The following is a 57,671-nucleotide window of genomic DNA, read 5'->3' on the forward strand; positions in this document are numbered from 1 at the left end:
GCGGGGGCCCCCCCCCCCCGCCGCCGGGCGGCCCCGGGGGGGGGGGGGGCGCGGGGGCGGGGGGAGGCGTTCGCCCCCGCGCGCGGGTGGTCGCCTTCGGCTACAGGCCGTTGACGCGGGCCATGCGGCCCACGCCCAGGGGGCGGAAGTCGGTCGCGGCGGCGCGGGCTTTGCGGCCGACCCGGGAGTACTGGCGCCGGACCTGTGCCATGAGGCGGCGGCTGCGCAGCGCCATTTCGAGTTCGAAGCGCGTGCGGGGGTCGCGCAGGCCGGGGCCGAAGAGCTTCTCGAGCTGCCGCATGCGGTAGCGCACGGTCTGCGGGTGCACGCTGAGCGCCTTGGCGGCCTCGGGGGCGCCACCGCCCTCCAGCCAGGCCAGCAGGGTCACTTCGAGCCGCTCGCTCTGGCGCGGCGTCAGGTTGGCCAGGGGCCGCAGCCAGCGGGCGGCCAGTGCGTGGGCGAGGGGCTCGTCCTGGAGCAGGAGGAGGGTGGAGAGGTGGTCGTCGACGAAGAGGGGGCGCCCGTCGAGGCCCGGGCGGTTCGGGGTCAGCGCCAGCAGCCGCAGGGCCCAGCGCAGGGAGTGGGCGGTGTCGCCGGGGGCGACGGGGTGGCCCACGGCGGCGAACCGGCCGCGCAGCAGGGCCTCCAGGGAGGTCCGGGTGTCCGGGCTGTCCGGGCTCGGGACCAGCAGGCAGGGCTGGCCGCCGACCATGCCGGCGAGTCCGTCGTCCAGGACGGCCGCGAGCTGCTGGGTCTCGCCGGGGGTGGCCAGGGCGATGGCGCGTACCTCGGCGGGCAGGGCCCAGCCGGCCGCCCGGGCCAGCTCCGAGAGGGCTATTTCAGCCATGGGCATGTCACATGTGAGGGCGGAGAAGAGCTCCCGCCGGGCCCGCTCGGACGGGCTGCCCGGCCCGTCGGACGGGACCACCGTCAGGGGCGGCGCGGCCCGCCTGCGGTGCGAGGCCTGGCGGGGTATGGGTATGGGGATCCGGCCGGAGCGCGCCACCAGGGCGCTCAACTCCTCGGCCGCCAGGGCGTCGTCGTCCGCACCGGGGTCTGCTTCCTCTCCTTCCCCGTGTTCGTAGCCGCGCTCGTCCTCGTCGGCGTCCGCGTCGAGGTGGATCCCGAGACCGAGGTCGCCGCCCTGCTCGGGGCCGTCCTCCTCGGCATCGTTGTCACGGCTGCCGGCCTGCCGGTCCTGAAGGCGCGGCGCCGGCTCGCGGTATCCGAGTGCCGTCAGCAGGGCTGCCTCGATCCGCTGTCTGACGACCTCGTCGTCGAGCTCATCGGCCAGGCTGGCGAAGCCGGGGATCCCGTCCCTCAGCTCCTCCAGCATCCCTGCGGCCAGCGCGGGCAGTTCCCTGCGCACGACCCGGGTCCATTCGCCGCGGGGGCGGGCCCAGATACGGTTCAGCAGTTCGCACATTGTTACCTCGTTCATGCCGGGGTACGGCCTGCCCCGTGAACGGAACAGGCCTGTCGAGCCGCCCCCCTTCCCGTTGGCGCCAGTGCCGACGGGGGAGTTGGGCACCTCTACACCCTCCAGGAGAGTGTCGACCACTTGCGGTCCCGCGGCTTTGCCTCGATTTTGCCGACGGGGAGGTGTGGCGGCGAACAAGGCGTCGCCCCGGTCGCCACCGCACCGTTGGAAGGGAATCCTCCGCGGACGTTCGGTGTGACGATGCCATGCGCACGAGAACTTGTCACGATTCGATAAATCCTGTGGAGGCGTTGCGAAGCTCCACGATGCTTCTGCACTCCGGCCCCCGCTCCCGGTCGGCGAGGCACCCATCTCCCGCCCGCCGCGGAGCAGTTCCGTCGACACCTCGGGCGCCGAGAGCGCGCTGGAGTGCCTCGGGCCCGGGCGTATGGGAGAACCCGATGCCCCTGTCCCAGACCCGTGCTTCCCGCTCTCACCGGGCCCGCCGCACCAGACGCCACGCCGGCGTGGCCGCGGCCGCGGCTGCCGGCCGGCGGGCCGTGCGCAGGCCGCCGCTGCTGTCCCCCGCCGGGGGCCTGCACCCGGCGACCCTGGTTGTCGCCGCCCTCGCCGCCCTGCTCGCCCTCGGCGTCGCGGCCCGGGTGGGCGCGCTGACCCACCTGTGGGACTTCCTCGACTTCGGCGCGGGCGTCCTCTCGCTCGTCTCCCTCACCTCCGCGGTCCTGTGGGGCCTCGCGGCCACCGACCGGGTCCTGCTCACCTCAGGCCACCGGCTCGTCGCCCAGGGCGTGCACCGGGGGCTCGCGGTCGCCGGGCTCGGCTTCCTCGCCCTGCACATCTGGATCAAGATCGCCGAATCGCACACCGACGTGCTCTCCGTCCTCATCCCCTTCACCGACCGCAACCAGCCCGTGCTGATCGGACTCGGCAGCCTGGCCGGCTACTTCTTCGTCTCCGTCGCGGTATCGGGCGCGGTCCGCAGCGCGTTCGCCACCAAGGGCCGCTCGCTGTGGTGGCGCGCCCTGCACGTGGGTGCGTACCCGGCCTGGGGCGCGTCCCTGGTCCACGGCCTCAAGTCCGGCCGTTCGGCGAGCGGTTGGGTGACCGTCGCGTACGCCCTGTGCCTGGCCGGGGTCGCGGCCGTCCTCGTCGTACGCCTGCGGGCCAGGCTGCGCGCCGAGGCCGCCCTCCCCGCCGCCCAGCAGCCGTCCGCGCCGCGGGCGGCCGGGCAGACCGCGCGGCCCCGGTCGGGAAGCCGTCCGGGGGGCCGGTTCGTCCGGCGGCCCGCGGAGTGGGCCGCCGAGCGGCTGACCGCCCGGCTGGCCCGGCAGACCGGAGCGGCCACCGCATCCGCCCGCACCGGAGGGCGGCAGGCAGGCCCGCTCGCCGACCCGGTCGGCGCGTCCGCCGCCGCCGGCCGCCCGACCGCGGCGAGCGCGCGGGCGGCGGCTCCGCCACGGCCGGTGCTGACGCCCGTGCCCGAGCGCCCGCCGTACGGCGCCGGGTCCGCCTTCGTCACCAGCCGGCTCGACATGTCCGCCGAACGGCCCGGCAGCCGCCCGCTGGGCGGGGCACGGGGGCGGCAGTGACCGGTGTGACCAGTCCGGCCCTCGGCTGCGTGGGCCAGCCCCGGGTGCTGGCCGGGCTCGACGTCCTCCCGCGCCTGGACCGGGTCGACCATCTGACCGTGCACGGGGAGGTGCCCCCGTACCGGCCGGACGACCTGGTCGCCCTCGCCGAGGGCATCGACCTGCGCGGCCGCGGCGGAGCCGGCTTCCCCTTCGCCCGCAAGCTCAAGGCCGTCATGCGGTCCGCCCGCGCGCGCGACGGGCGGACCGCCGTCGTGGTCAACGGCAGTGAGGGCGAGCCCAGTTGCCTGAAGGACACCGCGGTGCTGCTGCACGCCCCGCACCTCGTCCTCGACGGGGCCCTGCTGGCCGCCTCCGCGGTCGGCGCCGAGGAGGTCGTCCTCGGCGTGACCCGGGACGACGTGGAGCAGTCCGTACGCGCCGCCATCGCCGAACGGGGCGCGGACGCCGACCGGGTCCGCGTCGCCCTGCTCCCCGAGCGGTTCGTCACGGGCGAGGGCACCTCCCTCATCAACGGCATCGAGGGCGGGCCCGCGCTCCCCTCCGGCCAGAAGGTGCGCACCAGCGACCGGGGGCTCGGCGGCGTGCCGACCCTGCTGTCCAACACCGAGACCTACGCCCAGCTCGCCATCGCGGCCCGCATGGGGACGGCCGGCTACTGCACGGCCGGCCTCCCGACCGAGCCGGGCACCGTCCTGCTCACGGTCGGCGGCTCGACGGTCGTGGAGGTGCCGACCGGGACCTCGCTGGAGTACGTCCTGGAGCTGTGCGGATCCGGCCCCGGCCAGGGTGTCCTCGTCGGCGGCTACCACGGCCGGTGGCTCACCGCGGCCGCGGCGCGCACGGTGACCCTCTCGCGGCAGTCCCTGGCCACCGTCAACGCGGTCCTCGGCGCCGGGGCCGTGCTGCCCCTGCCGGAGGACACCTGCCCGGCCGGCGAAGTGGCCCGGGTGGCCCGCTGGATGGCGGACGAATCCGCCGGCCAGTGCGGCCCCTGCGTCAGAGGGCTGCCCTCGCTGGCCTCCGCCGTGGAGGACCTGGTCGGCGGGGGAGGACGGGTCGCCTGGGAAGCCGTCGACGCCCGCATGCGGGCGGTGCGCGGCCGCGGCGCGTGCAGCCACCCCGACGGCACGTCCTCGTTCGTCGCCTCCGCGCTCGCCGTCTTCCCCGACGAGTTGCGCGACCACGCCCTCGGCAGCGGCTGCGGACGCCGCGTGCTCGGCGCGCTGCCGCTGCCCGAGGACGAGAACCCCGAACGGCTCGTCGTGGACTGGACGCTGTGCAAGGGCCACGGACTGTGCGTGGACCTGCTCCCCGACGTCGTCCGGCTCGACGCCGACGGCTACCCCGCCCAGGCCGTCATGCCCGTACCCGGACGACTGCGCCCCAAGGCGCTGCGCGCGGTCCGCCGCTGTCCGGCGCTCGCGCTGCGCATCCAGGAATGAGCCCGCGGTAATCGCCGGCCGCCCACCGGAGTTCAAGGGTTAGCGTCATTTGATAAATCCGCGCCCGTGCCAATTCCGTGACCCTCCGCAGGGTTTATGAATAAACCTGCAAGCGAAAACCCCCGGGATCAGCCCGAAGGAGTGACCGTGAACAAGATGCGCCGCGTGACAACTGCCGGATCGGTGGCCGCCGTTCTGCTGCTGGCGGCCGGCTGCAGCGGCGGCGACGACGCCGCCTCCCGCAACGGAAACGCCGTACAGCCCGCGGGCGCCGGAAAGGCCCTCTCGGACGCATACGGGTCGGGTTCGGGTTCGGGTTACGGGGCCGGCGGCTACGGGGGCAATCCCGGCGACCTCAGCGGCACCGGCGCCGGCTCCGGATCGGGCTCCGACCCCTCGGCGGGCGCCGGCAAGACCGGGGCTGCGGGCCGGCTGGCCGTACGGGAGATAGCGGGCGTGGGCAGCGTCGTCACCGACAGCGGCGGGGCCGCCCTCTACCGCTTCGACAAGGACACCCCCCAGCCCCCCAAGTCCAGCTGCGAGGGCGACTGCGCCGCCGCCTGGCCGCCGGTGCCCGCCGAGGACGCGTCGGCCTCCGCCGGCATCGAGGCGGGCCTCCTCGGCGCGGTCACCCGCTCCGACGGCAGCAAGCAGCTGACGCTGGGCGGCTGGCCCGTGTACCGGTACGCCAAGGACACTGCGCCCGGCGAGGCGAAGGGCGAAGGCGTGGGCGGCACGTGGCACGCCCTCGCCGCGGACGGCAAGAAGGCCGTCGACCAGAAACAGAAGGGGGCCGGCCACGCCGGAATGGGAATGGGAATGGGCGGCCAGGACATGAAGACCGGGGCCGAACTGTCCGTGGCGTCCAACGAGAAACTCGGAAAGATCCTCGTCGACGGCCAGTGGCGCACCCTTTACCGGTTCGACAAGGACAGCGCCTGGCCGATGAAATTCGGCTGCCTCGGCGCCTGCCTGGACACCTGGAAGCCCGCGGCCGCGATCGACAAGACGAAGGCGACGGGAATCAAGCCGGAACTGATCGGCTCGGTGAAGCGGCCCGACGGCAGCGAGCAGCTGACCATCGACTGCTGGCCCGTCTACACCTTCACCGGCGACACCGAGCCCGGCCAGACCAACGGCCACAACAAGCAGGGCCTGTGGTTCGCCGTCACCGACACCGGCAAGAAGGTCCCCCCGACCGCGGGCTGACCGGGCACCCCCGCCCTTGGCCTCCACCCCCTCCATTCCCTCCACCCCCTCCGCTCCCCTCCACCCCTGTGAGGCAGCCGTGCCCGTGCTCCCCACCTCCCGCCACCTCGCCGTCGGCGCAGTACTGCCCGTGCTGCTCCTGGCCGGCGGCTGCGCCGGCCACGGCACGGCCGCCCCGCACGGCCCCGCCCCGGCCGCGTCCCCGGCCGGGGCGGCCCGCCCCGCCCCGCTCGAGGGGATCGCAGCCGCCCTCGGCTGCACCCCCGAGGTCACCGTCGACGCGGACGAGGTGCGGGAAGGGGCGTGCGGGACGGGCCCGGAGTCGTACCGCATGGCCACCTTCACCACCGAGGCGGGCCGCACGGCCTGGCTGACGGAGGCCCGGATGTACGGCGGCACCTACCTCGTCGGCCCCACCTGGGTGATCACGGCCGCCACCGCCGAAGCCCTGGCCCCCGCCCACACCCGCCTGGGCGGCACCCTCGAATCCGGCACCGACCACACCTCCCCGAACCACACCGGCCACACCGGCCAGACCCCCGCACCGCAGGACCCGTCTGCGCACCCCGCCCACTGACGTCCGATCCCCCGCCCGGCCCGGTTGCGACATGCCCTGCACGGAGCAATGGACACGTGGGGCGGACGGCTGTGTGACCCTGTGTCCTGTCGATGGCCGTTCATGTCAGGGGGCCGGGTGCACCGCTCGCGGAAGTGGCCCCATGAGCGGGTCCGCCGTGGCCGCCGTACGGATCCGCCTGCGTCGCCGCGGACACCGGTTGGCGGGCGGCGGTGATGGAGGAGCAGTCCAAGCACCCCCGGCAACGGCGCAGCCGCGGGCTGAGCCACCGCCTGGAAGCCGAGCTGGAGCGGATCGACGAGCAGCTGCGGCAGTCGGGCAGAGCCAAGGACCAGCTCCAGGGCCTGCTGGATGCGGTGCTGGCCATCACTCAGGAGCTGGAACTCTCCGAGGTGCTGCACCGCATCGTCACCACCGCCATGGGTCTGGTGGGCGCTCGATACGGAGCGCTGGGGGTGCTGCACGAATCAGGGGAGTACCTGGAGCAGTTCATCACCGCCGGGTTGTCCGAGTCCGAGCGGGCGGACCTTGCCGGGATCGACTTTCCGCACGGCCGCGGCGTGCTGGGACACCTCATCCACCACCCCGAGCCCATGCGGGTGGAAGACATCCCCTCCCACCCCTCCTCCGTGGGCTTCCCTCCCGGACACCCGCACATGCGCACCCTGCTCGGGGCCGCTGTCAGGGTCCGCGGCACCATCTACGGCGACCTCTACCTGTCCGAGCGGCGCGACGGCCGGCCCTTCGACCGTGCCGACGAAGAGATCGTCGTCGCACTGGCCGGCATGGTCGGGATCGCGATCGAGAACGCCCGGCTGTTCGGACAGGTTCGCGCCGGCGCCGAACACTTCCAACGCCTCCTCCTGCCGACCCTGCCCGACCTGCACCCCTTCACCTCCGCCGCCATCTACAGGCCGGCCTCCGAGCCCGACCACATCGGCGGGGACTGGTACGACGCCCTCATGCTGCCCGACGGGGTCTGCGCCGCCGTCATCGGCGACGTCGTCGGCCACGACCTGCGGGCGGCAGCCTCCATGGCCCAGACACGCAGCATGCTGCGCGCCCTCCTCTACGACCGCCGTAACCCGCCGAGCGGGATCCTCGTGCAGCTCGACCGCACCCTGGAGGCCACCACCGACAACCCCGTCACCACGGCCTGCCTGGCCCGCATCCAGTACGAGGGACCGGGCTGGACGATGCACTGGAGCACTGCAGGCCATCTCCCCCCACTGCTCCTCACCCCCGACGGGCGCGCGGAGTACCTGCGGGCGGAGCCCGGTGTGCCGCTCGGGGTGAGCATCGAACAGCACCGCCCGGACCACTTCTGCTCCGTGCCTGCGGCGGCCACCTTGGTGTTCTTCACCGACGGACTCGTCGAGCACCGCTCCCGGCCGGTCGACGAATGCCTGGAGGAGCTCGCCGAACTCGCCACCGCACACGCGGCGTTGCCGCTGCACGACCTCGTCCGGACACTGGCCGATCGCCACCCCAGCGACGGCCATGACGACATGGCGATCCTTGCCCTCCGTACCCCGGACAACGGCTGACCGACGACGTTGCGCCGGCGGTGCGGCCCTCAGCCCGAGACGGCCCGGGCCCAGTTCCGGTTGACGGTCTCCCTCGCCTTCTCCATCTGCGCCTCCGTCGGGAACGTCGGTGTGCCCTCGACCGTGGGCAGGTTCTCCGCGGCCGCCTGGTCAAGGGTGCCGTCCTTCTCCATGGCGTCGATGAGCACGGGGCGTGCGTAGGCACCGAGCCGGATGTTCTGGCCCTCCGGGCTGAAGACGTACTCCTGCCACAGGCGTGCCGCCGCCGGGTGGGGGGCGCTCTTGTTCACCGCGCTCGCGTAGTACTGGGCGAAGCTGCCGTCGAAGGGGATGGCCGTGCGCCAGTCGACGTCCGCGCCCTTGCGGCGGAACTCATCGGCGTATCCGAGGTTCAGGAAGTCCCAGTCGATGCTGATCGGGGTCCGGCCCTCCTCGATCGTGGACGGGGTGGATTCGACCGGGATGAAGTTGCCGTTCTTGCTGAGCTCGGCGAAGAAGTCGATACCGGGCTGGATGTCGTCGAAGGAGCCCCCGTTCGCCAGGGCCGCCGCATACACGCCGGCGAAGGCGGAGCCCGACTTGGTCGGGTCGCCGTTGAGCGCGACCTTGCCCTTGTACTCGGGCTTGCGCAGATCGGCGAAGGTCGCGGGGCAGGTCTTGACGCGTGTGGCGTCACAACCGATCGAGACGTAGCCGCCGTAGTTGTGGGACCAGCGGGCCCGCGGGTCCTTCTGCTCCTCGGGAATCCGGTCGTACGCCGCGACCTCGTACGGAGCGAGCAGGCCCTGCCGGGCGGCGGACCGGGCGAACGAGTCCCCCACGTCGATCACGTCGGGGGCGCGGCCTGCGCCCCTGTGCTCCTTCAGGGCGTCGATCTCGTCCTGGCTGGTGCCCTCCGGGTTCTCCACCGCCACCTTGATCCCGTACTTCTTCTCGAAGCCGTCGATCAGTGCGCCGTAGTTGGCCCAGTCGCGCGGGAGCGCGATCGTGTTGAGCGATCCCTCCTTCTTCGCCGCCGCGGTCAGGGCTGCCATGCCGCCGGCGTCCGCGGCGGAGGTGGCCACGGCCGGTGCTCTGGGCGCGGCGGTCGGCCTGCCTCCGCAGGCGCCGAGGGGCGCTGCCGCGAGGGCCAGGCAGAGGGCGACGGCAGCTGTCCGGAGACGAGGTGCAGGCACGAAGGCTCCATGGCGGGCGGTCGCGTACCGGTCGAGACCAGCGTACGTTCAGCGGCCTCGGCAGGCAGTACCGGCAGTCCCGGCCGTGGGTACGCAGCCTTCCCCGCAGCTGCCGCACTGCTGCAGCAGTCGCAGCGCCGCCGGCGCGTTCTCAGAGCGGCTCGTCGTCCCACCCGGCCAGGAGTGCCTCGCCCGGAACCGCCGCGGGCGGTGCGGCCCCGTCGTGGAGCGCCTGCTCGCTCCAGATGATCTTCCCGCGAGGCGGGTACCGCGTGCCCCAGCGCTGGGCGAACTGCGCGACGAGGAAGAGGCCGCGGCCGCCCTCGTCGGTGACCGCCGCCCGCCGCATGTGCGGGGAGGTGCTGGACCCGTCGGACACCTCGCAGATCAGGCTGCGGTCGTACAGCAGCCTCACCCGGATGGGCTCGGTTCCGTAGCGGATGGCGTTGGTGATCAGCTCGCTGAGGATGAGCTCCGAGGTGAACGCGATGTCCTCCAGGCCCCAGTCCGCCAGCTTGCGGGCGCAGGCGCTGCGCACCCGGGACACCGCCGCAGGGTCCGGGGGCACGTCCCACTCGGCGATCCGCGCGGGGTCCAGCCGGCGGGTGCGGGCCACCAGCAGCGCGACGTCGTCGCTGGGCCTGGCGGGCAGCACGGCGTCGATCACCGCGGTGCAGGTCTCCTCCGGGCTGCGGGCGGGCCCGGCCAAGGCGGCACGCAGGGCCGCCAGACCCGCGTCCGGATCGCGGTCGCGGCCCTCGATCAACCCGTCGGTGAAGAGCGCCAACAGGGAGCCCTCGGGCAGGGTCAGCTCCACGGTCTCCATGGGCAGGCCGGCGCCCAGACCCAGTGGCGGGGAGACCGGCACCGGGGGGAAGGACACGGTGCCGTCGGGGTCGACCAGAGCAGGGCCCGGATGCCCGGCCGTGGCGGCCGTCACCTGCCCGGAGACGGGGTCGTAGATCGCGCACAGGCAGGTGGCTCCGGTGACCCCCTGCCACTCCTGCTCGTCGGCGTCGATGTGGGCGACCAGCTCGTCCAGGTGGCTCAGCAGCTCGTCCGGAGGCAGGTCGAGGGTGGAGAAGTTGTACACGGCGGTACGCAGGCGGCCCATCGTGGCGGCAGCGTGCAGACCGTGGCCCACGACGTCGCCGACCACCAGCGCCACCCGGGCACCGGGCAGCGGGATGACGTCGAACCAGTCACCACCCACACCGGCCTGGGCGGGCAGATAGCGGTGCGCGACCTCGACGGCGGACTGCTCCGGCACGCCCTGGGGCAGCAGGCTGCGCTGCAGGGCGTCGGCCACGGTGTGCTCGCGGGTGTAGCGGCGGGCATTGTCGACGGACACCGCCGCCCGAGCGGTCAGCTCCTCGGCGAAGGACGCGTCCTCCTCGTCGAACGGCGGGGAGTCCTGCCCGCGCCAGTAGCCGGCCATCCCCAGCACGACCCCCCGGGCCCGCAGCGGGACGGCGATCACGGAGTGGATGCCCCGCTCCAGGATGCGCAGGGCGTTGGCCGGGTCCTGGCTCCGCCAGCCGTGGGTGGCGTGCAGGTCCGCCTCCAGGACCGCATGGCCGCCGACCAGGCCGGCGGCCATGGGGCTGGTGGGAACGAACCGGATCAGTTTGCCGACGGGGTAGAGCGGGTGGTCGCCCTGGAGGCCGACGGCGGCGGCGCGGCGCATCTCCGTGTTCATTTCGGGCGGCTCCTCGCCGCGCAGCACCGGGTCCAGCAGGTCGACCGTGACGACGTCGGCGAACCGCGGCACCGCCACCTCCGCCAGTTCCTCCGCAGTCCGCACCACGTCCAGCGTCGTGCCCACCCGCACCCCCGCGTCGTAGAGCAACTGCAGGCGCTCGCGGGCCACCTCGGCCCTGCCGGACAGCGCCCGCAGCTCGGTGGTATCCCGCAGGGTGACGACGGTCCCGTCCGTCCCGTAAGGGGCGGTGGGCCGGATGTTCACCGCCAGTAGCCGATCGGCCGCCATGTGCACCTCGTCGGTCGCGGAACGGCCCGATGCGATCCGCGTGGCGATCCCCTCCTCCAGACCGAGGTCCGTGACGGGGAGCCCTTCCGCGTCCGCCGGCAGGTCCAGCAGCCGACGCGCCTCGTCATTGGCCAGCAGCAGCCGTCCGCCGTCGCCGACGATCAGCACACCCTCCCGCACCGCGTGCAGGACCGCGTCGTGATGCTCGTACATCCGCGTCATCTCGGCCGGTCCCAGACCGTGGGTCCGCCGCAGGAGCCGACGGCTCACCAGAGCGGTACCGCCCGCGGACAGGGTGAGCACCGCGGCCGCAGTGCCGAGGACGACCGGCAGCTGCCTGTTCACCATGCCCTGGACGTTCTGGACCGTGACCGGGGAGGTGACGACGGCGATGACGCGGCCGTCGGCGTCCTTGACGGGCACCACCGAGACCACGGACTCCCCCAGGGACCCCTTGAACTCCTCGGTGAAGGACTTGCCGGCCGCCGCCTTCGAGAAGGGCCCGACGACGTGCTTCCCGATCTGCCGCTTGTCGCTGTGGGTGACGGTGACCCCGTCGAGCGTGTACACGTTGATGCCGTCGACCCCGGCGACCTTCCGGGCCGCCTCGGCGCTCGGCTGGAGCACTGCGCTGGGGTGGGGGCTGCGCAGGGCGGCGACGATGCCGGGAGACTCCGCGAACGTTCCGGCAGCGGCGAGCGTACGGTGCCGGGCGTCCTGCATGGCGGCGCTGCGGCCCTGCACCACGAGCACCACGACCGCTGCGGCGACGAGGAGGACCACGACGGCCAGCTGGAGGAGGAACACCTCGCCGGCCACGCTGCGCATGCTCAGGAGGGACGACAGACGCTGAGGCCGCCGCGCCCTGCCCGCGGGGGGCCGAGCGTGCTCCCGGCGCTCCCCGCGGTGTCCCGAGCCGCGGGGCCCATGGGGAGCGGACGAGCCCGTGGCCGAATCGAGCAGCCGGCGCCGGAGCACTCCGAGATAATTGCCCACCAGTCCATTTTCTGACTTCCCCGGCCCGTCGGCAGCGGGCAGCGACCCGTCGGCCCACCTCATGACCACAGCGGTCAGTGCGTGGCAGGCCGTAGGGGCCTGGGGGGCGCGGGCCGCCCGCCCCTGCTGCCCGCGCAGCACCTGCCCGGGCGCGCCGGCGTTCGCACATCCCGGGGCCGCGCGGGCTGAGGCGGTGACATCGTCACCTGCTACGCCGAGTGGCGCCCCCGATACGGACCGATGCGGTCGACGGGATCAGGGTGGGGGCGCCTCTACCTGGTCGAGCTGCAACTGGACGGTGGCTCAAAGCTGCTTCCCTTCGCGCTGCCTTGTGACAAGCTGACCGCGTTCTGCAAGGGCTTCGCCGAGGCATCCCGGGAAGGCCGGCCAGAAGGATGCCGCGGCTGCCGAGCTGCCGGCCGCGCAGGGGGCGCAGCGCTCGTAAGGGAGGTCCCATCCTCGTTGTGGCCGTCCTGCTCGCCATCCCTGCCGCCGCACTGCTCGCCGTCAAAGCGGTTCATCTGCCGGCGACGCGAAGACTGACCATGGCCCGTCATGCCACCGGCAAGTGGGCGCCAGGGAGCCGGGATCTGTCTCAGCGTGGCGGTCCTCACCTTTGCGCTCGGCACTTTCAGCGGATTCGACACCCGCCCCACACGACCCTGCGTGAAAGAACGCACTGGGCGGACCGATCCTCAGGCCTACCGAGCTCCTGAGCACGCCGACATCGTGATCACGACGCGAAGGTTCCCGATGTCGGTCACCTGTACCTGGCCCGATGGTGCCCGGGTCGAGCTCGTCCCGGGCTGGGTCAATCCCTTGCTGGTGGGCTCGCTGATCGGTGCCGCCGTGTGCGCAGTAGGTCGGGTACGTGCCGGTTCCTCAACAAGATCACCACGCAACCGGCAGAAGCAGACATGATCGAACGCCCCGCCACACATCCCGACCGCCGGGCGGTCCCCGGCGCCGATCGATGCGGTCGGCCTCGCGCAAGTACCGCGAGGGCGCGGAAGGCGGCTCCACCGCGTTGATCGGTGGAGCCGCCTTCTTGCCGCCGGACGGGTTGCGTCCGTATCGCCAGCGTTTCCCGGTCCGCCGGGCCTCGCGAATCTCGAAGTCCGTCGCACCCCTTGAACTGGGGTGTTGCAACAACCGCCAGAACCCAAGGAGCGGCCGGGGCCTTCGGTGTCGTTCTGCCGCTCAGACGGAGAGGGGGCTGCCGAGCATCGCGGACGCCTGCTGGAGCGGGCTCAGGGCCGCCGAGGGAGCCTCGGGCAGGCCGCTAACGGTGAAGCCGAGCTGGCTCATGGCCCGGATGACCTCGCGGGCGCTGAAGTCGCGGCGGTCCTGGCGGGTGATGACCTGTCCCACCTGCATGACAGGGTAGAGGCGGCGGCCGATGATCACCGATTCACCCACGACGGTTTCGGGCTTGACGCCCTTCAGCGATTCCAGCACGCCGGCCTTGGTGAGGTCGAACGGGAACCGGGCGATGATACAGCGCATGATGCCTCACTCACGGGAGGAAGGGGGAAGCACGGAAGGGGGTCTGACCTGCGCGCGCCGGGGCTTTAGGCCGCAGCGTCGAATGTGCCCTGGCGCCGGCCGCCGCGGCGCGAGGCCTGCGAGGGGCGGCCGCGCCGGCCGCGCGAGGCGGCGCTGCGCTTGGGGCGCTCGCTCACCGGCGCCGTGATGACGACGGGGATGCCGGACGGGGTGCGGGCGCCGGTGATGCGCTGCAAATCGGCCTCACCGGAGCGGACCTGAGTGGTCTGCGGGGTGATGCCGGCGGTGGCCATGAGGCGGGTCATGTCGCGTCGCTGGTTGGGGGTGACGAGGGTGACGACGCTGCCGGACTCGCCCGCGCGGGCGGTGCGTCCGCCGCGGTGGAGGTAGTCCTTGTGGTCGGTGGGCGGGTCCACGTTGACCACGAGGTCCAGGTTGTCGACGTGGATGCCGCGGGCGGCGACGTTGGTGGCCACCAGCACGGTCACGTGCCCGGTCTTGAACTGGGTCAGGGTGCGGGTGCGCTGGGGCTGGGACTTGCCGCCGTGCAGGGCTGCGGCCCGTACGCCGCTGTTGAGGAGGTCCTGAGTCAGCCGGTCGACGGCGTGCTTGGTGTCCAGGAACATGATCACGCGGCCGTCGCGGGCGGCGATCTCCGTGGTCGTGGCGTGCTTGTCGGCCCCCTGCACGTGCAGCACATGGTGTTCCATCGTGGTCACTGCGCCGGCCGAGGGGTCGACGGAGTGGACGACGGGGTCGTTCAGGTAGCGGTGCACGAGCCGGTCGACGTTGCGGTCGAGGGTCGCGGAGAACAGCATCCGCTGGCCGCCCGGGCGCACGTGGTCGAGTAGAGCGGTGACCTGCGGCATGAAGCCCATGTCGGCCATCTGGTCGGCCTCGTCGAGCACGGTGATGTCCACATGGTCGAGTCGGCAGTCGCCGCGCTCGATGAGGTCCGCGAGGCGTCCGGGGGTCGCGACGACCACCTCGGCGCCACCGCGGAGCGCGCTGGCCTGCTTGCCGATCGACATGCCGCCGACGACCGTGGCCAGCCGCAGCTTCACGGAGCGGGCGTAGGGGGCGAGGGCGTCCGTGACCTGCTGGGCGAGCTCGCGGGTGGGGACGAGTACCAGGGCCAGCGGCTGGCGGGGCTCCGCCCGCCGTCCGGAGGTACGGGCGAGCAGCGCGAGGCCGAAGGCGAGGGTCTTGCCGGAGCCGGTGCGCCCGCGGCCGAGCGCGTCGCGGCCCGCGAGGGTGTTCGGCAGGGTCGCGGCCTGGATCGGGAACGGGACGCTCACGCCCTCCGCGCCGAGCGCGGCGAGCAGCGGGGCGGGCATGTCGAGCTCGGCGAACGCCTCCACGGCGGGCAGCGCGGGGGTGATCGTCCGGGGGAGGGCGAACTCGCCGCCTACAGCGGCGGGCCGACGGCCGTAGCCGGCGGAGCGGCTCTGGCCGCCCGAACGGCTGGGGGCCGCCGAGCCGAACCGGCTCCCGCCCGTGCGGGAGGAGGAGGCGGAGGAGCGATTGTTCGTACGTGTGCGGTTCATGCGGAACCTTCCTCGAATGCGGCGCATATCAAGGAATTCCCGCAGCGGCGAGCGCACGGAGAATTGCGAGAATGGGCCGGATGGAACGTGGAAGCGAATCTGGCCGACGGAAATCAGTGCGGACTCAGGCGCTGGAAACGGGGACGCAGTGCGAAGGCGGCGGGTTCCCCCGGGTGAGGATCCTCGTGCGGAGGGCCGCGGAAACCTCAGATCGTCCCGCAGGTGGATCTCGCTGCAGGGAAAACGCGCAGCTGGGGCCCGCACCCCGAAAGATGCGGGCCCCAGCTGCGAAGCAAGCGTCAGCGTCAGGCGGGAACGATGTTCTCAGCCGTCGGGCCCTTCTGGCCCTGCGCGATGTCGAAGCTGACCTTCTGGCCTTCCTGCAGCTCGCGGAAGCCCTGGGCGGCGATGTTCGAGTAGTGGGCGAACACGTCAGCGCCGCCACCGTCCTGCTCGATGAAGCCGAAACCCTTTTCCGCGTTGAACCACTTCACGGTACCAGTAGCCATGTCAAATCTCCTTTGGGGCAGTACAGCGCGATCCGCACCGTGCGGACCTCGTGTCGCCGCGATGATTGCCCCGCCGGATCAAGAAGACCGGAAATACACAAGCACTCACAGTGGGCACGAAGTCCGACTGGGTGCTTGAAATTCTGGGAACCACAACTGCAACTGAGATCGACAGTAGCACGGCGCGGGAACTCGCGCCGTAAATATCGGTGCCCTGATCGAAGCCGGGAAAAACCCTCAGTGCGCGCTCCGTCAAATTCTCATCTCGCGAAAACAGGTATTCTCGCCCGGGGTGCAGCGATCCTCGCGCCGCCGGGCAGGTCCCCGTGCCCCTCAGCGGCCCAGCGGGCCGACGAAGGCGCGCAGGCTCGCCGCGGGCTACCGCGAGATTTCTGCCCAGCGTCCGTCCCGTTGTTGCACGGGGTGCGCTGCGGATCGGCTGGTCGGCGGAGGTCAGCAGCAACTCCGCCAAGGGCGTACGCGCGCGGTGCACCGAACGGCCCGTGCGTGTCGTGGTCGAGGAGACCGGCGGCACGTACCGCCGAGGTGGTGGGCGGACGCTGTGGCGTTGCTGACGCCGATTCGGCGCTGGTCCCGCCGGGTTCATGATGATCCTGAGCCTCGCGGCCGTGGGGCGCCGTTATGGGGGACCGGGGCTACGGGAGAGTCACGGCCGGCGCGCCCGCCGGCTTGGTCCGGCGACGAACCCGACGCGACCAAGCCGGCGGCTGCTGTCGCCGCTCTGCTGCGCTGAGCTGTTCTTGAAGAGGTGCTGTACGGACCGCCGCTCAGAGTCCGTGTTGGTCGAGCCTCGCCATCAGCTTCCGTTTGCGCTTCTGGTCGGCACGCAGGGCGGTCAGGTAGGTGGCGAACTCGGCCTCGGTGCCCAGTGCCCGGTGGCAGGCCCGGGCGTTGAGCAGCAGCTCCGCCATGCGTTCGTACGTGCTGTCACCGGTCTGCTTGCGCAGTGGTTCGATCCAGCGGAGGTAGACGGTCAGTGCGTCGGCCGGTCGCCGGTCGCGGATCCGGTCGGCCAGGGCGAGCCACTGCCGCTGGTCCGCGTATCCGTCGGCTGCGGCCTGCCAGGCGGCGTCGATGTCGGCGTCGTCCATGAGCGCGTCGATCAGCGCCGAGCCGCCGTACCAGCGGCCGTTGGCGGGCTGGGCAGCGGCCTTCAGTACCTCCAGGGCGCCGTCGCGCTCGATGCCCTCCCAGGTGCCGGCCGCGCAGGCCGCTGTGCGCAGATGCTGGTAGGTGGCCAGTGAGGGGCGGGCCCGCAGCAGGCTCCGTCGGACGGTGACCACGTCGGCGAGGCGGCCGGCCCGCGCGTACCGTTCGCAGAGGAAGGTGACCAGTTCGTCGTCCGGCCCCCAGTCGGACTCGGCCTCGCGCAGGCCGCGTTCGGCCCACTCCAGGGCCTCGACGGCGCGGTCCGCTGCCTCCAGCTCCTTGGCGATCACCAGGTGGGTGTGGCCGTTCGGGGCGAGATCTGCTGCGTGGACGGCGACCAGCGCGTCCACGCTCCCGCCGTCGGCCTTGAGGAGGCGCTCCATGAGGAACTTCTCCGTCCACCCCTTGGGCTTGGCCCGCCAGGCGGCCACCACGATGTCCCGGGCGCGGGCCAAGCCCGGCTCGCCCAGCACGTCCAGGTAGTCGAAAAGGTCGATGTCGGTGGCGTCGTTCAGGTCGTCCAAGAGGTGGTGCACCAACCACTCGGCGGTCTGAGACGGGTCCGGCCGGGCCGCGCGGCAGGCCGCCAGGTGGGCCTCGGCCAGCCGGGTCGCCACGTCCCCGATCAGACCGTCCGAGTCGTCGATCTCCCCGTACGCCCGGCCGAGCGCCCTCAGCGCCTCGCGCGCCACCTCCACCGCGTCCGCCGCCCGGCCGCTCGCCGTCAGCGCCCGCAGGGCGGTGACCGCCTCCGCCGCCTGCTGCCCGTAGGCGCGGGCGTCGGCGTACTCGACGTAGCCGTAACGGGCGAAGGAGCGGCTGTCGAGCAGGCTCAGGACGCGCTCACGGACGATACCGGTGTCCTCCCCGGCGATGGCCGCGCGCAACTCCAGGCGGCGGCGCAGGTCACGGTCGTCGGCGAGCTGTTCGCGTACCAGGGCGAGCAGTTCCTCGCCGGTGCGGGACTCCAGCCAGGCGTCCAGCAGCCGGGTGCGCGCGGCGGCGGCCGACCGTTGCCGCGGTACGGACTCGGACTGTCCCAGGACGGTCAGGCCCACCGCCACGCAGTGCTTGCAGAAGTTGCCTTCCTGCCCGTACGGGCAGTCGCACCAGCCGGTGAGCCCGCCGTCCTCGTCTTCGGCCAGCTCCACTTCGTACGTGTCGCTGCCGTCCACGGTTGCGGTGATCGCCTCGTCCCCGATCTCCAGCCGGGAGACGGCGGAGAGATAGCCGAGACCCCGCTCGAAGGAGCGCGCACCTGCCAGCCGGCGCAAGTCGGTCTCAGCGAAACCCAGAGCACGTGTCATGGCATTCATTCAACCGGAATGGAACCGCTCACCACCGGATGTTCAGGATGGTCCGACCTGACGTGACGGCACGTCGGGCAGTCGGCAACTGGTCAGCATGAGTCCTGGAAGACTTGTGGCAGCTGACCGACCATGCGAATCGTTGTAGGCTCCGGAGACCGCCCTTGACCTGCGGGAAGCAGGCAGGGAGCAGACAAACCGGGAGTTAATCCATGCTTCGCACCATGTTCAAGTCGAACATCTGACATTTTGTCATCTGTGCAGGTCAGAGCCATGACGGCCGGGCCCAGGTCAGCAAACGCTCAGCATGAGACCGGACCCCGTCCCGCCGATGCTGACCTCCGGGCGTGACAGCGGGGGACCGGGCCAGCGGTCGCCGGGCCGCCTCCGGAAGCTCCCACCTATGGTTTGACAGCTCGTTCGCGGCATGAGCTTGTTTTTCAAGCCCTGCGACTGCGCGAGGCACCAAGCGCCTTGCTTCTCCTCGCTCAGCATTTCCTCTGGGGTGTCGGAACGGTGTGGCCAGGCCGTTCGTCTGACAGAGGAGGTTTACCGGCGGGGCCAGACGGTGTCTCGGGTGCAGTTCCGGCTTCGTTTACCCTGCGCGGCCGGGGCGTGCCGACCGCAGTCACGGGCGCGCTATTGGTGAAGGCGGTGCCAACCATGCTGACACCATCTTCTAGGGTTGGGATTCGCAGTCGCATCGGGGGAGGGGCCACACATGGGTGACGGCAATGACAGCGGCAAGGTCCTGGACATAAAGACGGCCGACATCAAGTCGACGGCGCCGGTCTTCCACACGCAGGGCAAGAACCTGAGCACGGCGCTCACCACGCTCGTGACCACCCTGGACGGTCTGGGCGCGCCCTGGGGTGATGACGAGCAGGGTAAGTCGTTCGGCGATGCCTATCGCCCCCAGCAGAGGGCCATCGAGAAGGCCGCCGGCACCCTCGTTCTCGGTCTGATCAGCATTCACGAAGCGATGACCGACATGGCGGACGGGCATGTCGACAACGACGAGTTGATCGCCGGAATGTTCACCAAGGTGCAGTCTAAGGACGGCGATGACCACGACAGGGGCGCCAAGTGAGCATCGAGGACGAGGCCAAGGATCTTCTGCTCAAGTTGGGACTGTGGTGGCCGGACGCCAACTCCGGCACCCTCCGCCATGTCGCAGACGCGTGGCGGACCTTCGCGGATGCTGTCGACGATGTTCGTACTCCGGTCAACAACGCAGCCTCCTCGCTGATCACCAACAACACAGGCGAGGCGATTGAGGCGTTCGGGATCTTCTGGGGACGTTACGCCAAGGGCAACGACGCGGGCTGGCTCAGCGACCTCGCGAAGGCATCCCGAAAGATGGCGGAGGCGCTGGACAAGTTCGCCGATGCTGTCGATGACGCGATCAACAAGCTCTGGACGCAGATCGGCATCGATGCCGCGATCATCGTGGGTGGCATCGCGCTGGCCTTCGTCACCGCTGGTGCTGCCGCAGGCGCTGCCGCCCTGGCTACGGAGGCTCTCATCGAATTCGGCGCCACGATGGGCGTCGCCGTCACCACCACCGTCGCCGAAATCGCCGCCGGCACGTTGGTCGCGGCGGCCTTCGGCAGTATGGAGTCGGTGACCATCGACCTCGCGGTCGCCCAGCCCCTGAAGATCGCCACGGGCATGCAGCAGGGCTTCAGCCTGGACGAGATCAATGCCGCGGCCAAAGACGGCATGATCTACGGCGGAGCATTCGGTGCCGCCGGCGGCGTGGCGAAGGCCGGCATCGAGGGCAGTCTCTTCCCCAAGGCCGAAGTTCCGCTGATGCTGCGGCCGCCGTCGCTCCGCCCCGATCTGGTGGAGCTCGGGCCTGCGGCCCGGCAGTGCAAGAACACTCCGTGCGTCGGAGAGCCGATCGACGTGGCAACCGGCGCCATGCTGATGACGCAGACCGACCTGACCCTTCCGGCCGGGCTCCCCCTCGTCTTCGAACGCACCCATCTGTCCTCGTACCGCGGCGGAGTGTGCTTCGGCCCGACCTGGATCTCCCCCCTGGACGAGTGCCTTCAGATCGACGGAGAGGGTGTGGTGTTCGCCGCCTCCGACGGGATGCGCCTCGCCTACCCCGTGCCCCAGCCGGGCGAGCCCGTGCTGCCCGCCAAGGGCGCCCCCTGGCCGCTCGAGTGGGATGGCAAGCCCGACGGGGTCATGACCGTCACCGACCCCAGCTCCGGGGTAGTGCGCACCTTTAGCACCCCCGTTCCTTCCAGTACCTTCGGGGTCTTCCATCTCCCCCTGGATAGCTGGCACGACCGCAGCGGCGCCCGCATCGACATTGAGCGCGCGGCCGATGGGGTCCCCACCGCGCTGCGCCACTCGGGCGGCTACTACCTGGCCGTCGACACCGCAGGGCCCCGCATCACCGCCCTGCGCCTACTCGACCAGGCGCCGTCGCTTTACGAGCCTACCCGGCCCGAGCATGCCGATGCCGGCACCGTCGTGATGCGATACGGCTACGATGACGCCGGCAACCTCACCGAGGTCGTCAACTCCAGCGGCGAGCCCTTGCGCTTCACGCACGACGCCGAGGGTCGGCTCACCTCCTGGACGGACCGCAACGGCACCTCGTTCGCGTACTTCTACGACGCTCGTGGCCGCGTCACGCGCACCGAGGGCAGCGATGGGGTCCTCTCGGGGGCCCTCGCCTACGACGACCAGGCGCGCATCACCACGTACACCGACTCCCTTGGCCGCCGCTCCACGCACCAGTACAACTCCGAGGGCATGGTTGTCGTGGAGACCAACCCCCTCGGCCACACGACCCGCACACAGTGGGCGGCGAGGGGTGACAAACCCCTTTCGGTCACCGACCCGCTGGGCCGTACAACCCACTACACCTACGACCACGCTGGCAACCTGACCGACCTCACCCTGCCCGACCAGTCCGTCGCCCGGGCCACATACAACGCGTTCGGCAAGCCGACCGAGGTCGTCGAGCCCGGCGGCTCGACCTGGCGGCACACCTACGACGAACTCGGCAACCTGCTCACCACGACCGATCCTCTCGGCACCGAAACGCGCTACACCTACGACGAGTCGGGCCACCTGGTTACGGTCACTGACGCCCTGGGTCACACGCGACGCTTCACTTCCAATCCGGCCGGGCTGCCGGTGGCGGTCACCGACGAACTTGGACACACGACCGTTGCGCGCCGCGATGCATTCGGCCGCGTCGTCGAAGTGGTCGACCCCCTGGGTCAGACCACCCGCATGGGCTGGACGACCGAAGGTAAGCCCACGTGGCGCGAGTACGCGGACGGCAGCCGGGAGTCCTGGACCTGGGACGGTGAGGGCAACCCGCTTACCCATACCGACCCCGTCGGCAACATCACCCGCCACACCGCCACCCACTTCGACCTCCCCGCCACCCGCACGGACCCGGACGGCACGGCTTACGCCTTCGCCTACGACACCGAACTACGGCTGACCCAAGTCACCAACCCGCAAGGACTGATCTGGTCGTATACATACGACGAGGCAGGTCGACTGGTCGCGGAGACAGACTTCAACGACCGGACAGTGGCGTACACACACGACGCATCGGGCAGCCTGGCATCCCGCACGAACGGCGCGGGCGAAACCCTGCACTTCACCAGGGACGCACTGGGTCGCGTCATCGAGCAGCGCACCGACGAGGGCAACGTCACCACGTACGCCTACGGCACCTCGGGCGATCTGATCCATACGGCCAACGCGGACGCCGAGGTCTCCATGGAGCGGGACGGGCTCGGTCGTATCCTCACGGAAACCGTAAATGGCCGCGCGACCACCTACGCGTACGATGTCCTCGGCCGCATCGCCCAGCGAACCACCCCGTCAGGGTTGAGCTCGCAATGGACCTACGACCCGACAGGCCGCCCGGCCGGAATCAGCACCGAGGCGGGCTCGCTGACCTTCGCGTACGACGCCGCTGGCCGCGAAATCGAGCGCCGCCTCGGCGACAGCGTCAGGCTCATTCAGAGCTGGGACTCCGTCAGTCGCCTCACCGAGCAGACCCTTTCCAGCCGTTCGAGCGACGCCGGGCGTCTCCTCCAGCACCGCACCTACGCCTACCGCGAGGACGGGTACCTTACCGAGATCCGCGAACTGACCTCGGGCACCCGTCGGTTCGACCTCGACCGCATGGGTCGCCACACGGGCGTCCGAGCCCATGGTTGGACCGAAACGTACGCCTACGACGCAGCGGGCAATCTCACCCGAGCCACGGCCCCCGCCCACGAAACAGCAGGGGATCGTGAATTCACCGGCACCCTCATCCGCGGCGCTGGCCGCACAACGTATGAACACGACGCCCAGGGCCGCCTGATACGCAAGGCCCGTAAACTCCTCAACGGGCAACAGCGCATCTGGACGTACGTCTGGAACCCGGAAGACCGCCTGACCGAGGCAGTGACACCGGACGGCAAGCGTTGGCAATACGCGTACGACCCGCTGGGCCGGCGAATATCCAAGCAGCACCTGGCGGACGACGGTTCGACCGCCGACCGCACGGACTTCACCTGGGACGACACACGCCTGGCAGAGCAGAGAACATCCGACGGCCAGGTCACGACCTGGGACTACGCTCCCGGCACCCACCGCCCCCTCACCCAAACCGACCACAAACCCCTGGTGCGAGAACCGGGCACGTCACTTCTGGCCAAACTGGCCCAGGAAACGCCCACCGACCACGGCACCCGCTTCCACGCCGTCATCACGGACACCGTCGGCACTCCCACCGAACTGGTCACACCCGACGGAGAACTCGCCTGGCAACGCCGCACCACCCTGTGGGGCACGAACTTCCCCGCCGCCACGGACACCACGTCCGTGGACTGCCCGCTGCGCTTCCCGGGCCAATACGCAGACCCTGAAACCGGCCTGAACTACAACTACTTCCGCTACTACGACCCTGAAACCGCCCGGTATATCAGTGCGGACCCGCTGGGACTTGCGCCGGCGCCCAGTCACTATGCCTACGTCGCGAGCCCGTTTGCCGAGGTCGACCCTCTGGGGCTGGCATCATGCCTGGATGCCCTATCGAAGAGTGGACAGCGTCCAGACAAGGGGAAACTGACCCGCGCGGGGCGCGAGTACCAGAAGCACATGAATCGCGGGGACCTCAATGTCGTCCCCGGTAAGGAGCTGGACTCGACTGGACAGTATCTCCTCGATGATATTCTGACGAACCCAAACACTACGCAGGTTCCGGTGAATTCGGGAAACTTTGCAGGGGGGACGCGCTACATCATGCCCGACCCTGCCGGTGGGCGCGGCTTCGGTGCAACATTCGACTCCAATGGCGATTTCCAATATTTCGGACGGTACTAAGGATGATGGTGACTCAGCCGTGGCTTGACCGGTCGGAGCGCGAAGTTAGGCTTTCTGCCCTACTGGCCGCAGTTTCTTCGGAGAGTCTTGCGGCGGTTCGCTACGCCGTCCCCCAAGGAGGGACTTGGCCCGAAGGGCACCGGGCGGACGTAGCCCATGAAGTCGACCTGTCCGTGGAGCTCGTCATGGCCAGTGGAATTACGCTGGCACTCTCCTGGGCGATGGATGGACTGAACGAGGGATTGGCGATTGAGCTATGGGAGGCTGGTGAGTCGAATGCTGGGTCGATCGCTGAAACGGTGGACGTGAGCGATCACCTCGAGTGGGCGACTTTCCTGGGTGGTTCGATTGTGAACGTCACTCCGGCGTTGCATGTCCCCAATGAGGGCTGCCCCGAAATGCCTTGGGCATTTCGCCTAGATTTCTCCAATTCGCTGAGCCTGGTAATTGCCCTTGGTGAATCGAAGGGATCCGGATTCACATACATGCCGGATTCCTTGGTGGTGATTTTCGATGAGTCCACCGCTGCGGCATACAGAATCCCAGCGAGCTCCACGTCGTCGCTCGCACGGGGTGAGTGACTGAAGTGAGTCGTGTGGATATCGCCGGGGGGCTTGACCTGGAACCTGGGACACGGGCTATGCGGCTGGGCCGAGATGGTTGACGTCGAGTCAAGTGCCCTTTCGTAGGTGACGGGACTGCATTGCCCGAGAGGCGAGGTCGATCACTGTGGCCAGCTGCAGGAACTTCCTGCCGCGGCCGCGGTGCCGTGGACAGTAGTGGAGGCTGGAGTGGGCGATGCCCGGGATGGTGCACAGCCGCTTCACGCCGGCGCTGGTGATCGGCGACGAACTGGAAGCGGTTGCCCAGCGCGTTCTCCCCTGCGAAATACTTCGCGGCCCTCCATGGGATCTCGCACTCTTCCTCCAGCTCTCGGACTGTCTTGCGCAATGCTGCGTTCTCCGTCTCCAGCGGCGTAGGCGGCTCGGACGGCGCTTCCGGGCGGCGGCCCTGGGGGCAGCTCGACCCAGCCGCGCGTACCCAGTTCCGCGGCCGGGCCGCCCCCAGGTCAGCTGCGACCAACCTGGTCGTCGCTCTGGGTCGCGACTTGTACGCGGCCGCGTTCCGGATCGCTGAGGGTTCCGTCGAGGCGTGGAGGGGTTTCGCAGTTACCTGATGATCCGTCGGAACAGCCGGCAATGGGTCAGCGTGAGTCCTGAAAGACCTGGAGAAAGCTGACCGAAGATGCGAATCGTTGTAAGGTGCCGAGACCGCACTTGACCTGCAGTGAGCAGGCAGGGAGCAGACATTTCGGGAGTTATTTCATGCTTCGCACCATGTTCAAGTCGAAGATCCACCGGGCCACCGTCACGCAGGCCGACCTGCACTACGTCGGGTCCGTGACCATCGATGCCGATCTGCTCGACGCCGCGGATCTGCTGCCCGGGGAGCTCGTCCACATCGTGGACATCACCAATGGGGCGCGGCTGGAAACGTACGTCATCGAGGGCGAGCGCGGTTCCGGGGTCATCGGGATCAACGGGGCCGCCGCGCACCTCGTGCACCCGGGCGACCTGGTCATCCTCATCAGCTACGCGCAGGTCGAGGACGCCGAGGCCAGGGCGCTCGTGCCGCGCGTCGTGCACGTGGACGCGCAGAACCGCATCATCGAGCTGGGCGCGGACCCGTCCGCCCCGGTGCCGGGCACGGACCAGGAGCGCAGCCCCCACGCGGTGGCTGCCGGCTGAGGGGAGAGTCGGGGACCATGACGCAGAGCGGCACGATCGAGTTCAAGGACGAGCGGGAGGCCGGGAGGCTGCTCGCCGTCGAGGGCGGCCAGGTGGTCGGCCTCATCGCGTACTTCGTGCTCGCCGAGGCGCCCGGGGCGCTGGTGGCCGTGCACACCATCGTCGAGCCCGGGCACGAGGGGCGGGGGATCGCCGGGAACCTCGTGCAGGCCTTCTACGGGATCGCCGCGGCCGAAGGGGTGCCCGTCGTTCCGCTCTGCCCGTACGCGGCGAGCTGGGCGGCCCGGCATCCGGACCGGGCGCCCGAAGCTCCGGCCGAGGTCGTGGCAGCGGCGCGGGCGCAGCTCGACGCCAGCCCCGACCTCTGGTGACGGGCCTGACGCTGCTGCACACCTCGCCCGTGCACGTGCCGGTCTTCGACGCGCTGCGGGACCGGGACCACCCCGGGGCCGTACTGCGGCACCTCGTGGCGCCGGAGCTGCTGGACCGGGCCCGCGCGGCGGGCCCGGAGGCGGTGGCTCCGGCCCTGCGGGCCCTGCTGGCCGGCTCGGGCGGGCCGGTCCTGGTGACCTGCTCGACCCTCGGGGCGGTCGCGGAGTCCCTGGCGGGCGAGCTGGGCGTGCCCGTGATGCGGGTCGACCGGCCGATGGCGGCCGCCGCGGTGGGGATGGGCTCGCGGATCGTGGTCCTGGCGGCGCTGGAGTCGACGCTGGCCCCGACCGTGGCGCTGCTGGCCGAGGAGGCCGGTGGCCGGGCGGTGGGGGTCACCGCGCGGGTGGTCGCCGGAGCCTGGGACCGCTTCGAGGCCGGTGACGGCCCCGGCTACCTGGCGCTGGTTGCCGCGGCCGCCGATGCCGTTTCGGCGGCGGACGCGGACGTCATCGTGCTGGCCCAGGCCTCCATGGCCGGGGCCGCCGCCCTGACCACCACCCGCGTCCCGATCCTGTCCAGCCCGCCCCTGGGCCTGACCGCCGCCCTCGGATAGCCCCGGCCGTCCCGATGCCTCAACCACCGGCGGGCCTGCCCGCGCCGGCCCGGGTCCCAGGAGTCGCCGGAGGCCGGCTGGCTTCTGGGGCGCTGACCCAGGCCCCGCGCCTCGATCTCCGGCGGGGCTGGAGTTGCCGGGCCTGCGGCTCCAGGCGGTGGTGGAGCCAGCCGGGCTTTGGGGCGCTGGCCCAGATCCCGCGCCTCGATCGCCGGCGGGGCTGGAATGGCAGGGCCCCCGGCCCCAGGCGGCGGTGCCAGCCGGGCTTGTGGGGCGCTGCCCCGGGCGCCGTGCTCAATCGCAGCCGGGGCTGGATGTGCCGGCCCTTGGTGCCAGGTGTTTGCGGGAGCTGGTTGAGTTCGGGGACGCCGCCCCCAGGCTTCGTGCCAGTCGCCGGCGGGGCTGATTTTGCCGGGTCCTGCTTCGAATGCGGAACGTGGCTGGTTTTCCGGCCCCGCTTCGAGAACGGGAAGGGGCTGGGGGTTGCCGGATCCTTGTCCGACGCGGTGGGGAGGTGTTGCTGCTGCATGTGCGGCTTCGCCGGGGCTTTCGGGGCGGGGGGTGGCCTTTCCAGCCTCGTTGGTGGTGAAGGCGGGGTCTGGGGCGGCGCCCCAGTGCACCCGGGCCGTCGGCCGGCGCAGCCAGGGGCCGCCCATCCCAGCCTCGCCGGCGTTTGAGGAGCGGGGTCGGGGCCGGAGCTCCAGGAAACCTGGCTGAGCCGGGGAACCGGGCTCTGCCCGGACCCGTGCCTCGTACGGCGGCGAGGCTGAAGGGGGCGACCCTCGGCTTCGTAAGGGGGAGGGGGCTTGGGGTTGCCGGGGCATTGCCCAGCGGGGTCGGGGCGACGGTGGCGGCTGGCGTGCGCGTCCGCTGCGTCCCTTCGGCGCGGGGCTGGGGCGGCGTCCCGGGTCGCCCGGCAGCGGCTCCGGCCAGACCGTCGGTTCGACAGGCGTGGGGCTGCGGATCCGGGGAAGGTGAGACACATGGTGTCAAACGTGTACGCGGAGGAGACGCAGCCCCCGGTGCCGGAGCCGCCGCCCGTGCCCGGGCCCAGCCCCTTCCCGGATCCGCAGCCCATTCCGAAGCCTCCGCCGCCCGTGCCCGAGCCGTTCCCGGAGCCCGATCCGATTCCGCCTCCGCCCGGGCCGGCGCCGGTACCCCAGCCTCCGCCGCCCAGCTGAGCCTCGGGCCGTCCCCCGTCCGGCGCGGGTCCCGCAGCCCCGCCACCGGGCGCGTACCAGGCCGTTCCGTTCCCCGGGCCGCAGTCGGTTCGGCAGGCCGCGCCGCCCCCGGGTCGGCGCCGGTCCCGTAGCCGCGGCAGGGCCGGCTGAGCAGCCTGCCATCCGGCGAGCTGCAGGCCGTTGCGCTCGCGGCGGCGGTTCGCCGGCCCGCTGCCGGAGTGGCCCGGGCCAGCACCGCCCCCCCGCACCCCGCCGTCGGATGGGGTTCGGGCCGTGCCTGGTCCGGCGCCGGTTCCGGAGCACCGCCCGCCCGGGCCGAGTCTCAGGCGGTTCCCTGGGCGGCGCCGGCGTCGGGTTGCGCGGCCCCGGGCCGGCCGCGGTTCCGCGGGCCCGAAGCCCCCCGGGGTTCAGGACGTGCGGATTTCGGAGCGGTTGCCGCTCCAGAGGGTGTGGAACGAGCCCTCGCGGTCCGTGCGGCGGTAGGTGTGGGCCCCGAAGAAGTCCCGCTGGCCCTGGGTCAGGGCCGCCGGCAGCCGTTCCGCGCGCAGCGCGTCGTAGTACGCCAGCGACGCCGCGAACGCCGGCACCGGGATGCCGTGGCCCACCGCCGCGGTCACCACGGACCGCCAGTCGTCCTGGGCCGCGCCGATCTCCGCGGCGAAGCCGCCGTCGGCCAGCAGGCTCGGCAGCCCCGGCTGCGCGTCGTACGCCGCCCGGATCCGGTCCAGGAACGCGGCCCGGATGATGCAGCCGCCCCGCCACAGCGAGGCCACCGCGCCGAGGTCCACCTCCCAGCCGTACTCCTGGCTGCCCGCCTGGATCTGGTGGAAGCCCTGCGTGTACGAGACGATCTTCGAGGCGTACAGTGCCTGCTCCACCTGCGCCGCGAACGCATCCGCGGCCTCCGCCGGCAGCGGCGCGGCGGACGGCCCCGCGAGCCCCCGCGCGGCCGTGCGCAGCCCGGCGTGGCCCGAGACCGCGCGGGCGAAGACCGCCTCCGCGATCCCCGACACCGGAACGCCCAGGTCCAGCGCGATCTGCACGGTCCAGCGGCCGGTCCCCTTCTGCTCCGCCGCGTCGGCCACGACGTCGACGTACGGGCGCCCGGTCTCGGCATCGGTGTGCGCGAGCACCTCCGCCGTGATCTCGATCAGGTACGAGTCGAGCCGGCCCCGGTTCCACGCCCGGAAGGTCTCCGCGATCCTCGCGGGGGAGTAGCCGGCGACCTCGCGCAGCAGGTGGTACGCCTCGGCGATGAGCTGCATGTCGGCGTACTCGATGCCGTTGTGCACCATCTTCACGAAGTGCCCCGCGCCGTCGGGGCCCACGTGCGAGGTGCACGGCGTGCCGTCGGCGGCCTTCGCCGCGATCCTCTCCAGCAGCGGGCCCAGGGAGGCGTACGACTCCACCGAGCCGCCCGGCATGATGCTCGGGCCGAGCAGCGCACCCTCCTCGCCGCCCGAGATGCCGACGCCCACGAAGTGGATGCCCTGCTCCCGCAGTTCGCGCTCGCGCCGCCGGGTGTCCTCGAAGTGCGCGTTGCCGCCGTCGATGATGACGTCGCCCGGCTCCAGCAGCGGCGCGAACTCCCGGATCACCGCATCGGTCGGCTCCCCGGCCTTCACCATCACGATCAGGCGGCGCGGCCGCTCCAGCGCGTCCACGAACTCCTTCGCGGACTCGGCGGCGACGAACTCCCCCTCGTGCCCGAACTCCTCCACCAAGGCGCGGGTCTTGGCGGCGGTGCGGTTGTGGACGGCGACCGTGAAGCCGTTGCGGGCGAAGTTCCGGGCCAGGTTGCTGCCCATCACCGCGAGCCCGGTGACGCCGATCTGGGCCGTGCTGCTCATGCGTGCGCTCCTGAGTGCTTCGATGTGCGGGTGCCCCCGACGCTACATCGGCACCGGCGGAGGAAGATCCCCCGACCGCCGAAACAATGTCAACTGACCCCTGGGTGCGCCGGGTTGCGCCCCTTGTCACGTCCTGGTCGCGGCGTTAGGTTGTGCGGTTCCTGATGTGTTCCTGATGTCTTCGACGGGGGAGTCCCATGGGTGTACGGGGCCGGCACCGCCGGTACCAGCCGAGCAGCATCAACCGCGCCTCGCTCGCCGTCACCGCAGGCGGCGCCGGCATCGCGCTCCCCCTCGTGGGAGCCGGGGCCGGAGCCGCGCACGCCGCATCGGCGGACACCTGGAACGAGGTCGCCGACTGCGAGTCCGGCAACAACTGGAGCATCAACACCGGCAACGGCTATTACGGCGGGCTCCAGTTCAGCCAGAGCACCTGGCGCGCCTTCGGCGGCACCGTCTACGCCCCGCGCGCCGACCTGGCCACCAGGGAACAGCAGATAGCGGTCGCGGAGAAGGTGCTCAAGGGGCAGGGCCCGCAGGCCTGGCCGTCGTGCGGGAAGCAGGCCGGGCTCAGCCGCGGCGGCGCCGCGCCCGTCCTCACGTCCGGAACCCAGGTCGTCACGGCGCAGGCCCCGGCGGCCAAGGACACCACGCCCCCGCCGGCCGCGCCCCGCGCGACGGACACCACGGTCCTGCCGAACCCGTACGTCGTCGCGCCCGGCGACTCCCTCTCCTCGATCGCCGTGAGCCGGCACGTCGAGGGCGGCTGGCAGGCCCTGTACGAGACCAACCGGGCCACGGTCGGCAGCAACCCGAACCTGATCTTCCCCGGGCAGCGGCTCACCCTGCGCATCACCGCCGCGCCGCCCGCACCCGGGCAGAACCCGGAGAAGCCGCCGCGCACGGCGGAGCCGGTCAAGCCCGTGGAGCCCGCGGCCGAGAAGCCCGCGGCCGAGAAGCCCGCGGAGAAGCAGGCGGACAAGCCCGCCGAGAAGCCCGCCCCCAAGGCCGAGGACAAGCCCGCGCCGAAGCCGGAAAAGCCCAAGCCGGCCCCCGAGCCCGCCGGGAAGCAGGCCTCAGCCCCGCAGCAGCAGACCGCCCCGAGCAGCGGTTTCGTCGCGCCCGTCGACGCCGGGATCGGCACCGCGTACCACGTCTCCGGCTCCTCGTGGTCCAGCGGCCACCACACGGGCGTCGACTTCCCGGTCGCCACCGGTACCTCCGTCAAGGCCGTCGGCCCGGGCACCGTCGTCTCCGCCGGCTGGGCCGGGGCGTACGGCTACCAGGTCGTCATCCGGCACGCCGACGGCCGCTACTCCCAGTACGCCCACCTCTCGGCGCTCACCGTCAAGGACGGGCAGCAGGTCTCGGGCGGGCAGCGGATCGGCCGCTCCGGGTCCACCGGCAACACCACCGGGCCGCACCTGCACTTCGAGATGCGCACCGCTCCCGGATACGGCTCCGACATCGACCCGCTGAAGTACCTGCGCGGCCACGGCGTCAGCATCTGACCCGCGCACGTGCGGCGGCACCACGGTGAGCGCGATCAGGCCCGTCGCGGCCAGGGCAGCGCTCGCCAGGGCCGCCGCCGTGCCCGCCGCCCCGAACCGGAAGCCCTCGCCGAAGAACGCGATGCCGACCGCCGCCGCGACCACGGGGTTCACCACGGTCACCGTGGCCAGCGGCGCGGTCAGCCCCGCGCCCCGGTACCCCGCCTGGGAGAGCAGCAGCCCGCCGGACGCCAGGACGGCGATCGCCGCCAGGTCGAGCCACAGGCCGCCCGAGCCCCCGAGCCCGCCCGGACCGCCGAGACCGCCCGGACCGCCCAGACCGCCGAGCGGGCCCGAGGGCGCCCCTGCGACGTCCTCGGCCACCGACTTGGTGAACACCGAGGCCATCCCGAACGACACCCCCGCCGCCGCGGCCAGCAGCACACTGCGCAGCACCGCCCGCCGCATCCGGTGCGCGGCCAGGAACAGCGCGGCCACCGCGCCGCCCGTCAGCGCCAGCAGCAGGCTCCGCTCCCCGCCTGCGAGCGCCTGGTCGCCGTTCCCGCCGGTCAGGGCCAGCAGCCCGGCCAGCCCCACCGTCGCCAGGACCGCCCCGCGCCACGCCGCCGCGCCCGCCCGGCGGTGTACGAACACGGCCGCCATCGGCAGCGCGAAGACGATGGTGAGGGCGCCCAGCGGCTGCACCAGGCTCAGCGGCCCGTACGCCAGGGCCACCACGTGCAGGACCGCACCGAGCCCGTTCAGCGCGACCGCGGCCCACCAGCCGGGCCGGCGCAGCGGTGCGTACGGCCGGTCCGGAGTGGTCCGCGCGACCCGCTCCTGGGAGATGGCGCCGCCCGCGTACGCGACGGCGGACACCAGGCACAGCAGCACCGACAGCACCAGGGCACTCATGAATTCCACAATGCCCGACCCGGGCGGGCTTTTCCTCCCCCTGAAGGAGGTCATCCGTCCTGCTCAGGACGTACTGCACAGGCAGTACGCGGGCGCCCCGGAGCAGTCCTTGCGCAGTACCCCCCACCCACCGCCGCCCTCCTCCCCGTGACCGCCCGTTCGCACTGCGTGAGATCCGCGGCAACGGGTTTGGTTTCGGGCGCGTCGGATCCGTACAGTTGCCGCTTTGGGACCTCCGCAGCAGGCGGACGCGGACGAGTGATCGAGGAACGGCAGCGGCCATGACGGTGACCGAGACCGAAGAGAACCAGGTATACGGGCCGGGCATCGACCCCGAGCGCATGGCCGTCTGCCTCAGCGTGCTGGAAGAGCTCGACCAGCTGGAGGTCGACCACCCTGACGCCGTCACCGTACGCCGCGCCACCGCCGGCATCTACCGCACGGTCAAGCAGCGCCGCCGCCAGGAGCGCCGCGCCGCCAAGACCGCCAACGACAAGGCCGTCACCGAGGCGACCGCGACCGGCTCCGCCGAGCGCATCGACGACGAGACCGAGGGCATCCTGCCCTCCTCGGTCACGGAGGCCGGCCGGATCGCGGGGATACTCCAGCGCCCGCGCTCCTGCTACGTCTGCAAGACGCGGTACGTCGAGGTCGACTACTTCTACCACCAGCTCTGCCCGGACTGCGCCGTCGTGAACCGCGCCAAGCGCGAGGCGAGCGCCGACCTCTCCGGCAAGCGCGCGCTGCTCACCGGCGGCCGGGCCAAGATCGGCATGTACATCGCGCTGCGGCTGCTGCGCGACGGCGCCCACACCACGATCACCACCCGCTTCCCCAAGGACGCCATCCGCCGCTTCAAGGCGATGGAGGACTCGGCGGAGTGGATGCACCGCCTGGAGGTCGTCGGCATCGACCTGCGCGACCCGGCCCAGGCCGTGGCGCTCGCCGAGCAGGTCGCCGAGGCCGGTCCGCTGGACATCCTGATCAACAACGCGACGCAGACCGTGCGCCGCCTGCCCACCGCGTACGCCGCGCTGGTCGAGGGCGAGAGCGCCCCGCTGCCGGCCGGCGAGCTCCCCGCCCACCACGTCATCGGCGCCTTCAACTCCGGTGCCGTGGACGGCCTGGCGGCGCTGCCCGTCGGCGTGAGCGGGCTGGAGGCGCAGAAGGTCGCCGACCTCGCCCTGGTCGCGGGCAACGCCAGCCTCGAACGGCACCTCGCCGGCACCGCCATCGACGCGGGCGGCCTGCTGCCGGACGTCGTCGAGACCAATACCTGGGTGCAGACCATCGACCAGATCTCCCCGGTGGAGCTGCTCGAGACCCAGCTGTGCAACTACACCTCGCCGTTCATCCTGATCAGCGCGCTCCGGCCGGCCATGGCCGAGGCCGCCCGCAAGGCGGCCAGCGGGCGTGCGTACGTCGTCAACGTCTCGGCGATGGAAGGCGTGTTCAGCCGCGGCTACAAGGGCGCGGGGCACCCGAACACCAATGCCGCCAAGGCCGCGATGAACATGGTGACGCGCACCAGCGGCCAGGAGATGTTCGAGACCGACCGCATCCTGATGACCTCGGTCGACACCGGCTGGATCACCGACGAGCGCCCCCACTTCGACAAGCTGCGCCTGGCCGAGGAGGGCTTCCACGCGCCGCTCGACCTGGTCGACGGCGCGGCCCGGGTCTACGACCCGGTCGTCCGGGGCGAGGCCGGCGAGGACCTGTACGGCGTCTTCCTGAAGGACTACGCCCCCGCCAACTGGTAGGCCCCGCGCCCCGAGCCGCCCCGCGTGCCCCGGTCCCTCCTCGGAGGGGCCGGGGCACGCGTGTTTCCAGGGGGCCTTCGGGAGGCGTTCACCCGTTTGCCCCGTCCGGGCCGAGCGCGCCGACGGTCGGGTCAACACTGGCCTACGAGCCCCTGAACCTTCGGGGAACTCACGCCGATGGGGTGGATTTTGCCAATCTATCGAGCGGAGGCGCGCTCAAATGTGTAATCTAAGGGGCACAGCAAGGCCCCACCCGGGCCACGCTCCACCATGGCGCCACCGCGTCTTGAAACCCTTCATCCCCAAGTGCCCGGCGCGGTCCGCCCGCCGGAGCAAGCGACACAAAGGAGTGAGTGCGCGGTGACAGACACGACGACGAAGTCCGACGAGCTGCTGCTGGAGCGCACGGGCTGGCGGGGCCGCCCGCACGCCGAGGAGCTCGGCAACCTGGAGGTCTGGGCACGGTCCGCCCCGATCCGGCTCGCCGGATACGAGGAAGACCTGGCGGAGTCCCACATCCTGCCCGGCATCGACTAGCCGCCCCTGCAGTACGCGCACACCGCCCCCGAGCCGCACGGCGACGGGGCGCAGCGCTGTCCGGGTCCGCCCGCCCTGCGCGCCCGGGGCCGCGCGGCCGACGCCCCGGAGTTCCCGCTCCGCGTACGCCCTCAGCGTCATCGCTGTCGGCGATCACGGCTTCCCGCGCCCCAACCGCCCCAGCAGGCTGGTCCGCATGAAGAAACTGCTGATGCTGGGCGGTACCGAGTTCGTCGGACGCGCCCTCACCGACGACGCCCTGGCGCGGGGCTGGGACGTCACCGTCTTCCACCGCGGCCACCACGCCCCGCCGCCCGGCGTCCGTGCCGTGCACGGCGACCGCACCGCGCCCGGCGGCCTGGACGCCCTCGCCGACGGCGCCTGGGACCTCGTCGTCGACACCTGGGCCCACGCCCCCACCGCCGTGCGGGACGCCGCCCGGCTGCTGAGCGACCGCGCCGGGCACTACACCTACATCTCCAGCCGCTCCGTGTACGCCTACCCGGCCCCGTCCGGCACGGCCGAGGACGCCGCGCTCGTCGAGGGCTCGCCCGACGCCGGCTCCACCGCGTACGCCGAGGACAAGCGGGGCGGCGAGATCGCCGCCGTGGACGCCTTCGGCGACCGGGCCCTGCTGGTGCGCGCCGGCCTGATCGTGGGCCCGTACGAGAACGTCGGCCGGCTGCCCTGGTGGCTGAACCGGGCCGCCCGCGGCGGCCCCATGCTCGCGCCCGGCCCGCGGGACCTGCCGCTGCAGTACATCGACGTGCGCGACCTCGCGCACTGGACCCTGGACGCGGCCGAGGCCGGGCTCGGCGGCCCCTACAACGCCGTCTCCCCGGTCGGCCACGCCACCACGGGCAGCCTCCTCGAAGCCTGCGCGGCCGTCACCGGCGGCGGCGCCGAGCTGCGCTGGACCGACCCGGCGGCCATCGAGGCCGCGGGGCTGGAGCCCTGGGTCGAGCTGCCGATGTGGCTCCCCCCGGGCGAGCTGTACGACTTCATGATGACCGCAGACGTCTCCAAGGCGGTGGCGGCCGGACTGACGTGCCGCCCCGTCGAGGAGACCGCGGCCGACACCTGGGCCTGGCTGCGCTCCCTCGGCGGCGTGGCCCCGCACCGCCCGGACCGGCCGATGAAGGGCGTCGACGCCGAGCGGGAGGCCGCGCTACTCGGCCTCTGACCGGGCCCCGGCCCGCCCGGAGTCCCCTGCTCGCCCGGAGTCCGCGGCCCGGGCGAGACGGGTCGGCGGGAGGTACTCGCGCAGCAGCCGCCGGTGCCACCACGCCCCGGTTTCGCGCAGCTCCCGCCAGGTGGTGAACCGGTAGCGGTACAGCCTCGCCCGGACGTAGACGGGCGGGGCGTCGGGGAACGGGTTGCTGCGGATCAGCCGCAGCGTGTCCCGGTCGCCGGCCAGCAGCCGCTCCACGAACGGCCCGAACCAGTCGCGCGCATAGCCGGGGGAGAGCGCCGCGAACCACATCAGCCAGTCCAGGCGCAGGTGGTACGGGGCGAACTGGCGCGGGAGGCGGCGCGGATCGCCCGGTTTGCCCTTGAACCCGTACTCCCGCCACGCGCCGTCCTCGCGGGGCACCGGGTCCGCGGTGCCCTCGACGACCACCTCGTCGCGGATCCGGCCGACCGTGCCGAAGGCCCCGTACGTGTTGACCAGGTGCAGCGCGTCGAAGGAGCGGTTCATCACCTGGCGGCGCGAGACCATGTTGCGCACCGGGTGCCGGCTCAGCCACAGCACCAGCGCCGTCACCGCGCACACCAGCACCACGAACCACACGGGCGCGCCGCGGTGGGCGGCGGCCGGCGGCGGCCCCGCGAGCCCGGTGAAGTCGACGGCCGCCAGCGCCGGCGTGATCGTCAGCCAGTTCAGCCAGGCGAAGTTTCCCGAGAGCACCAGCCACAGCTGGGTGGCGATGATGATCCCGGCCGCGTACGAGGCCACCGGCTGCGGGGTGAACAGCAGGACCGGGACGGCCAGTTGCGTCACGTGGTTGGCCGCGCACTCCACCCGGTGCAGGGGCCTGGGCAGATGGTGGAAGAACCAGCTCAGCGGTCCCGGCATCGGCTGCGTCTCGTGGTGGTAGTACAAGCAGGTGAGCTTGCGCCAGCAGGAGTCCCCGCGCATCTTGATCAGCCCCGCGCCGAACTCCACCCGGAAGACCACCCACCGCAGCAGCCACAGCACCAGCACCGGCGGGCCGGCCCGCGCATTGCCGAGGAAGACCGCGAGGAAGCCGATCTCCAGCAGCAGGGACTCCCAGCCGAAGGAGTACCAGGTCTGCCCCACGTTCACGATCGACAGGTACAGCAGCCACAGCACCGCCCACATCGCCATGGCCGCGGCCAGCGGCACGAGGTCCCCCGCGCCCGCTGCGAGCGCGGCGGCCAGGGCCGTGCCCGCCCAGGCGCAGGAGGCGAAGAGGCGGTCCGAGTAGCGCACTTGGAACAGGCTCGGGGCGTGCTTGAACGGCACGTACCGCACGTACCGCGGCACGGGCAGCATCCCGTGCGCCCCGATCAGGGCCCGGAACTGCAGCGCGGCCCCGAGGAAGGCGAAGAGGTAGACGCCGGCGAGGGCCCGCTGGAAGACCAGCCGGGCCAGCCAGTAGCCGGGCGCCGTGAACCAGTCCATCGCCTCCAGTATCCGGCGGCCGGGGCGGCCGCGGCCATCGGGGCGGCGCGGGCCGCGGGCGGCGCGGTCGCACGGACGGCGGCGCCCGGCTCAGGCGGCCGCGACCAGCCTGCGCAGGGTCCGGCCCAGGTGGGCCGCGTAGCACCGCTGGAGGAAGGGCACGACCGGCCCCGCCAGCCGCGTGTACCACCGGGCGGGGCGGCTGAAGGCGGTCACCTCGAACCACACCGCGCCGTCCGGGTCCCGGTGCACCAGGAAGGACTCCTCCCCGCGCTCCGGATGGCCGGACACCGTCCCGTAGGCGAATCCGGTCCGGGTGGGCTCGTACGCCGTCCAGACCACCCGGCACGGCGCGTCGATCCGCAGCGGCCCGAAGCCGATGCCCACCACCACCCGGCTCCCGGGCCGCACGGCGCCGTGGCTGCAGCGGACCCGCATCCCCGACGCCCGGTGCGCCCCGAGGGTGGTCACGGCGGCCCCGGCGGCCTCGAACGCGGCCCGGCCGGAGCCGATCCGGGTGCGGTGGTGCAGGTGGTTGTAGCCGGCTGGCAGCGGCAGCCGGGCGGTCGCACCCTGCTCCGGGTAGTTGAACGTCGCCCGGTCGGCGTTGAGCAGTCGGGTCATGGGGCGGCTCCCTCCGGGGATGCGCCGGCGGAGAGCCGGCGCCAGGCCAGTACCGCGCACAGGGCGAAGCCGAGCGCGTTGCCGAGACCGTGGGTCGCGGCCATCCAGGTCAAGGTGGGGTGCACGATCCCGGCGGCCTCGCCCAGCGCCCACCACAGGGCCAGGGCCATGGTGACCGCCAGCACGGCCGCCGACACCCCGAACAGCGCCCGGACGCCGGGGGCGCGGCCGGCGGGCCGGATCTCCCGCCAGGTCACCAGCGCCACCGTCCACATCCCGGCGGTCAGCACCACCGCGCCCGCCAGCTCGGCCCAGTCGTCCACGAAGTAGCCGAGGAGGACCAGCAGCGTCCCGCAGGGCACGCTGTACGCCGCCTGCCGGGACCGGGGGCCCGGCGCGGCCCGGCACACCAGGCCGGCGACCAGGGCGGCGGTGAACCCGGCGAAGTGGAAGTGCGGGACGGTCAGCGCCAGGATGTCGAGGTCGAAGCCGAACAGCCGGTACCCCGCGCGCTCGGCGACCAGCGCGGCCGCGGCGACCGCGGGCGAGGCCAGCGCGGTGAGCACGGCGATCTCGGCGGGAGCGGGCCCGCGGCTCCGCGCGGCCGGGGTGCGCTTCGGGCTCCGCAGCAGCCGGGCCGGGACCTGCGTCGCGGCGAGGGCCAGTGCGGCCGCCGCGTAGAGGGCGGCGAGGGCCGTGGCGGCAGGGCCGCGCGGCAGCCAGAGGCAGACGGCCCCGGGGACGGCCGCGAGCGGCCAGAACCGGGCCCAGGTGCGGAGCCCCACCGGGTCGATGAGGCGCAGTCCGGCAGGGACGATGCCGAGCATGCCGACGGTGACGATCAGGTTCACCAGTACCGTCACGGCGGACTCCCCTCCCAGCGCCCGGACGCCGGGCGCGGCCGAAATTCCTTGAACGCGTTCAACTCGCGATCGTGACCTTACGGGGTTCCTTGAACATGTTCAAGGGCGATCGTCCGCCCCCGGCGGATCGCGGTCCGCCCCGTCCGGCGCTCCGGTTGCGGCCCCCGCGCCGATACGGCAGACAGGAGGGGAACAACCGGGGCGAACAGGGAGAATCACGTGCCCGTACCGACAGCTCGTCAGGCGCCGCGCCGTCACACCCCGGCCCGCACCGCCCTCTTCACGCTGCTCGGCCTGCTCGCCGCGGCCTGCGGCGGTGCCGAGGAGACCAGTGGCGCGGCCGGCCCCGAGAGCCAGGACGTCCAACTCCAGCCGGTGGCCACCGCGGGCCCCGACCCCTTCACCGCCTCCAGCGCCACCGCCGAGTCCGCCCCCGTCCAGCCCCCGCTGCCCAATGCCACCGGCCGCGGCATCCGCACCGTGGGCGCGGCCACCCCCGGCCTCTACGGCGGCGCCCGCGGGCTCGGCAGCTGCGACGTCGAACAGCAGCTGCGCGCCCTGACCGCCGAGGACGGCAAGGCCGCCGCCTTCGCCCGGGCCGCCGGCGTGGAGCAGGCGAAGCTCCCCGAGTTCCTGCGCGGCCTCACCCCGGTCGTGCTCCGCGCCGACACCCGGGTGACCAGCCACGGCTTCCGGGACGGGAGCGCCCATGCCTTCCAGGCCGTCCTCCAGGCCGGCTCCGCCGTCCTCGTCGACGGCTACGGCATGCCCCGGGTCCGGTGCGCCTGCGGCAATCCGCTGCTCGCGCCGCGCGCCCCCAAGGGCTCCCCGGTGCTCAAGGGCGAACAGTGGAGCGGCTACCAGGCCAACCAGGTCATCGTCATCGAACCGACCCCCCACCCGGTCGGCAGCCTGGTCATCGCCAACACCGCCGACAACACCTGGATCGAGCGCACCATCGGCGACGCCGGCGCCCGGGACCGCACCCCCCAGGCGCTGCCCGCGCACGACCCGGCCGACGGCATCCCCACCGGTTCCCCCTCGTCCGTGGCCCCGGCCCCCGCCCGGCCGCCCGGCCCCCCGGGCTCCGTGCCCGGCTCGGCCGCGCCCGCGACCCCCGCCCCGCCGCCGGGCCGCCCGGTGCCGGACCGGCCGCTGGTGCCGGAGAAGCCCGCCCCGCGCCGTACGCCGCAGCCCGTGCCCCCGCGCGCGGAAGCCCTGCCCAACCCGCCGACGATCGCCCCCGACGTACCCCCCGCCGACCCGCCGCAGCAGTTCCGGGGGGCCGACCCGGCCGTCCCCCCGGACCCGCCCAGCCCCGACGGCCCGCTTGCCTGGCCGGACGCCCCGGCGGACCCCGCGGAGCCGTACGAGCCGAGCGAGCCGTACAAGCCTTTCGCGCCGCAGGAGCCGTACGACGCGTCGGAGCCGCGCGAGCCGTACGATGCGTTCGAGCCGGGCGAGCCGCGTGAGCTGTTCGACCAGGGCGGCGAGCCGTCCGACCCCTGGGAGTCCCCCTTCGACCGGGGGAGCGCCTGACCCTCCCGTGTGTCATGGTGGATCGGTGCCGACCACCGTATCGCTGCCGGACGACTGGCCCGCACACCCGGACCGGTCGCTCTCGCTGAACCGCATGGGAAGTTTCGACTGGGACCTGGACACCGGTCTCATGCACATGGACGCAGCGGCCCTCGACGTGTTCGACACGCCGCCCGAGGAGTACGACGGGCGCCCCGAATCCCTCTCCCGGCGGGTTCCCGCCGCCGAGTCGACCCGGCTCGACGCCCTCGTCTCCAGCGCCCTGAAGAGCCGCGAGGACAACTACGGCGCGTACTTCCGCATCCGCTGCCGCGACGGGCAGCTGCGCTGGACCCACACCCAGGGCCGCGTCCTGCGTGACGGCACCGGCCGCCCCTACCGCATCATCGGCATCGTCCGCGACGCCACCGAGGAGCTCAGCCACTCGGCGGAGCGCCTCGGCCTGGACGAGGAGCGCCGCCGCCAGACCTCGGTCGTCGAGAGCACCACCGCCGCCCTCGCCCACGCCCGCACCGTACGGGACGTCATCGACGTCATCGGCGACGCCCACGGCCTGGAGCGGCTCGGCTCGATGGGCATGGTGATGGGACTGGTCGAGGCCGGCCGGATCCACCTCGTCGCCGAGGGTCCCGAGGGCAGCTTCGTCCCCGGCACCCGCTACACCCGGATCGACGAGGGCTACCCGATGAGCGAGGTCGTCCGCTCGCTCCAGCCCCGCTTCCTCGACAGCGCGGACGAGTTCGCCGAGGACTACCCGGACCTCTGGGCGAAGATCTCGTACATGGACATCTCGGCGGCCGCCTACCTGCCGCTGATCGCCCAGGCCCGCCCCATCGGCGCGATCGGCCTGCTCTACAAGGACAAGGACGGCTTCACCCAGGAGGAGCGCAACCTCCTCGTCGCCCTCGGCAGCAGCATCGCGCAGAGCCTGCAGCGCGCCATGCTGCTGGAACAGGAGCACGACCTGGCCGAGGGCCTCCAGCAGGCGATGCTGCCGCGCCGCCTGCCCTCCGTCGAGGGCGGCGAGATCGCGGTCCGCTACCGCTCCGCGCGCATGGGCCAGGACATCGGCGGCGACTGGTACGACGTCATCCCCCTGCCGGGCGGCCGGGTCGGCGCCGTCATAGGCGACGTCCAGGGCCACGACACGCACGCGGCCGCGGTCATGGGCCAGCTGCGCATCGTCCTGCGCGCGTACGCGGCCGAGGGGCACGCGCCGGGCACGGTGATGGCCCGCGCCTCGGTGTTCCTGCACGAGCTGGACACCGACCGCTTCGCGACCTGCACCTACGTGGAGGCTGACCTGTCGACGGGCGTCCTCCAGGCCGTCCGGGCCGGGCACATCGACCCGCTGCTGCGCACCCGGGACGGGGACTGCCGCCGGCTCCGCGTCGAGGGGGGCATGCCGCTCGGGCTCTCGGCGGAGTTCGGCCGGCTGGAGTACCCGGTGACCACCGTGGAGCTGGACCCCGGTGAAACGCTCCTGCTGTGCACCGACGGACTGGTCGAACACCCTGGAGCCGACCTCGACGACGGGGTGCGGCTGCTGACCGGGCTGGTCCGCGCCGGCCCCGCCGACCTCCAGCGGCTGGCCGACCGGCTGTGCGAGGCGATCGACGAGCGCGGCGGCGACGACGACATGGCGCTGCTCCTGCTGCGCCGCCACGTCGAGGAGAGCCCCCAGGGCGGCGGCCGCCTCCAGCAGCACGTGGCCCCGGGCGACCCCGAGGCCCTCGTCGCGGCCCGCCACATGATCGGCGCGGCGGTACGGGCCTGGGGCGCGGGGGAGCGGGCCGACGAGATCGAGCTCGTCGCGGACGAGCTGATCGTCAACGCCCTGATGCACACCGACGGGCCCGCGATCGTGACCCTGCGCGTCCTGACGGCCCCGGACCGCCGGCTCCGCGTCGAGGTGGAGGACCGCTCCAGCGCGCTTCCGCGCCGCCGGGAGGCCGGCGACTCGGGGGTCTCGGGCCGCGGCCTGATGCTGGTGGACCGGCTGGCCGACGTGTGGGGGGTGGAATCGCGGGGCAGCGGCAAGTGCGTGTGGTGCGAGTTCGTGGTGACCTGACCGCGCGGCACCCGACCGTACGGCCGAGGCGCCCTGACCCGACCCGACCGCCCCACCCCCGGCCCGACCGGGCGCCGCGGGCCGCCCCGCTCGCGGATCGCCGCCCGGGCGGTCAGGCTGGGGGCATGCCCGAGCTCCCGGAGGTCGAGGCCCTGAGGGAGTTCCTCGACGAGCACCTCACCGAGCGGGTGGTCGCGCGCGTCCTCCCGCTCGCCGTCAGCGTGCTCAAGACCTACGACCCGCCGCTCACCGCCCTCGAAGGACAGACCGCGGGCCCCACCGCCCGGTACGGCAAGTTCCTCGCCCTGCGGATCGGCGCGCTCCACCTCGTCACCCACTTGGCCCGGGCCGGCTGGCTGCGCTGGCACGACACCCTCCCGGACCGCCCTCCGCGGCCCGGCAAGGGCCCGCTCGCCCTGCGCGTGGTGCTGGAGGACGGCGCCGGCTTCGACCTCACCGAGGCGGGCACGCAGAAGCGCCTCGCCGTGTACGTGGTCCACGACCCCCAGGAGGTGCCGGGCATCGCCCGGCTCGGCCCCGACCCGCTGGCCGAGGGCTTCGACCGGGACGCGTTCGCCGGGCTGCTGGCGGGGGAGCGGCGGCAGATCAAGGGGGTCCTGCGCGACCAGGGCGTGATCGCCGGGATCGGCAACGCGTACAGCGACGAGATCCTGCACGCGGCGAAGGTCTCGCCGTATCGGCTGGCCTCCGCCTTCGACGAGGAGCAGGTCACCCGGCTGTACGAGGCGGTACGGAGCACCCTGCGCGAGGCGGTCGAGCGCGCCCACGGCACGGCCGCCGCCCAGCTGAAGGCCGAGAAGAAGAGCGGGCTGCGGGTGCACGGGCGGGACGGGGAGCCGTGCCCGGTGTGCGGGGACACCATCCGCTCGGTGTCGTTCGCGGACTCCTCGCTCCAGTACTGCCCGACCTGCCAGACCGGCGGCAAGCCGCTCGCCGACCGCAGGCTGTCCCGTCTCCTCAAGTGAGCCGTACACTCCGGCTCCATGTCCCCTGAGCAGCTGCCCCCGCCCCCGCCGCCGCCCCGGCGGGAGACCGTCACGGGCGTGCCGCGCGGTGGCCGCCGCCGTCCGCCCGCCCACACCCCGGCCCGCTCCGAGATCTCCGAGCAGACCACCCTGGGCGCCACCTACGTACGGGCCCTGATGCGCAGCCAGCTGCGGGCCGGGCTGTGGGTCCTGGCCGCGCTCGGGCTGCCGGCCGCGGTCCTGCCGGTCCTGCTGGTGCTGCCGGGCGCGGCCTCGGGGCCGCTGGTGTGGGTGGTGCTCGGGCCGGCGGTGTACCCGCTGCTGTGGCTGACCGCCCGCCGGTACGTGAAGCGGGCCGAGCGCAACGAGGCGGACTTCACCGGCCTGGTGATGGACCCCGCCGAGGCCCCGGCCCCGCAGCGCCGCCTGTAGGCACGACCAACCCCGCCGGCAACTCCGGCCCCGCCGACGGCTCAGAACAGGTGCATGGCCAAGTGGCCGAGCGGCAGCCCGAGCTGCCAGGCGGGCGTCCACACGCGGGCGTTCTCGTCGAGGCCGTGCGGCAGGTCGGTGTGGCCGTGACGGCCCGGGTCGAGGTTGGTGGCGAACAGCTCGGTGCGGTCCAGCCAGCCCCAGGCGGCGCGGGCCAGTTCCAGGTCCGGGTCCTCGCCGCGGCCGCTCTCGCGGGCCTCCTCACCCAGGGCGAGGAACCGGGTGTGCACCCAGTCGCGCCAGGGGTGCCCGTACGCGGTCAGCGACAGCCACTCGTCGAGCTGCGAGACGACCCGGATGCCGGAGAGTTCGCCGGCGGCGTCCGAGAGGTAGATGGTCAGGGCGAGCGTGTCGCGCCCGGCACGGAACTCCAGGGTACTGGCCGGGATCAGCCGGCCCGTGCGCAGCAGTTCGTCGGCGATGTACTCCGCGTAGAGCCATGCCATGGGCACCGCGAGCCCGCCGTCACTGGTGCCGTTCGTACCCTCGGGCTGCACCGTTCCACCTTCTCCCGCGTGTCGAGCTTGCCGTCGTCAGCGTCGAGCCTTCACCGAGCGCCTCGCACAACGGGGGATGTTTACTCAACTTGAACGGTCTAAGGCCGATTTCCGTGCGGTTTCTGTCCGATCCGCGTGCATTGGGATCGTTCCGTGAGTGGATTTCCGGGATGATCAGGCGCCGAGGCCGTATCCGTATCCCTGGAGTCCCTTGCGCAGGGCGCGCAGGGCATAGTGCGTACGGGACTTGACGGTGCCGGCGGGGATGCCGAGCTCCGCCGCCGCCTCGGCCACCGAGCGGTCCCGGAAGTAGACCTGCATCAGCACCTCCCGGTGCTCCGGGCCCAGGGAGCCCACGGCCCGGCGGACGTCGATCGCCGTGACCGAGCCGGCCACCGCGTCCTCGGGCGCCGCCGCCTGCTCCAGGCCCTCCGCGTCGACCTCCTGCGGTCGGGACAGGCGCGCCCGCCGCGCATCGATCGCGAGCCGCCGCGCCACGGTGAACAGCCAGGGCCGCATGGACTCGTGGCCGCTGGAGAGGACCTCCGGGTGCTGCCAGGCCCGTACGAGGGTCTCCTGGACGAGGTCCTCGGCGCGCTGGGAGTCGCCGCCGGTGAGGCCGAGCAGAAAACCGAACAGAGCCCGTCCGTGGTCGCGCTGGAGTTCGGCCAGCGCCTCGGGGTCGGTGCGCGCGAGGGCGGGGGAGAGGGGCACGAGTGGCTCCTTCCTGGGTCCGTTCGGGGCTGATGGGCCCACCCTGACCTGCGCCGGGCGCCGGCGGGAACGGTCCGGCCCGGGCGTTGCGCCCAAGCACCCGGGTGGTCCGGTGGGCGGCCGCGCCCGGCGACGAACGGTCGAACGGCGCGCCGAACGGGCCGCCGGGTGGCGGATCCGCCGGCCGACACGCGCACCACCCCCCTGATGGGTTAAAAGATGATCAGGCAGTCCCATGAATGGAGCCCCCCATGACCCCGCACGCCCGACGGGCCCTCGCCCTCCTCTCGGCCACCCTGCTCTCGGCCGCGGCCGCCGCCTGCACGGCCGGCAAGGAACCCGCCTCGGCCCGCCTCGGCAACCCCCAGGACCCACCACCGAGCGCCGGCCGGTCCACCGCCGCCCGCGGATTCACCCTGGTCGCCAGCGGCGACGTACTGCCGCACGACTCGATCATCAAGCGCGCGCACAACGACGCCGGCGGCAACGGCTACGACTTCAAGCCGATGTTCGCCAAGGTCAAGCCGGTCGTCTCGGCCGCCGACCTGGCCATATGCCATATGGAGACCGTCTACGGCCCCGACGGCGGCCCGTTCACCGGATACCCCGCCTTCCAGTCCCCGCCCCAGGTCGCCGAAGGGCTCCGCGACGCCGGCTACGACGGCTGCTCCACGGCCTCCAACCACACCCTCGACGCCGGGGCCGAGGGGCTGGGACGCACCCTCGACACCTTCGACCGCGTCGGCCTCAAGCACGCCGGATCGGCCCGTACGGCAGCCGAGGCGGCCGCCCCGACCCTGTACGCGGCCGGGACCGCGAAGGTCGCCCACCTCGCCTACACGTACGACACCAACGGCTACCCGATGCCCCCGGGCCGGCCCTGGGCCGTCAACCTCATGGAGAAGGACAGGATCATCGCGGACGCGCGGGCCGCCCGGAAGGCGGGCGCGGACGTGGTCCTGGTCAGCCTGCACTGGGGCACCGAATGGCAGACCGAGCCGGACGAGAAGCAGCTCTCCCTCGGCAAGGCCCTGACCGCCTCGCAGACCGCCGGACGCCCCGACATAGACCTGATACTCGGGACCCACGCCCACATACCGCAGGCCTACGAGAAGGTCAACGGGACCTGGATCATCTACGGCATGGGCGACCAGGTCGCCGGCGAGATGTTCAACCACTCGGGCGCACGGGACGTGCGCGGCAACTACGGCTCCATCGGCCGCTTCACCTTCGCCCCGCCCGCGGCCCCCGGCGGGCGCTGGCAGGTCACCAAGGCCGAGTTCATACCGCAGATGATGGACCTGTCCGCCGGCCAGGTCCTCAACCTTCCGGCCGCCCTGGCCGCGGACCCGGTCGGCGGCGACCGCCGCCGCGCCCAGGAGGCCATAGCCGGGGCCGTCCTCAGCCGCGGGGCGGCCAAGGACGGCCTGACGATGGCCGGCAATCCCTGACAGGGGGCCATGGGCTTCGTCGCGCGGAGCCCCGGCGCCCTCCCTACAGTGCGAACCATGAGCGCCACTCTGGAGGAGACCCGCGGCACCGGCGGCCCCGGCGGCACCCGCGGCACCCGGAACCGCTTCATGAACCGGGTGCCGGACGGATTCGCCGCGTTCTTCGGCACGCTCGGAGTGTTCTGCGCCGTCCTCGCGCTCTCCCCGACGCTGCGCCACCTCCTGCGGCACGTGGTGCGCTTCCTCGACGAGTTCGTGGTGCCCGTCAGCGCGAACCTCGCCTACGCCGTCTTCCTCTTCCTGCTCGCGGCCGCCCTCGGCACCCGCAAGAAGGTGGCCTGGTGGATCGTCGTCACCTATCTGGCCCTGCTGGTCGCGGTCGACCTGATGATCATGGCCGACGGGGACTACTGGATCGGCGGCCCCTCCATGGCCATCGCCGTCGCCGCCCTGGTCCTCCTGGTCGCCGGGCGCAGGGAGTTCTACGCCGCCTCCCGCCCCGGCGCCTTCTGGCGGGCCCTGCTCGTCCTGGGCCTCGGCCTGCTCGCCGCCGTCCTGCTCGGCTGGGGGCTCGTCGCGCTGTTCCCCGGCACCCTGCCCCGCGACCAGTGGCTGGACTGGGCCGCCAAACAGGTCTTCGGCGGCCTGTTCTCCGACCGCCAGTTCGACGGCCGCCCGCCGCGCCCCCTGAACTTCCTCCTCGGCCTCTTCGGCGCCCTCGCCCTGCTGAACGCCGCCGCCACCCTCTTTCGCTCCCAGCGGCTGACCGCCGCCCTGCACGGCGACGAGGAGCCCCGCATCCGCGCCCTGCTCCGTGCGTACGGCCGCAGCGACTCCCTCGGCTACTTCGCCACCCGCCGCGACAAGGCCGTCGTCTTCGCCCCCAACGGCAAGGCCTGCGTCACCTACCGCGTCGAGGCCGGCGTCTGCCTCGCCAGCGGCGATCCGGTCGGCGACCCGGGCGCCTGGACCCCCGCCATCGACGCCTGGCTCGGCGTCGCCCGCCGCCACGGCTGGCAGCCCGCCGTGATGGGCGCCTCCGAGGACGGCGCCACCGCCTACGCCCGCTCCGGGCTCAGCGCCCTCCAGCTCGGCGACGAGGCCATCCTCCACGTCGCCCACTTCGACCTCGACGGCCGCGACATGCGCGTCACCCGCCAGGCCGTCAACCGCGTCAGACGGGCCGGCGCCACCACCCTCGTCCGCCGCCACTCCGCCCTCACCGAGGAGGAGATGGAGCGGATCATCGACCGCGCCGACACCTGGCGCGACACCGAGACCGAGCGCGGGTTCTCCATGGCCCTGGACCGGCTCGGCGACCCCGCCGACGGGGACTGCCTGCTGGTCGAGGCCTTCGACAAGGACGGCGATCTGATCGCCCTGCTGTCCTTCGTCCCCTGGGGCAGGGACGGCATCTCCCTGGACCTGATGCGCCGCGACCGCACCGCCCCCAACGGGGTCATGGAGTTCATGGTCGCCGAGCTGTGCGCCGCCTCCCCCGGCCTCGGCGTGCGCCGGATCTCCCTCAACTTCGCCGTCTTCCGCTCCGCGTTCGAGGAGGGCGGCCGCATCGGCGCCGGCCCGGTCCTCAAGCTGTGGCGCCGGCTGCTGCTGTTCCTCTCCCGCTGGTGGCAGCTGGAGGCCCTGTACCGCTCCAACGTCAAGTACGGGCCCGAGTGGTACCCGCGGTTCCTGTGCTACCAGGACGCCGGTTCGCTCGCCCGGGTCAGCCTCGCCTCCGGGATCGCCGAGGGCTTCGTCTCCGTACCCAGCCTGCGCAAACTCTGGGGCAAGGGCCACCCCAAGGGCGGCGCCGCCGCCCCCGCCACCACCGAGGGCCTGCCCTCCCTCGACGCGCTCGGCCTGGAACTCGCCGCGCTGGAGGAGGGGCGCGCCGCCCCGGCCGAGCGGCTCCCCGATCAGGTACGGGTCCGCCACGACAAACTGGAGCGCATCCGCGCGGCCGGCGTGGACCCGTACCCGGTCGGCATCCCCCCGCGCACCCACACCGCGGCCGGGCTGCGGGCCGCCCACCCCGGCGGCCCGCCCGGCGCCCGCACCGGCGAACGGGCCACCCTCGCCGGGCGCGTCATGGTCGTACGCGACCTCGGCGGCGTGGTCTTCTCGGTCCTGCGCGACTGGTCGGGGGACATACAGCTGCTGCTCACCCGCGATGAGGCGGGGGCGGACGTACTGGACGCCTTCACCTCCCGGGTCGACTTCGGCGACCACGTCCTCGCCACCGGGGAGATCGGCACCAGCAAGTCCGGCGAGCTCTCCCTCGTCGTCACCTCCTGGCAGCTCACCGGCAAATGCCTGCGCCCCCTGCCGGACAAGCGCAAGGGCCTGGCCGACCCCGAGGCCCGGGTCCGGCGCCGCTACCTCGACCTGGTGGCCAGCCCCGAGGCCCGGGACGTCGTACGGGCCCGCTCGGCCGCCGTCCAGGCCCTGCGCCAGGGGCTGCTCGACCGCGGCTACCTGGAGGTCGAGACCCCGATTCTCCAGCAGATCCACGGCGGCGCCAACGCCCGGCCCTTCCGCACCCACATCAACGCCTACGACCTCGACCTGTACCTGCGCATCGCGCCCGAGCTGTACCTCAAGCGGCTGTGCGTGGGAGGCCTGGAGAAGGTCTTCGAGATGGGCCGCACCTTCCGCAACGAGGGCGTGTCCTACAAGCACAACCCCGAGTTCACGATGCTGGAGGCCTACCAGGCCTTCGCCGACTACGACGTGATGCTCGACCTCACGCGCGAGCTGATCCAGGGCGCGGCGAGCGCAGCGTTCGGCGAGCCGATCGCCCACAAGGCGGGACCGGACGGCAAGCTCACCGTCCACGACATCTCGGGACCCTGGCCGGTCAGGACCGTCTACGGGGCGATCAGCGAGGCGCTCGGCGAACCGGTCGACGCCGACACCGGGGAGCATGCGCTGCGCGCGCTGTGCGACCGGGCCGGGGTGCCGCACGCGCCGGAGGACACCCGCGGGGACGTGGTGCTGGAGATGTACGAGCGGCTGGTGGAGGAGAAGACCACCCTGCCCACCTTCTACAAGGACTTCCCCACCGACGTCTCCCCGCTGACCCGCCAGCACCGCGGGGACCCGCGCCTCGCCGAGCGCTGGGACCTGGTGGCCTTCGGCACCGAGTTGGGCACCGCCTACTCGGAGCTCACCGACCCCGTCGAGCAGCGGCGCCGGCTGACCGCCCAGTCGCTGCTGGCGGCGGGCGGCGACGCGGAGGCGATGGAGCTCGACGAGGACTTCCTGGACGCCCTGGAGTACGCGATGCCGCCGACCGGCGGCCTGGGGATCGGGGTGGACCGGCTCGTCATGTTCCTCACGGGCCTGACGATCCGCGAGACGCTGCCGTTCCCGCTGGTGCGGCGCGGCTGATCCGCCGACCGGGTGAGGGGAGGCGGGCGCGTCCGCGCCTCCAGGCCTCTGCGGCGAAGTCGTTGGTACGTAGTAATAATGAAAAATGACGAGCCGACAGTAGGGCGGCGCGTGGTCCTGCGGACCGCCGTCTTCCTCGGAATCGCCGGGGCCTGCGGACTGCTCGCCGACGGCGGCACCGGCACCCCCGGGCAGACCGCCGGCGGCGGAACCGGTGCGGGAGCCGGTCCTGGTGCCGGCGTCGGGCCCACGGGCGCGCAGCCCAGATTCGGCGGCGGCCCCGGACCGCGCGGAGTCCGGGCCCCGCGGCCGCAGACGTCCGCCCGCACCCCGTACCGCCTGAGCCCCATGACCGCGGAGGTGCCCCTGCGCGCGCCCACGGCGAGACCCACCGTCCGCACCCGCCCCGTCATGGAACTCCCGCCCGAGGCGAGCAAGGCGGGGGCCATGGTCCTCACCTTCGACGACGGCCCCGACTCCCGCCACACCCCGCACATCCTCGACACCCTCGCCCGGTACGACGTCCGCGCGGTGTTCCTCGTCTGCGGGGAGAGGGCTTCCGAGAACAGGGACCTGCTGCGCCGGATGACCGCCGAGGGCCACGTCATCGGCAACCACACCTGGTCCCACCCCCACATCCCCAGGCTCAGCCGGCCCGACCTCGCAGCCGAGATCGCCCGTACCAGCGAGCTGGTCCAGGAGACGGTGGGGGAGCCGCCCGTGTGGTTCCGCGCGCCGTACGGGGAGTGGAACCGGGCCGCGTTCGAGATCGGGGCCGAGCTGGGCATGGAGCCGCTCGCGTGGACCGTCGACAGCTTCGACTGGAAGGATCCGGGCACGGCCACGATCATCTCGCGCGTCCTGCACCGCGCCGGACCCGGCGTGATCGTCCTCAACCACGATGCGGGCGGCGACCGGATCCAGACCGTCCGGGCGCTGACCGCGTACCTTCCCCAACTCCTCGCCCGCGGCTACCGCATGACCCTCCCGCCACTGCCGCCGCGCTGAGGCCGCCCCCTCGCCGGTCGGTCCCGTACGGGACCGTGTCGCGAGGGGGCCGTGCCGTACGGGGCCGGTGCCGCCCGCGGCGGACACCGCGCCCCACCCGGCCGTCAGCGGGCCGAGACCATCCGGGCGAAGACGACCACGTTGCCGTCGTAGCCCCGGGCCCTGGAGTAGTTGCCGCCGCAGGTGATCACCCGGAGCTCGGGCAGGCCGGTGTCCCCGTAGACCCGGGCGCCGGGGAAGGAGTCCTTGGAGAACACCTCCACCCCGTACACCTCGAACACCGCCGTGCGCCCGTCGTAGCGCTGCACCTCGATGTGGTTGCCCTTGTGCAGCGAACCCAGGCCGTAGAAGACGGCGGGTCCCTGCGCGTTGTCGACGTGTCCGACGATCACCGCCGAACCGCGCTGGCCCGGGGAGATCCCGTTGAGGTACCAGCCCGCCAGGTTCGGGTCCTCCGGCGGCGGGGCGTCGATCCAGCCCTGGGCGTCCACCCCGACCGTCATCACCGGCGCGTCCACCTTGATCTCGGGGATCCGGATGCGCTGCACGGAGGAATGCCCCAGCGGCTCCGGCGGCATCGGCGCCACGGGAGCCGGTACCGGCGCCTGCGGCACGGCGGCGCCCGACGGAGGCGGCATGGCGGGTGCCACCGCCGAGGCCGCCGTCGGCTGCGGCGGCCCGTCCTCGAGGCCCGCTCCGTTGCGCATCAGGGCGAGGCCGCTGAGCATGACCAGTGCGAGCACGCCCCAGGGTGATCGTCTTCTCGGCGGCTGCTCGCTCTCGTCCTCGGTCATGGCTCTCCCTTCCCGACGCGGGGGTCCCGACCCGCGCTCCCGTCCCACCCCGGTACGCCCTTCTCCAGGCACGCTAAGGCCGGTTCCGCAAGACGGCGATCGGTGAAGGGCGAACGGGTGGCCCGTCCGGAACGGATGCGCCCATACAGGTATTCATCACATAAACAGCTGACGGGTCGTGACCTGCGGATCCGTCAGCAGCAGTGCCAACCCCTCGGCGTGTCGCTCAACCGTGCGGCCCAAAGCCGGACATGCGCTGCTTGCGGGGCGACCCGAGGGTTCCTGGTGGGAGGCGTTCTCGTCGATCAGCCCGGGCGACCGCTCCGGGGCGCTTTCCGCTGGAGGTTCCACCATGCGTGTTCTGCGCGCTCTCACCGTGACCGCGGCGGCCTGCGCCGCCGTCGGTCTCAGTATCCCGTTGGCCTCGGCGAACCCCGTAAGCGACCCGCCCGGCGCCCGGGCCACCCCCACGGCGGATCCGCCGGCCGGCCCGGGTGCCCCCGCGCCGGCCCCCGCGGCCGAGGCGCCGACCGGCCCGGGTGCTCCCGCGGCGGCTCCCGCGGCCGAGGCGCCCGCCGCTCCGGAGGCCCCCGCGGCGGCACCCGTGGGCGAGGTGCCCGGAGCACCTGGTGCCCCCGCGGCCGCCCCCGCAGGCGATCCGCCCGGCACCCGCGGCCTCCCCGCGGACGGTCTCCCCGCGGGCGGCCTCCCCGCGGGCGGCCTGGCCGGCGTCCGGGGCGGCGACGGGGACGGCGGCCGGGGCGGCGACGGAGGCAACAGCGGCAGGGGGCCCAGCAACGTCACGGTCAACCCGTACTCCGTGCACCAGGGCTCCACGATGCAGGTCAGCGCCGCCGGTTGCACCCGCGGCGGCACCGTCTGGTCGCCCAACAACTTTCCGCAGGCCAACCTGTCGGCCGGCTCGATCGGGTTCGCGACCGTCCGCATCTTCAACCACGCCTCGCCCGGCAACCACACGCTGTCCGTCAAGTGCAACGACAACAGCCTGGTCGCCACGCACCGCTTCACGATCCTCGAGGGCAGGGGCGCACAGGGCGGCCTCGGCGGCTCGTTCGGCCCGTCCACCGCCGAGACGGCCATCGGCGCGAGCCTGGTGGGAGCCGGGGCGCTGGGCGCGGGCATCCACGTGCTGCGCCGGCGCCGCCCGGCCCGCAACCGGACCTGACGGCCGGCCGAGCTCCCCGGTCCCGGCCCGGTGAACCGCCGGTCGCCCCGAATCCAGGCCGCCCCGAATCCAGGCCGGGACTCGGGGCGACCGGCGGTCGGTGGTCAGCGGGTGGTTGATCCGGCGGCCCGTCGGGGCAGTGGTCCCCCAACGCCCCGGGCGCGGTGGCCCCGGTGCGGCGGTCCGGGGGCGGCGGTCCCGGGGCGGCGTCAGTGCACGCGGGTGGAGCGGCGGCGGAGCGCGTACGCGGTCGCGCCCGTCGCGACGAGGAAGAGGCCGCCGCCGGCGCAGAGTTCCCACGGGTCCATCCCGGCAGCGCTGCCGCCCAGACCGCCGCGGACGCCGAGCGAGGCGCCCCGGGTGGCCGCGGTGGCCGTGCTCGCCGTCCCGGTGGGCCGCGCCAGGGCCCTGGCGCTGGAGGTGGAACTGGTGGTGGGCCGGCTGGTGCCGCCGGCGATGGTGAGGTCGGCCGAGCCGTTCTCGCCGTTGCACGTGAAGGTGACCGAGTAGAGGGCCCCGCGCCGGACGTCGCGGTCGACCCGGACGCGGGCGGTCTGGCCGCGCGGGATGCTCACCGTGTCGAAGACGCCCGAGGAGACGGTCGCATAGGCCGCGTCGCAGCCGGTGACGGAGAGCACGGTCTGCCCGCCGGGCTCGACCGTGGACGGGGTGAGGGCGAAGCCGAACGATGTGACGGGCTGCGCCTCGGCCGCGCTCGCGGCGGCCGCGCCGAAGGCACCGAGCGCGAGTACGGCGCCCGCGGCGCCGGCGCTCAGCAGTGCTGTGGCGGAGGTACGTATCGCGCTCATCGGGGGTTCTCCGGATCTGGCGAGGAGCACCCGCGGAAGGGTTTTTCCGCCGGTGGGAGGTCGTGCACCTCGATGTCCGCCACGCTAGGTGCGGGCGCGGTGACCCGCGATCAGAAACGGGCAAACGGGGCATGCAGGTGGGCCGTACCGGTGACGCGGAGCCCCGCGCCGGTTTGGCCGGCCCACCCGCGTGCCCGTGCGGTCAGTCCTCCAGGCCCAGGTGGGGGAACTGCGCGAAGAACGGCTCGGCGGTGGCGGCGATGCCCCGCCCGAAGGGGGCGTCGAAGTCCCAGATCAGGAACAGCAGGAAGGCGATCAGCGCGCTGAACAGGCCCGCCAGCAGCAACTCCCGGAACGAGCGGCGGATCTGGAGGGTGAAGATCATCCCCACCGTCACCAGCGCCCCGGTGATCAGCCCGAACCAGACCACCCCGGGCATGGTCGCCCCCGCGCTCTCGGCGCGCGCACTGCGGGCGTCGTCCACCAGGGCCACCTGGTCCACGAGGGGCTGGTAGGCCTGGCCCTCGTGGTCGGTCTGGGGCACGTAGTCGGTCACGTCGCGCCGGATGCGCTCCAGCAGCTCGGCGCTGCGGTCCGTGACGGACTCGTGCTCGGCCATCTCCTTCCACTCCGTGTCCACCACGTACGTCACGTACGCGTCGACGTCGGAGCGGATCTTCGCCCGCACGTCGGCGGGGTAGACCTGGGCGCGGGCGCTGATCTCGTGCAGCGCCTGCGCCTCCTGGCGCACGTACTCCTGGGCGGCCCCGCGGCCCTCCCAGACACCGGCGATCGCCAGGCCCAGCACGATCGCGTAGATCACCCCGATCATCATCGTCATGTACTCGATGACGTCCGGGGTCTCGTTCGGATCGTCGTCGTCACCGATCCGGCGGTGGTTGAAGAAGGCGATGGCCAGCACGACGGCGCAGGCCGCGGCCATCGCGAGGGTCAGGACGAGCCATTCCGACAAGATGACTCCCAATCGGTTTTCACGGGCGGGTGGGGCCCACGGGCGGGTGGGGGCGGGGGCTAGCGCGGGCGCAGCGCGACGATCGCGAGCACCGCGGGCGCCGCGGTCATGAGCGTGAAGGTCACCGGCGAGATGTGGTGGCCGACCGGCTTGGCGGCTGCCGCGTGGTACGCGGGCCGGGCCACGGCCTTCTTCACGGGCGGTGGCGGTGGCGGTGGCGGCGTCACCGCGGGGGCCGGGGCGGCGTGCACGCGGTGCGGGGCCGGTACGGGCTTGGGCGCGGGCGGTTCGGGGGGCTTGGGGGCCGGCTTCGGCGGCGGTGGCGGGGTGGGCTTCGGGGCGGGCGGGGGAGTGGGCGCGGGCGGCGGTGTCGGCTTGGGCGGAGGGGGCGGGGTGGGCTTCGGCGGGCACGGCGGGGGCGGCGGCGGAGGGCAGTGGTGCCCGTCGTGGCCGTGGCCGCCGCCGTGGTGCCAGCCGTTGCCGTTGCCGTTGCCGTGGGTGCCGGCATGACCGTTTCCGCGGCCGCCCGGCGGGCCGTCGCCGTGATGTGCGCCACCCCGGGCCCCTTCTGCGGGGCTGCTGCCGGCGGCTGAGACCGGCCCGGCGGCGCCTGCGGCGCCGTCGGCGCAGATCGTCGCGTGGGCGCAGCTATCGGCCACGGCCGGAGTGGCCGACAAGGCCACCCACAGCAGGGCGGGGACCACCAGCAGGCGCCTGGTAGAGGCTCTGTTCACCCCGGCAGCATGGGCTCGCGCGCGCCCGCGCACGCGGGAGCCGGTCCTGGTTCGCCTGAACGGATGGAGCGCGGACCGTAGAGGTTTGAGCCACGAATCGAAGGCACCCGATCGCAGAGTCGTTCAATCCCATAAGCGACTTGTCGGTTTCGGCCATCCGGTGCGGCGGGGGTCGCAGGGGCCTTTGGTGTGTGATGAAGAACGGATCACCAATTTCCGCTTTTGCTCGCCCCCTTGGGCAATGATCAGTACATTCGGCTCGGACAGCTGTCCGACCCCGCCAAGACCGCACTGGACCACGACTTGGAGACCGCGATGGAGCGCCCCGCCTGGGCCCCGCCAGGGATCGACATATCGGTGCCGAGCGTGTCCCGCATCTACGACTACTACCTGGGCGGATCGCACAACTTCGAGGTCGACCGCCAGGCCGCCCGCCGCGCCATGGAGTTCATGCCGGGCCTGCCCAAGATCATGCAGGCCAACCGGGCCTTCATGCGCCGCGCGGTCCGCTACGCCGTCTCCCGTGGCATCACCCAGTTCCTCGACATCGGCTCCGGCATCCCCACCTTCGGCAACGTCCACGAGGTCGCCCAGGCCGCCAGCCCCGAGGCCCGCGTCGTCTACGTCGACCACGACCCGGTGGCCGTCGCGCACAGCCGCGCCGTCCTGGCCGGCGACGACCGCACCGCCGTCGTCGCCGCCGACCTGCGCAAGCCCCGCGACATCCTGTCCGCCCCCGAAGCCGTGCGGCTGCTGGACCTCGACCGGCCGGTCGCCCTGCTCCTGGTCGCCGTCCTGCACTTCCTGGAGGACGCCGACGACCCGTACGACGCCGTCGCCGAGCTGCGCGACGCGCTGCCCGCCGGCAGCCTGCTGGTCATCACCCACGCCTCGTACGAGGGCCTCCCGCTCTCCGAGGAGGTCGCCGGCGGGATGGTCGGCGTCTACCGCGACATCCGCAACCCGCTGGTGATGCGCAGCCGCGAGCAGGTCACCCGCTTCTTCGACGGGTTCGAGCTGGTCGACCCGGGGCTCGTGTCGATGCCGAACTGGCAGCCCGACGGCCTCGAGGACCCGCAGGACGGGGAGATGCCGGAGGACCCGTACGCGTTCTCGGGCTTCGGCGGAGTGGGACGCAAGGCGTGAGATCCACGGCCGCGGTGCCGCCCGGCACACCGACCCCCGACGGCGCGGAACCCGCAGCGGGCGCACCCGCCCAGACCCCGCCACCCGGCCCGCCGGCAGGACCGGCGGGCCCCGCCGCGCTGCGCGCCGGCCTGGAGGACCGGATCGGGCGCTTCGCGACCATCTGGGGTCGCGCGATCTTCCCCTTCACCGCGACCTCGCTGACCCGCGTCGAGTTCGAGCAGCACCTCGTGCCGCTCACCCGGACCCTCGCCGAGGCCCTGCACGCCCGGCCCTTCGACGCGGCCGTCGCCCAGCAGGTGGGGGCCGAGCTCGTCGCCGTCCACTGCACCGACCCCGAGGCGCTGGCCGGAACGCTCGGTGTCGTCGAGTCCTACCTCGTGCTCTACTGCGGCCCCGACGGGGTCGGCGTCGAGGGCGCCGAGGAGTACCGCTCGCGCTGCGCGCGGCTGCAGCACGGGATCGCGGCGGGCTTCGCCCGGGCCCTGCGCGAGCGCACCCTGCGGGAGCAGGAGGCCATCGCCCGTTCCGCGCTGACCGCCCGCATCGACGCCCAGCAGGCCCTGCACGCGAGCGAGGAGCGCTTCCGGGCGGTTTTCGAGGGCGCGGCCATCGGCATCGGCATCGCCGACCTTGAGGGCAACGTCATCGAGGTCAACGACGCCCTGCTGCAGATGTTCGGTGGCATGGGCGGGCACGTCCGCGGCCGCAACGTCAGCGAGTGGGGCCACCCCGACGACGCCCCGCACGTGTGGCGCATGTACGGGGAGCTGGTCCGCGGCGAACGCGAGAGCTACCGCGTGGAGAAGCCGTACTACCGCCACGACGGGACCGTGCTGTGGACCAACCTCACGGTGTCCCTGCTGCGGGACGCCGAAGGGGTGCCGCAGTACCAGCTGGCCCTGATGGAGGACACCACCGAGCGCCGCCTGCTGAACCTGCGCCTGCGCTACGAGGCCACCCACGACGCCCTGACCGGACTGCCCAACCGGACCCTGTTCTTCGAGCGCCTGGAGAAGGCCCTCGCCGGGGCCGGCGGCAGCCGCTTCGGCCTGTGCTACCTGGACCTGGACGGCTTCAAGGCCGTCAACGACAGCCTCGGCCACTCCGCGGGCGACCGGCTCCTGGTGGAGGTCGCCGACCGGCTGCAGAGCTGCGCGACCGGACCGGGCGAGGTCGTCGCCCGGCTCGGCGGCGACGAGTTCGTGGCCCTGACCACCGGCCCGGACACCGAGGAGAAGGTGACCGAGCTCGCGGTCCGCATCCTGTCCGCGCTGTCCACCCCCATCCGGATCGAGGGCCGGGAGCTGTCGGTGCGCGGCAGCATCGGCATCGTCGAGGGCCCGGCGGGGGAGCGGACCCCGGCGGAGGTGCTGCGCAGCGCCGACATCACCATGTACCGGGCCAAGGCGGCCGGCGGCAGCCGTTTCGAGTTCGCCGACGCGGAGGCCGACGCCCGCGCCATCACCCGCCACGGCCTGACCAACGCCCTGCCCGCCGCCCTGGAGCGCGGCGAGTTCTTCATCGAGTACCAGCCGCTGGTCCACATGCACGACGGCAGCGTCCACGGAGCCGAGGCGCTGGTGCGCTGGGAGCACCCACAGTACGGGGTGCTCGGCCCGGACCGCTTCATCCCGCTCGCCGAGCGCACCGGGCTGATCGTGCCGCTCGGCCGCTGGGTCCTGGAGGAGTCCGTCCGCCAGGCCCGCAACTGGCAGCGCCAGCTCGGCGGCACGGCCCTGCGGATCAACGTCAACCTCTCGCCGACCCAGCTGCACCACCCCGGCCTCGTCGCCGACACCGTCGCCGTCCTGGAGAACTCCGGCCTCGCCCCGGGCGCGCTGTGCCTGGAGGTCACCGAATCGGCCCTGATCGGTGCCGACGACGAACTCCTGGAACCGCTGCGCCG

At 72.8% G+C, this 57,671-nt stretch carries 42 protein-coding genes and 1 pseudogene (1 of these 43 running past the window's edge); 25 read left to right on the forward strand and 18 right to left on the reverse strand.

Features of this window, described 5'->3' with window-relative positions:
- Positions 1-100: 100 nt before the first annotated feature.
- Positions 101-1,441: a helix-turn-helix domain-containing protein gene (locus tag AB0F11_RS23265; RefSeq protein ID WP_362176911.1), complete on the reverse strand. Its 1,341-nt coding sequence runs from the start codon at positions 1,439-1,441 to the stop codon at positions 101-103.
- A 440-nt stretch (positions 1,442-1,881) separates the two neighbouring features.
- Here AB0F11_RS23265 and AB0F11_RS23270 point away from each other — a divergent pair, with 440 nt between their 5' ends.
- The 5 genes from AB0F11_RS23270 (at position 1,882) to AB0F11_RS23290 (ending at position 7,808) form a co-directional block, all read left to right on the forward strand.
- Positions 1,882-3,030 (forward strand): hypothetical protein, encoded by a 1,149-nt coding sequence (locus tag AB0F11_RS23270; RefSeq protein WP_362176914.1) that lies wholly within the window; start codon positions 1,882-1,884, stop codon positions 3,028-3,030.
- Positions 3,027-4,475 carry an NADH-ubiquinone oxidoreductase-F iron-sulfur binding region domain-containing protein gene (locus tag AB0F11_RS23275; protein ID WP_362176917.1) on the forward strand — a complete coding sequence of 483 codons (1,449 nt, stop codon included), beginning with the start codon at positions 3,027-3,029 and terminating at the stop codon, positions 4,473-4,475. The genes AB0F11_RS23270 and AB0F11_RS23275 overlap by 4 nt, the downstream gene beginning before the upstream one ends.
- Positions 4,476-4,631: 156 nt before the next feature.
- Positions 4,632-5,684 (forward strand): SCO0930 family lipoprotein, encoded by a 1,053-nt coding sequence (locus AB0F11_RS23280; RefSeq protein ID WP_362177050.1) that lies wholly within the window; start codon positions 4,632-4,634, stop codon positions 5,682-5,684.
- Between the two features lie 79 nt (positions 5,685-5,763).
- The gene (locus AB0F11_RS23285) at positions 5,764-6,261 is read left to right on the forward strand and encodes a hypothetical protein (protein WP_362176919.1); all 498 of its coding nucleotides are present in this window, start codon (positions 5,764-5,766) and stop codon (positions 6,259-6,261) included.
- A gap of 215 nt (positions 6,262-6,476) precedes the next feature.
- Positions 6,477-7,808: a GAF domain-containing SpoIIE family protein phosphatase gene (locus AB0F11_RS23290; protein WP_362176922.1), complete on the forward strand. Its 1,332-nt coding sequence runs from the start codon at positions 6,477-6,479 to the stop codon at positions 7,806-7,808.
- A gap of 29 nt (positions 7,809-7,837) precedes the next feature.
- On the opposite strand, the gene AB0F11_RS23295 is transcribed toward AB0F11_RS23290, so the two are convergent.
- The 6 genes from AB0F11_RS23295 to AB0F11_RS23320 all read right to left on the reverse strand — a co-directional run bounded on the left by AB0F11_RS23295 (position 7,838) and on the right by AB0F11_RS23320 (position 18,008).
- Positions 7,838-8,983, reverse strand: coding sequence for an extracellular solute-binding protein (locus AB0F11_RS23295; RefSeq protein WP_362176925.1), 1,146 nt, complete (start codon positions 8,981-8,983; stop codon positions 7,838-7,840).
- Between the two features lie 151 nt (positions 8,984-9,134).
- A complete protein-coding gene (locus tag AB0F11_RS23300; protein ID WP_362176928.1) occupies positions 9,135-11,801 on the reverse strand; it encodes a SpoIIE family protein phosphatase in 2,667 nt (888 codons plus the stop codon).
- 1,368 nt (positions 11,802-13,169) lie between these two features.
- The gene (locus tag AB0F11_RS23305; RefSeq protein ID WP_362176931.1) at positions 13,170-13,475 is read right to left on the reverse strand and encodes an SCO5918 family protein; all 306 of its coding nucleotides are present in this window, start codon (positions 13,473-13,475) and stop codon (positions 13,170-13,172) included.
- Between the two features lie 65 nt (positions 13,476-13,540).
- On the reverse strand, positions 13,541-15,022 hold the full coding sequence (locus AB0F11_RS23310) for a DEAD/DEAH box helicase (protein WP_362176934.1): 1,482 nt from the start codon (positions 15,020-15,022) through the stop codon (positions 13,541-13,543).
- 305 nt (positions 15,023-15,327) lie between these two features.
- Positions 15,328-15,531: a cold-shock protein gene (locus AB0F11_RS23315; RefSeq protein WP_030224351.1), complete on the reverse strand. Its 204-nt coding sequence runs from the start codon at positions 15,529-15,531 to the stop codon at positions 15,328-15,330.
- A gap of 788 nt (positions 15,532-16,319) precedes the next feature.
- Positions 16,320-18,008, reverse strand: a complete 1,689-nt coding sequence (locus AB0F11_RS23320) for an SWIM zinc finger family protein (protein WP_362176937.1) — start codon at positions 18,006-18,008, stop codon at positions 16,320-16,322.
- A 721-nt stretch (positions 18,009-18,729) separates the two neighbouring features.
- Here AB0F11_RS23320 and AB0F11_RS23325 point away from each other — a divergent pair.
- From AB0F11_RS23325 to AB0F11_RS23350, 6 genes are all read left to right on the forward strand, one after another.
- Positions 18,730-19,098, forward strand: a complete 369-nt coding sequence (locus AB0F11_RS23325) for a hypothetical protein (RefSeq protein WP_362176939.1) — start codon at positions 18,730-18,732, stop codon at positions 19,096-19,098.
- On the forward strand, positions 19,095-23,366 hold the full coding sequence (locus AB0F11_RS23330; protein WP_362176942.1) for a DUF6531 domain-containing protein: 4,272 nt from the start codon (positions 19,095-19,097) through the stop codon (positions 23,364-23,366). The genes AB0F11_RS23325 and AB0F11_RS23330 overlap by 4 nt, the downstream gene beginning before the upstream one ends.
- 173 nt (positions 23,367-23,539) lie before the next feature.
- Positions 23,540-23,947, forward strand: coding sequence for a hypothetical protein (locus AB0F11_RS23335; protein ID WP_362176945.1), 408 nt, complete (start codon positions 23,540-23,542; stop codon positions 23,945-23,947).
- Positions 23,948-24,691: 744 nt separating this feature from the next.
- Entirely contained in the window at positions 24,692-25,114 is a 423-nt protein-coding gene (panD, locus tag AB0F11_RS23340; protein ID WP_361914498.1) for an aspartate 1-decarboxylase, read from the forward strand.
- A 17-nt stretch (positions 25,115-25,131) separates the two neighbouring features.
- Positions 25,132-25,485 carry a GNAT family N-acetyltransferase gene (locus AB0F11_RS23345; RefSeq protein WP_362176948.1) on the forward strand — a complete coding sequence of 118 codons (354 nt, stop codon included), beginning with the start codon at positions 25,132-25,134 and terminating at the stop codon, positions 25,483-25,485.
- Positions 25,479-26,099 (forward strand): aspartate/glutamate racemase family protein, encoded by a 621-nt coding sequence (locus tag AB0F11_RS23350; protein ID WP_362177053.1) that lies wholly within the window; start codon positions 25,479-25,481, stop codon positions 26,097-26,099. Before AB0F11_RS23345 ends, AB0F11_RS23350 begins: the two co-directional genes overlap by 7 nt.
- Positions 26,100-27,687: 1,588 nt before the next feature.
- Here AB0F11_RS23350 and gndA read toward each other — a convergent pair.
- The gene (gene gndA, locus AB0F11_RS23355) at positions 27,688-29,130 is read right to left on the reverse strand and encodes an NADP-dependent phosphogluconate dehydrogenase (protein WP_362176951.1); all 1,443 of its coding nucleotides are present in this window, start codon (positions 29,128-29,130) and stop codon (positions 27,688-27,690) included.
- Positions 29,131-29,327: 197 nt separating this feature from the next.
- Between gndA and AB0F11_RS23360 the strand changes: the two genes are divergently transcribed.
- Positions 29,328-30,641, forward strand: coding sequence for a transglycosylase family protein (locus AB0F11_RS23360; protein WP_362176954.1), 1,314 nt, complete (start codon positions 29,328-29,330; stop codon positions 30,639-30,641).
- Positions 30,642-30,665: 24 nt separating this feature from the next.
- On the opposite strand, the pseudogene AB0F11_RS23365 reads toward AB0F11_RS23360, so the two are convergent.
- Positions 30,666-31,535, reverse strand: a pseudogene (locus tag AB0F11_RS23365) (DMT family transporter); the annotation flags it as partial.
- 281 nt (positions 31,536-31,816) lie between these two features.
- Between AB0F11_RS23365 and AB0F11_RS23370 the strand changes: the two are divergent.
- The 3 genes from AB0F11_RS23370 to AB0F11_RS23380 all read left to right on the forward strand — a co-directional run bounded on the left by AB0F11_RS23370 (position 31,817) and on the right by AB0F11_RS23380 (position 35,018).
- On the forward strand, positions 31,817-33,298 hold the full coding sequence (locus tag AB0F11_RS23370) for an SDR family NAD(P)-dependent oxidoreductase (RefSeq protein ID WP_362176956.1): 1,482 nt from the start codon (positions 31,817-31,819) through the stop codon (positions 33,296-33,298).
- A gap of 360 nt (positions 33,299-33,658) precedes the next feature.
- Positions 33,659-33,835, forward strand: coding sequence for a hypothetical protein (locus tag AB0F11_RS23375; RefSeq protein WP_361914540.1), 177 nt, complete (start codon positions 33,659-33,661; stop codon positions 33,833-33,835).
- A gap of 196 nt (positions 33,836-34,031) precedes the next feature.
- Positions 34,032-35,018: an NAD-dependent epimerase/dehydratase family protein gene (locus AB0F11_RS23380; protein ID WP_362176959.1), complete on the forward strand. Its 987-nt coding sequence runs from the start codon at positions 34,032-34,034 to the stop codon at positions 35,016-35,018.
- Here AB0F11_RS23380 and AB0F11_RS23385 read toward each other — a convergent pair.
- The 3 genes from AB0F11_RS23385 to AB0F11_RS23395 all read right to left on the reverse strand — a co-directional run bounded on the left by AB0F11_RS23385 (position 35,004) and on the right by AB0F11_RS23395 (position 37,969).
- Complete coding sequence (locus AB0F11_RS23385; protein WP_362176962.1) at positions 35,004-36,482, reverse strand: lipase maturation factor family protein; 1,479 nt, start codon at positions 36,480-36,482, stop codon at positions 35,004-35,006. The two genes, AB0F11_RS23380 and AB0F11_RS23385, sit on opposite strands and share 15 nt — an antisense overlap.
- A 90-nt stretch (positions 36,483-36,572) precedes the next feature.
- Positions 36,573-37,106, reverse strand: coding sequence for a DUF1990 domain-containing protein (locus AB0F11_RS23390; protein WP_362176965.1), 534 nt, complete (start codon positions 37,104-37,106; stop codon positions 36,573-36,575).
- Positions 37,103-37,969 carry a YndJ family protein gene (locus AB0F11_RS23395; RefSeq protein WP_362176968.1) on the reverse strand — a complete coding sequence of 289 codons (867 nt, stop codon included), beginning with the start codon at positions 37,967-37,969 and terminating at the stop codon, positions 37,103-37,105. Before AB0F11_RS23395 ends, AB0F11_RS23390 begins: the two co-directional genes overlap by 4 nt.
- Before the next feature lie 219 nt (positions 37,970-38,188).
- On the opposite strand from AB0F11_RS23395, the gene AB0F11_RS23400 reads away from it, so the two are divergent.
- The 4 genes from AB0F11_RS23400 (at position 38,189) to AB0F11_RS23415 (ending at position 42,997) form a co-directional block, all read left to right on the forward strand.
- Positions 38,189-39,508, forward strand: a complete 1,320-nt coding sequence (locus AB0F11_RS23400) for a DUF6777 domain-containing protein (RefSeq protein ID WP_362176971.1) — start codon at positions 38,189-38,191, stop codon at positions 39,506-39,508.
- Positions 39,509-39,515: 7 nt separating this feature from the next.
- Positions 39,516-41,579: a SpoIIE family protein phosphatase gene (locus AB0F11_RS23405; protein ID WP_362176973.1), complete on the forward strand. Its 2,064-nt coding sequence runs from the start codon at positions 39,516-39,518 to the stop codon at positions 41,577-41,579.
- A 125-nt stretch (positions 41,580-41,704) separates the two neighbouring features.
- A complete protein-coding gene (locus AB0F11_RS23410; protein ID WP_362176976.1) occupies positions 41,705-42,565 on the forward strand; it encodes a DNA-formamidopyrimidine glycosylase family protein in 861 nt (286 codons plus the stop codon).
- A gap of 18 nt (positions 42,566-42,583) precedes the next feature.
- A complete protein-coding gene (locus AB0F11_RS23415) occupies positions 42,584-42,997 on the forward strand; it encodes a hypothetical protein (RefSeq protein WP_362176979.1) in 414 nt (137 codons plus the stop codon).
- A gap of 41 nt (positions 42,998-43,038) precedes the next feature.
- On the opposite strand, the gene AB0F11_RS23420 is transcribed toward AB0F11_RS23415, so the two are convergent.
- Both AB0F11_RS23420 and AB0F11_RS23425 read right to left on the reverse strand, forming a co-directional pair.
- Positions 43,039-43,503, reverse strand: a complete 465-nt coding sequence (locus AB0F11_RS23420) for a hypothetical protein (protein WP_362177056.1) — start codon at positions 43,501-43,503, stop codon at positions 43,039-43,041.
- A 225-nt stretch (positions 43,504-43,728) separates the two neighbouring features.
- Positions 43,729-44,268 (reverse strand): sigma-70 family RNA polymerase sigma factor, encoded by a 540-nt coding sequence (locus AB0F11_RS23425; RefSeq protein WP_361915079.1) that lies wholly within the window; start codon positions 44,266-44,268, stop codon positions 43,729-43,731.
- Between the two features lie 251 nt (positions 44,269-44,519).
- Here AB0F11_RS23425 and AB0F11_RS23430 point away from each other — a divergent pair, with 251 nt between their 5' ends.
- From AB0F11_RS23430 to AB0F11_RS23440, 3 genes are all read left to right on the forward strand, one after another.
- Complete coding sequence (locus AB0F11_RS23430; protein ID WP_362176982.1) at positions 44,520-45,719, forward strand: CapA family protein; 1,200 nt, start codon at positions 44,520-44,522, stop codon at positions 45,717-45,719.
- 57 nt (positions 45,720-45,776) lie between these two features.
- Positions 45,777-49,112, forward strand: coding sequence for a bifunctional lysylphosphatidylglycerol synthetase/lysine--tRNA ligase LysX (gene lysX, locus AB0F11_RS23435; RefSeq protein WP_362176985.1), 3,336 nt, complete (start codon positions 45,777-45,779; stop codon positions 49,110-49,112).
- Positions 49,113-49,190: 78 nt separating this feature from the next.
- A complete protein-coding gene (locus AB0F11_RS23440) occupies positions 49,191-50,120 on the forward strand; it encodes a polysaccharide deacetylase family protein (RefSeq protein ID WP_362176988.1) in 930 nt (309 codons plus the stop codon).
- 104 nt (positions 50,121-50,224) lie between these two features.
- Here the strand turns inward: AB0F11_RS23440 and AB0F11_RS23445 are convergent, their stop codons facing one another.
- Positions 50,225-50,914, reverse strand: a complete 690-nt coding sequence (locus AB0F11_RS23445; RefSeq protein WP_362176991.1) for a class F sortase — start codon at positions 50,912-50,914, stop codon at positions 50,225-50,227.
- Positions 50,915-51,266: 352 nt separating this feature from the next.
- Between AB0F11_RS23445 and AB0F11_RS23450 the strand changes: the two genes are divergently transcribed.
- The gene (locus tag AB0F11_RS23450; RefSeq protein WP_362176994.1) at positions 51,267-52,100 is read left to right on the forward strand and encodes a hypothetical protein; all 834 of its coding nucleotides are present in this window, start codon (positions 51,267-51,269) and stop codon (positions 52,098-52,100) included.
- A gap of 209 nt (positions 52,101-52,309) precedes the next feature.
- Here the strand turns inward: AB0F11_RS23450 and AB0F11_RS23455 are convergent, their stop codons facing one another.
- The 3 genes from AB0F11_RS23455 to AB0F11_RS23465 form a co-directional block, all read right to left on the reverse strand.
- Positions 52,310-52,909, reverse strand: coding sequence for a hypothetical protein (locus AB0F11_RS23455; protein ID WP_362176997.1), 600 nt, complete (start codon positions 52,907-52,909; stop codon positions 52,310-52,312).
- A 202-nt stretch (positions 52,910-53,111) separates the two neighbouring features.
- Positions 53,112-53,882 (reverse strand): hypothetical protein, encoded by a 771-nt coding sequence (locus AB0F11_RS23460; RefSeq protein ID WP_362177000.1) that lies wholly within the window; start codon positions 53,880-53,882, stop codon positions 53,112-53,114.
- Positions 53,883-53,941: 59 nt separating this feature from the next.
- Positions 53,942-54,616 (reverse strand): hypothetical protein, encoded by a 675-nt coding sequence (locus AB0F11_RS23465; protein ID WP_362177003.1) that lies wholly within the window; start codon positions 54,614-54,616, stop codon positions 53,942-53,944.
- A gap of 315 nt (positions 54,617-54,931) precedes the next feature.
- Here AB0F11_RS23465 and AB0F11_RS23470 point away from each other — a divergent pair, with 315 nt between their 5' ends.
- Both AB0F11_RS23470 and AB0F11_RS23475 read left to right on the forward strand, forming a co-directional pair.
- A complete protein-coding gene (locus AB0F11_RS23470) occupies positions 54,932-55,762 on the forward strand; it encodes an SAM-dependent methyltransferase (RefSeq protein ID WP_362177059.1) in 831 nt (276 codons plus the stop codon).
- A 119-nt stretch (positions 55,763-55,881) separates the two neighbouring features.
- Positions 55,882-57,671, forward strand: partial view of an EAL domain-containing protein gene (locus AB0F11_RS23475; RefSeq protein ID WP_362177062.1) — the 5' portion only. 355 nt of this gene lie beyond the right edge of the window; only the first 1,790 of its 2,145 coding nucleotides appear in the window; it begins with the start codon at positions 55,882-55,884; its stop codon lies off the right edge, out of view.

This window comes from Streptomyces sp. NPDC032472 (assembly GCF_040636955.1).
In the GTDB taxonomy this organism is placed as follows: Bacteria; Actinomycetota; Actinomycetes; order Streptomycetales; family Streptomycetaceae; genus Streptomyces.

Excerpts from the sequence above, each read along its gene's own strand:
- AB0F11_RS23265 (WP_362176911.1), bottom strand. The coding sequence starts at position 1,441 with ATGAACGAGGTAACAATGTGCGAACTGCTGAACCGTATCTGGGCCCGC.
- AB0F11_RS23270 (WP_362176914.1), top strand. The coding sequence starts at position 1,882 with ATGCCCCTGTCCCAGACCCGTGCTTCCCGCTCTCACCGGGCCCGCCGC.
- AB0F11_RS23280 (WP_362177050.1), top strand. The coding sequence starts at position 4,632 with ATGCGCCGCGTGACAACTGCCGGATCGGTGGCCGCCGTTCTGCTGCTG.
- AB0F11_RS23290 (WP_362176922.1), top strand. The coding sequence starts at position 6,477 with ATGGAGGAGCAGTCCAAGCACCCCCGGCAACGGCGCAGCCGCGGGCTG.
- AB0F11_RS23300 (WP_362176928.1), bottom strand. The coding sequence starts at position 11,801 with ATGCGCAGCGTGGCCGGCGAGGTGTTCCTCCTCCAGCTGGCCGTCGTG.
- AB0F11_RS23305 (WP_362176931.1), bottom strand. The coding sequence starts at position 13,475 with ATGCGCTGTATCATCGCCCGGTTCCCGTTCGACCTCACCAAGGCCGGC.
- AB0F11_RS23310 (WP_362176934.1), bottom strand. The coding sequence starts at position 15,022 with ATGAACCGCACACGTACGAACAATCGCTCCTCCGCCTCCTCCTCCCGC.
- AB0F11_RS23315 (WP_030224351.1), bottom strand. The coding sequence starts at position 15,531 with ATGGCTACTGGTACCGTGAAGTGGTTCAACGCGGAAAAGGGTTTCGGC.
- AB0F11_RS23320 (WP_362176937.1), bottom strand. The coding sequence starts at position 18,008 with ATGACACGTGCTCTGGGTTTCGCTGAGACCGACTTGCGCCGGCTGGCA.
- AB0F11_RS23325 (WP_362176939.1), top strand. The coding sequence starts at position 18,730 with ATGGGTGACGGCAATGACAGCGGCAAGGTCCTGGACATAAAGACGGCC.
- panD (WP_361914498.1), top strand. The coding sequence starts at position 24,692 with ATGCTTCGCACCATGTTCAAGTCGAAGATCCACCGGGCCACCGTCACG.
- AB0F11_RS23345 (WP_362176948.1), top strand. The coding sequence starts at position 25,132 with ATGACGCAGAGCGGCACGATCGAGTTCAAGGACGAGCGGGAGGCCGGG.
- gndA (WP_362176951.1), bottom strand. The coding sequence starts at position 29,130 with ATGAGCAGCACGGCCCAGATCGGCGTCACCGGGCTCGCGGTGATGGGC.
- AB0F11_RS23360 (WP_362176954.1), top strand. The coding sequence starts at position 29,328 with ATGGGTGTACGGGGCCGGCACCGCCGGTACCAGCCGAGCAGCATCAAC.
- AB0F11_RS23370 (WP_362176956.1), top strand. The coding sequence starts at position 31,817 with ATGACGGTGACCGAGACCGAAGAGAACCAGGTATACGGGCCGGGCATC.
- AB0F11_RS23380 (WP_362176959.1), top strand. The coding sequence starts at position 34,032 with ATGAAGAAACTGCTGATGCTGGGCGGTACCGAGTTCGTCGGACGCGCC.
- AB0F11_RS23385 (WP_362176962.1), bottom strand. The coding sequence starts at position 36,482 with ATGGACTGGTTCACGGCGCCCGGCTACTGGCTGGCCCGGCTGGTCTTC.
- AB0F11_RS23390 (WP_362176965.1), bottom strand. The coding sequence starts at position 37,106 with ATGACCCGACTGCTCAACGCCGACCGGGCGACGTTCAACTACCCGGAG.
- AB0F11_RS23410 (WP_362176976.1), top strand. The coding sequence starts at position 41,705 with ATGCCCGAGCTCCCGGAGGTCGAGGCCCTGAGGGAGTTCCTCGACGAG.
- AB0F11_RS23415 (WP_362176979.1), top strand. The coding sequence starts at position 42,584 with ATGTCCCCTGAGCAGCTGCCCCCGCCCCCGCCGCCGCCCCGGCGGGAG.
- AB0F11_RS23420 (WP_362177056.1), bottom strand. The coding sequence starts at position 43,503 with ATGGCATGGCTCTACGCGGAGTACATCGCCGACGAACTGCTGCGCACG.
- AB0F11_RS23430 (WP_362176982.1), top strand. The coding sequence starts at position 44,520 with ATGACCCCGCACGCCCGACGGGCCCTCGCCCTCCTCTCGGCCACCCTG.
- lysX (WP_362176985.1), top strand. The coding sequence starts at position 45,777 with ATGAGCGCCACTCTGGAGGAGACCCGCGGCACCGGCGGCCCCGGCGGC.
- AB0F11_RS23440 (WP_362176988.1), top strand. The coding sequence starts at position 49,191 with ATGAAAAATGACGAGCCGACAGTAGGGCGGCGCGTGGTCCTGCGGACC.
- AB0F11_RS23445 (WP_362176991.1), bottom strand. The coding sequence starts at position 50,914 with ATGACCGAGGACGAGAGCGAGCAGCCGCCGAGAAGACGATCACCCTGG.
- AB0F11_RS23450 (WP_362176994.1), top strand. The coding sequence starts at position 51,267 with ATGCGTGTTCTGCGCGCTCTCACCGTGACCGCGGCGGCCTGCGCCGCC.
- AB0F11_RS23455 (WP_362176997.1), bottom strand. The coding sequence starts at position 52,909 with ATGAGCGCGATACGTACCTCCGCCACAGCACTGCTGAGCGCCGGCGCC.
- AB0F11_RS23470 (WP_362177059.1), top strand. The coding sequence starts at position 54,932 with ATGGAGCGCCCCGCCTGGGCCCCGCCAGGGATCGACATATCGGTGCCG.